Annotated in this window: 57 protein-coding genes (1 of these 57 cut by a window edge); 18 read left to right on the forward strand and 39 right to left on the reverse strand. The window is 68.7% G+C overall.

What is annotated here, in order from left to right:
- From B2869_RS07310 to B2869_RS07330, 5 genes are all read right to left on the reverse strand, one after another.
- Positions 1 to 3098: DNA-directed RNA polymerase subunit beta (locus B2869_RS07310; protein ID WP_292764449.1), on the reverse strand; the 3098-nt coding region annotated here is incomplete at its 3' end.
- Positions 3099 to 3343: 245 nt separating this feature from the next.
- A complete protein-coding gene (locus B2869_RS07315) occupies positions 3344 to 5080 on the reverse strand; it encodes an ABC transporter ATP-binding protein (protein ID WP_292764452.1) in 1737 nt (578 codons plus the stop codon).
- Positions 5077 to 6042, reverse strand: a complete 966-nt coding sequence (locus B2869_RS07320) for an ABC transporter permease (RefSeq protein ID WP_021199008.1) — start codon at positions 6040 to 6042, stop codon at positions 5077 to 5079. Before B2869_RS07320 ends, B2869_RS07315 begins: the two co-directional genes overlap by 4 nt.
- A 34-nt stretch (positions 6043 to 6076) precedes the next feature.
- Positions 6077 to 7081 (reverse strand): ABC transporter permease, encoded by a 1005-nt coding sequence (locus tag B2869_RS07325; RefSeq protein ID WP_017828176.1) that lies wholly within the window; start codon positions 7079 to 7081, stop codon positions 6077 to 6079.
- A gap of 88 nt (positions 7082 to 7169) precedes the next feature.
- Positions 7170 to 8843, reverse strand: a complete 1674-nt coding sequence (locus B2869_RS07330; protein WP_021199007.1) for an ABC transporter substrate-binding protein — start codon at positions 8841 to 8843, stop codon at positions 7170 to 7172.
- Positions 8844 to 9006: 163 nt separating this feature from the next.
- On the opposite strand from B2869_RS07330, the gene B2869_RS07335 reads away from it, so the two are divergent.
- Positions 9007 to 9927: a sugar kinase gene (locus B2869_RS07335; protein WP_292764465.1), complete on the forward strand. Its 921-nt coding sequence runs from the start codon at positions 9007 to 9009 to the stop codon at positions 9925 to 9927.
- 102 nt (positions 9928 to 10029) lie between these two features.
- Here B2869_RS07335 and B2869_RS07340 read toward each other — a convergent pair whose 3' ends face one another.
- Genes B2869_RS07340 through B2869_RS07360 form a run of 5 tightly spaced genes read right to left on the reverse strand, consistent with a single transcriptional unit; the run spans position 10030 to position 15529 of the window.
- Positions 10030 to 10896: a MurR/RpiR family transcriptional regulator gene (locus B2869_RS07340; RefSeq protein ID WP_029259801.1), complete on the reverse strand. Its 867-nt coding sequence runs from the start codon at positions 10894 to 10896 to the stop codon at positions 10030 to 10032.
- A gap of 15 nt (positions 10897 to 10911) precedes the next feature.
- Positions 10912 to 12423, reverse strand: a complete 1512-nt coding sequence (locus B2869_RS07345) for a glycoside hydrolase family 3 N-terminal domain-containing protein (RefSeq protein ID WP_029259800.1) — start codon at positions 12421 to 12423, stop codon at positions 10912 to 10914.
- Positions 12420 to 13253: a carbohydrate ABC transporter permease gene (locus tag B2869_RS07350; protein ID WP_017828171.1), complete on the reverse strand. Its 834-nt coding sequence runs from the start codon at positions 13251 to 13253 to the stop codon at positions 12420 to 12422. Before B2869_RS07350 ends, B2869_RS07345 begins: the two co-directional genes overlap by 4 nt.
- Positions 13250 to 14224, reverse strand: coding sequence for a carbohydrate ABC transporter permease (locus B2869_RS07355; protein ID WP_021199003.1), 975 nt, complete (start codon positions 14222 to 14224; stop codon positions 13250 to 13252). The genes B2869_RS07350 and B2869_RS07355 overlap by 4 nt, the downstream gene beginning before the upstream one ends.
- Before the next feature lie 15 nt (positions 14225 to 14239).
- The gene (locus tag B2869_RS07360) at positions 14240 to 15529 is read right to left on the reverse strand and encodes a sugar ABC transporter substrate-binding protein (RefSeq protein WP_029259799.1); all 1290 of its coding nucleotides are present in this window, start codon (positions 15527 to 15529) and stop codon (positions 14240 to 14242) included.
- Positions 15530 to 15679: 150 nt separating this feature from the next.
- Here B2869_RS07360 and B2869_RS07365 point away from each other — a divergent pair, with 150 nt between their 5' ends.
- The 4 genes from B2869_RS07365 to B2869_RS07380 all read left to right on the forward strand — a co-directional run bounded on the left by B2869_RS07365 (position 15680) and on the right by B2869_RS07380 (position 19060).
- Entirely contained in the window at positions 15680 to 16951 is a 1272-nt protein-coding gene (locus tag B2869_RS07365; protein ID WP_292764472.1) for an LCP family protein, read from the forward strand.
- Positions 16952 to 16981: 30 nt separating this feature from the next.
- Positions 16982 to 17842 (forward strand): spermidine synthase, encoded by an 861-nt coding sequence (locus B2869_RS07370; protein ID WP_292764475.1) that lies wholly within the window; start codon positions 16982 to 16984, stop codon positions 17840 to 17842.
- 155 nt (positions 17843 to 17997) lie between these two features.
- Positions 17998 to 18525 carry a hypothetical protein gene (locus B2869_RS07375; RefSeq protein ID WP_292764478.1) on the forward strand — a complete coding sequence of 176 codons (528 nt, stop codon included), beginning with the start codon at positions 17998 to 18000 and terminating at the stop codon, positions 18523 to 18525.
- Between the two features lie 46 nt (positions 18526 to 18571).
- Positions 18572 to 19060 carry a SprT-like domain-containing protein gene (locus B2869_RS07380; RefSeq protein ID WP_292764481.1) on the forward strand — a complete coding sequence of 163 codons (489 nt, stop codon included), beginning with the start codon at positions 18572 to 18574 and terminating at the stop codon, positions 19058 to 19060.
- A gap of 7 nt (positions 19061 to 19067) precedes the next feature.
- Here the strand turns inward: B2869_RS07380 and B2869_RS07385 are convergent, their stop codons facing one another.
- From B2869_RS07385 to B2869_RS07435, 11 genes are all read right to left on the reverse strand, one after another.
- Positions 19068 to 19553, reverse strand: a complete 486-nt coding sequence (locus B2869_RS07385; protein WP_292764484.1) for a DUF3054 domain-containing protein — start codon at positions 19551 to 19553, stop codon at positions 19068 to 19070.
- Between the two features lie 138 nt (positions 19554 to 19691).
- Positions 19692 to 20351: a 2-phosphosulfolactate phosphatase gene (locus B2869_RS07390; RefSeq protein ID WP_292764487.1), complete on the reverse strand. Its 660-nt coding sequence runs from the start codon at positions 20349 to 20351 to the stop codon at positions 19692 to 19694.
- Positions 20352 to 20369: 18 nt separating this feature from the next.
- On the reverse strand, positions 20370 to 21830 hold the full coding sequence (locus B2869_RS07395) for an ABC transporter permease (protein WP_292764490.1): 1461 nt from the start codon (positions 21828 to 21830) through the stop codon (positions 20370 to 20372).
- Entirely contained in the window at positions 21827 to 22588 is a 762-nt protein-coding gene (locus B2869_RS07400) for an ABC transporter ATP-binding protein (RefSeq protein WP_021198994.1), read from the reverse strand. Before B2869_RS07400 ends, B2869_RS07395 begins: the two co-directional genes overlap by 4 nt.
- A 103-nt stretch (positions 22589 to 22691) precedes the next feature.
- A complete protein-coding gene (locus B2869_RS07405) occupies positions 22692 to 23327 on the reverse strand; it encodes a response regulator (RefSeq protein WP_021198993.1) in 636 nt (211 codons plus the stop codon).
- Positions 23324 to 24502 carry a sensor histidine kinase gene (locus tag B2869_RS07410; protein ID WP_021198992.1) on the reverse strand — a complete coding sequence of 393 codons (1179 nt, stop codon included), beginning with the start codon at positions 24500 to 24502 and terminating at the stop codon, positions 23324 to 23326. Before B2869_RS07410 ends, B2869_RS07405 begins: the two co-directional genes overlap by 4 nt.
- A gap of 61 nt (positions 24503 to 24563) precedes the next feature.
- Positions 24564 to 25355, reverse strand: coding sequence for a class I SAM-dependent methyltransferase (locus B2869_RS07415; protein WP_292764497.1), 792 nt, complete (start codon positions 25353 to 25355; stop codon positions 24564 to 24566).
- Positions 25356 to 25381: 26 nt separating this feature from the next.
- Complete coding sequence (locus B2869_RS07420) at positions 25382 to 26536, reverse strand: AMP-binding protein (RefSeq protein ID WP_292764500.1); 1155 nt, start codon at positions 26534 to 26536, stop codon at positions 25382 to 25384.
- Positions 26537 to 26564: 28 nt separating this feature from the next.
- The gene (locus B2869_RS07425; protein ID WP_021198989.1) at positions 26565 to 27485 is read right to left on the reverse strand and encodes a 1,4-dihydroxy-2-naphthoyl-CoA synthase; all 921 of its coding nucleotides are present in this window, start codon (positions 27483 to 27485) and stop codon (positions 26565 to 26567) included.
- An 88-nt stretch (positions 27486 to 27573) separates the two neighbouring features.
- Positions 27574 to 28533, reverse strand: coding sequence for a permease prefix domain 1-containing protein (locus tag B2869_RS07430; protein ID WP_292764504.1), 960 nt, complete (start codon positions 28531 to 28533; stop codon positions 27574 to 27576).
- 1 nt (position 28534) lies between these two features.
- Positions 28535 to 28867 carry a PadR family transcriptional regulator gene (locus B2869_RS07435; protein WP_029259789.1) on the reverse strand — a complete coding sequence of 111 codons (333 nt, stop codon included), beginning with the start codon at positions 28865 to 28867 and terminating at the stop codon, positions 28535 to 28537.
- 119 nt (positions 28868 to 28986) lie between these two features.
- Here B2869_RS07435 and B2869_RS07440 point away from each other — a divergent pair, with 119 nt between their 5' ends.
- The gene (locus B2869_RS07440; RefSeq protein WP_292764511.1) at positions 28987 to 30006 is read left to right on the forward strand and encodes a GNAT family N-acetyltransferase; all 1020 of its coding nucleotides are present in this window, start codon (positions 28987 to 28989) and stop codon (positions 30004 to 30006) included.
- Positions 30007 to 30046: 40 nt separating this feature from the next.
- Positions 30047 to 31030 (forward strand): o-succinylbenzoate synthase, encoded by a 984-nt coding sequence (locus tag B2869_RS07445; RefSeq protein ID WP_292764514.1) that lies wholly within the window; start codon positions 30047 to 30049, stop codon positions 31028 to 31030.
- A gap of 42 nt (positions 31031 to 31072) precedes the next feature.
- Here the strand turns inward: B2869_RS07445 and B2869_RS07450 are convergent, their stop codons facing one another.
- Positions 31073 to 31696 (reverse strand): TetR/AcrR family transcriptional regulator, encoded by a 624-nt coding sequence (locus tag B2869_RS07450; RefSeq protein ID WP_029259786.1) that lies wholly within the window; start codon positions 31694 to 31696, stop codon positions 31073 to 31075.
- A 131-nt stretch (positions 31697 to 31827) separates the two neighbouring features.
- Here B2869_RS07450 and B2869_RS07455 point away from each other — a divergent pair, with 131 nt between their 5' ends.
- From B2869_RS07455 to B2869_RS07465, 3 genes are all read left to right on the forward strand, one after another.
- Positions 31828 to 34629, forward strand: coding sequence for an MMPL family transporter (locus B2869_RS07455; protein WP_292764519.1), 2802 nt, complete (start codon positions 31828 to 31830; stop codon positions 34627 to 34629).
- Positions 34626 to 36599 (forward strand): YhgE/Pip domain-containing protein, encoded by a 1974-nt coding sequence (locus B2869_RS07460; RefSeq protein WP_136025345.1) that lies wholly within the window; start codon positions 34626 to 34628, stop codon positions 36597 to 36599. The genes B2869_RS07455 and B2869_RS07460 overlap by 4 nt, the downstream gene beginning before the upstream one ends.
- A 131-nt stretch (positions 36600 to 36730) precedes the next feature.
- Positions 36731 to 37321, forward strand: a complete 591-nt coding sequence (locus B2869_RS07465) for a 2'-5' RNA ligase family protein (protein WP_292764523.1) — start codon at positions 36731 to 36733, stop codon at positions 37319 to 37321.
- A 120-nt stretch (positions 37322 to 37441) separates the two neighbouring features.
- On the opposite strand, the gene ccsB is transcribed toward B2869_RS07465, so the two are convergent.
- The 5 genes from ccsB to B2869_RS07490 all read right to left on the reverse strand — a co-directional run bounded on the left by ccsB (position 37442) and on the right by B2869_RS07490 (position 42178).
- Positions 37442 to 38416, reverse strand: coding sequence for a c-type cytochrome biogenesis protein CcsB (ccsB, locus tag B2869_RS07470; protein WP_021198980.1), 975 nt, complete (start codon positions 38414 to 38416; stop codon positions 37442 to 37444).
- Positions 38417 to 38420: 4 nt separating this feature from the next.
- Positions 38421 to 40205 carry a cytochrome c biogenesis protein ResB gene (gene resB / locus B2869_RS07475; protein WP_292764528.1) on the reverse strand — a complete coding sequence of 595 codons (1785 nt, stop codon included), beginning with the start codon at positions 40203 to 40205 and terminating at the stop codon, positions 38421 to 38423.
- A gap of 52 nt (positions 40206 to 40257) precedes the next feature.
- Entirely contained in the window at positions 40258 to 41043 is a 786-nt protein-coding gene (locus tag B2869_RS07480; protein ID WP_292764531.1) for a cytochrome c biogenesis CcdA family protein, read from the reverse strand.
- A 16-nt stretch (positions 41044 to 41059) separates the two neighbouring features.
- Positions 41060 to 41710, reverse strand: coding sequence for a TlpA family protein disulfide reductase (locus B2869_RS07485; RefSeq protein WP_292764534.1), 651 nt, complete (start codon positions 41708 to 41710; stop codon positions 41060 to 41062).
- A gap of 63 nt (positions 41711 to 41773) precedes the next feature.
- On the reverse strand, positions 41774 to 42178 hold the full coding sequence (locus B2869_RS07490) for a MerR family transcriptional regulator (RefSeq protein WP_292764537.1): 405 nt from the start codon (positions 42176 to 42178) through the stop codon (positions 41774 to 41776).
- A gap of 57 nt (positions 42179 to 42235) precedes the next feature.
- Here B2869_RS07490 and B2869_RS07495 point away from each other — a divergent pair, with 57 nt between their 5' ends.
- Entirely contained in the window at positions 42236 to 43141 is a 906-nt protein-coding gene (locus tag B2869_RS07495) for an NAD(P)/FAD-dependent oxidoreductase (RefSeq protein WP_292764540.1), read from the forward strand.
- Positions 43142 to 43159: 18 nt separating this feature from the next.
- Here the strand turns inward: B2869_RS07495 and B2869_RS07500 are convergent, their stop codons facing one another.
- The gene (locus B2869_RS07500; protein WP_292764543.1) at positions 43160 to 43789 is read right to left on the reverse strand and encodes a histidine phosphatase family protein; all 630 of its coding nucleotides are present in this window, start codon (positions 43787 to 43789) and stop codon (positions 43160 to 43162) included.
- Between the two features lies 1 nt (position 43790).
- A complete protein-coding gene (locus B2869_RS07505) occupies positions 43791 to 44165 on the reverse strand; it encodes a DUF5684 domain-containing protein (protein ID WP_029259777.1) in 375 nt (124 codons plus the stop codon).
- Between the two features lie 143 nt (positions 44166 to 44308).
- Here B2869_RS07505 and aspS point away from each other — a divergent pair, with 143 nt between their 5' ends.
- Positions 44309 to 46090 (forward strand): aspartate--tRNA ligase, encoded by a 1782-nt coding sequence (gene aspS / locus B2869_RS07510; RefSeq protein ID WP_292764548.1) that lies wholly within the window; start codon positions 44309 to 44311, stop codon positions 46088 to 46090.
- Positions 46091 to 46210: 120 nt separating this feature from the next.
- Here the strand turns inward: aspS and B2869_RS07515 are convergent, their stop codons facing one another.
- The gene (locus B2869_RS07515; protein WP_292764551.1) at positions 46211 to 47041 is read right to left on the reverse strand and encodes a sulfite exporter TauE/SafE family protein; all 831 of its coding nucleotides are present in this window, start codon (positions 47039 to 47041) and stop codon (positions 46211 to 46213) included.
- 78 nt (positions 47042 to 47119) lie between these two features.
- On the opposite strand from B2869_RS07515, the gene B2869_RS07520 reads away from it, so the two are divergent.
- From B2869_RS07520 to B2869_RS07545, 6 genes are all read left to right on the forward strand, one after another.
- Positions 47120 to 47635, forward strand: a complete 516-nt coding sequence (locus B2869_RS07520; RefSeq protein WP_292764554.1) for a GNAT family N-acetyltransferase — start codon at positions 47120 to 47122, stop codon at positions 47633 to 47635.
- Positions 47636 to 47770: 135 nt separating this feature from the next.
- Positions 47771 to 48910: an ABC transporter substrate-binding protein gene (locus B2869_RS07525; protein WP_021198046.1), complete on the forward strand. Its 1140-nt coding sequence runs from the start codon at positions 47771 to 47773 to the stop codon at positions 48908 to 48910.
- Positions 48907 to 49845 carry an ABC transporter permease gene (locus B2869_RS07530; RefSeq protein ID WP_292764560.1) on the forward strand — a complete coding sequence of 313 codons (939 nt, stop codon included), beginning with the start codon at positions 48907 to 48909 and terminating at the stop codon, positions 49843 to 49845. The genes B2869_RS07525 and B2869_RS07530 overlap by 4 nt, the downstream gene beginning before the upstream one ends.
- Complete coding sequence (locus B2869_RS07535) at positions 49842 to 50636, forward strand: ABC transporter permease (RefSeq protein WP_318391121.1); 795 nt, start codon at positions 49842 to 49844, stop codon at positions 50634 to 50636. The genes B2869_RS07530 and B2869_RS07535 overlap by 4 nt, the downstream gene beginning before the upstream one ends.
- Entirely contained in the window at positions 50633 to 51724 is a 1092-nt protein-coding gene (locus B2869_RS07540; protein ID WP_292764565.1) for an ABC transporter ATP-binding protein, read from the forward strand. The genes B2869_RS07535 and B2869_RS07540 overlap by 4 nt, the downstream gene beginning before the upstream one ends.
- Before the next feature lie 90 nt (positions 51725 to 51814).
- Entirely contained in the window at positions 51815 to 51994 is a 180-nt protein-coding gene (locus tag B2869_RS07545; RefSeq protein WP_017828129.1) for a YegP family protein, read from the forward strand.
- Between the two features lie 98 nt (positions 51995 to 52092).
- On the opposite strand, the gene B2869_RS07550 is transcribed toward B2869_RS07545, so the two are convergent.
- The 9 genes from B2869_RS07550 to B2869_RS07590 all read right to left on the reverse strand — a co-directional run.
- Positions 52093 to 52848 (reverse strand): amino acid ABC transporter ATP-binding protein, encoded by a 756-nt coding sequence (locus B2869_RS07550; protein WP_029259770.1) that lies wholly within the window; start codon positions 52846 to 52848, stop codon positions 52093 to 52095.
- Positions 52845 to 53642: an amino acid ABC transporter permease gene (locus tag B2869_RS07555; protein ID WP_136025337.1), complete on the reverse strand. Its 798-nt coding sequence runs from the start codon at positions 53640 to 53642 to the stop codon at positions 52845 to 52847. Before B2869_RS07555 ends, B2869_RS07550 begins: the two co-directional genes overlap by 4 nt.
- Before the next feature lie 34 nt (positions 53643 to 53676).
- Positions 53677 to 54495 (reverse strand): basic amino acid ABC transporter substrate-binding protein, encoded by an 819-nt coding sequence (locus B2869_RS07560; RefSeq protein WP_021198054.1) that lies wholly within the window; start codon positions 54493 to 54495, stop codon positions 53677 to 53679.
- A 172-nt stretch (positions 54496 to 54667) separates the two neighbouring features.
- The gene (locus B2869_RS07565; RefSeq protein ID WP_021198055.1) at positions 54668 to 54970 is read right to left on the reverse strand and encodes a Dabb family protein; all 303 of its coding nucleotides are present in this window, start codon (positions 54968 to 54970) and stop codon (positions 54668 to 54670) included.
- Entirely contained in the window at positions 54967 to 55263 is a 297-nt protein-coding gene (locus tag B2869_RS07570) for a glutaredoxin family protein (RefSeq protein ID WP_021198056.1), read from the reverse strand. The genes B2869_RS07565 and B2869_RS07570 overlap by 4 nt, the downstream gene beginning before the upstream one ends.
- Positions 55260 to 55562, reverse strand: coding sequence for a rhodanese-like domain-containing protein (locus tag B2869_RS07575; RefSeq protein WP_021198057.1), 303 nt, complete (start codon positions 55560 to 55562; stop codon positions 55260 to 55262). Before B2869_RS07575 ends, B2869_RS07570 begins: the two co-directional genes overlap by 4 nt.
- Before the next feature lie 78 nt (positions 55563 to 55640).
- Complete coding sequence (locus B2869_RS07580; protein WP_003792170.1) at positions 55641 to 55739, reverse strand: 30S ribosomal protein bS22; 99 nt, start codon at positions 55737 to 55739, stop codon at positions 55641 to 55643.
- A 156-nt stretch (positions 55740 to 55895) separates the two neighbouring features.
- Entirely contained in the window at positions 55896 to 56087 is a 192-nt protein-coding gene (locus B2869_RS07585; protein WP_017204627.1) for a helix-turn-helix domain-containing protein, read from the reverse strand.
- Positions 56088 to 56196: 109 nt separating this feature from the next.
- Positions 56197 to 56248: the final stretch of a TetR/AcrR family transcriptional regulator gene (locus B2869_RS07590; protein ID WP_292764578.1), read on the reverse strand. 881 nt of this gene lie beyond the right edge of the window; only the last 52 of its 933 coding nucleotides appear in the window; its start codon lies beyond the right edge, outside the window — the gene reads right to left on this strand; it ends in the stop codon at positions 56197 to 56199.

Here is a 56248-nt window from a genome sequence, read left to right on the forward strand (position 1 = left end):
GCGTGGATCTTGTCGTCGACCAGGTGGTGCAGCTTCAGGATGTACATGTAGCCGACCGAGATCGGGGCCGGGAACGGCTCGCCGGAGCGGCCGTCGAACATCTGGGCCTTTCCGCTGGAGTCGATCAGACGGACACCGTCGCGCGTCGGGATGGTCGCGTCGAGGAGACCGGCGATCTCCTCCTCGCTCGCACCGTCGAACACCGGGGTGGCGACCTTCGTACCGGGAGCGGCCTCGAATGCCTGCTCCGGCAGACGGGCTGCCCACTCCGGAGTGCCTTCGACCTTCCAGCCCTGCTTCGCGATCCACCCGAGGTGGGTCTCGAGGACCTGGCCGAAGTTCATTCGACCGGGGATGCCGAGCGGGTTCAGGACGATGTCGACCGGGGTGCCGTCCGCCATGAACGGCATGTCCTCGATCGGGAGGATCTTCGCGATGACACCCTTGTTGCCGTGACGGCCGGCGAGCTTGTCACCCTCGGTGATCTTGCGCTTCTGGGCGATGTAGACCACGACGCGGCGGTTGACGCCGGAGCCGAGCTCGTCGTCGCCGTCCTCGGCGTTGAACTCCTTGACCGCGATGATCGTGCCCTGCTCGCCGTGAGGCACCTTCAGGGACGTGTCGCGGACCTCGCGGCTCTTCTCGTTGAAGATCGCGCGGAGCAGACGCTCCTCGGCCGACAGCTCGGTCTCACCCTTCGGCGTGACCTTGCCGACGAGGATGTCGCCGGGGCGGACCTCGGCGCCGATGCGGATGATGCCGCGCTCGTCGAGGTCCTTCAGCAGCTCCGGGCTGACGTTGGGGAGGTCACGGGTGATCTCCTCCTTGCCGAGCTTGGTGTCGCGGGCGTCGACCTCGTACTCCTCGATGTGGATCGAGGAGAGGGTGTCGTCCTTCACCAGGTCCTGGCTCAGGATGATCGCGTCCTCGAAGTTGTAACCCTCCCACGTCATGAACGCGACGAGGAGGTTCTTTCCGAGGGCGAGCTCGCCGTTCTCGGTGGCGGGGCCATCGGCGATGACCTCTCCGACCTCGACGCGCTCACCGGCGTTGACGACGACCTTCTGGTTGTACGACGTGCCCTGGTTGGAGCGGTCGAACTTGCGGAGGTGGTACTCCTGCGTCCCGCCCTCGTCGAGCATGACGACGACGCGGTCTGCGGAGACCTCGGAGACGACACCGGCCTTGTCGGCGGTGAGCACGTCACCGGCGTCGATGGCCGTGTAGCCCTCCATACCGGTTCCGACGAGCGGCGAGTCGCTGCGCAGCAGCGGCACAGCCTGACGCTGCATGTTGGCACCCATGAGGGCGCGCTGTGCGTCGTCGTGCTCGAGGAACGGCACGAGCGAGGTCGCGACCGACACCATCTGGCGCGGGGAGACGTCGATGTAGCCGATGTCCTCCGGGAGGAACATGTCGACCTCGCCGCTGCCGCCCTTGGGGCGGGCCAGCACGTGGCTCTCGATGAAGCGACCCTTGGCATCGAGCGGGGCGTTGGCCTGCGCGATGTTGAAGTCGACCTCTTCGGAAGCCGTGAGGTAGTCGATGTGCTCGGTGACGACGCCACCCTCGACCTTGCGGTACGGGGTCTCGATGAAACCGAACGAGTTGATGCGCGCGAAGGTCGCGAGAGCACCGATCAGACCGATGTTCGGGCCTTCAGGCGTCTCGATCGGGCACATGCGGCCGTAGTGCGAGGGGTGGACGTCACGGACCTCGACGCCGGCGCGGTCACGGGAGAGACCACCCGGGCCCAGCGCGGAGAGACGACGCTTGTTCGTCAGACCGGCGAGCGGGTTGTTCTGGTCCATGAACTGCGACAGCTGCGACGTTCCGAAGAACTCCTTGATCGCGGCGACGACGGGACGCACGTTGATCAGGGTCTGCGGGGTGATCGCCTCGATGTCCTGCGTGGTCATGCGCTCGCGGACGACGCGCTCCATGCGGGACAGACCGGTGCGGACCTGGTTCTGGATCAGCTCGCCGACCGCGCGGATGCGACGGTTGCCGAAGTTGTCGATGTCGTCGGTCGCGAGACGGATCTCGGCCTTCTTGCCGCCGCGGATGCCCGTGAAGGTCTCCTCGGTGCCGGCGTGCAGGCGCACCAGGTACTTGATCGTGGCCACGATGTCCTCGACGGTCAGCACCGAGGAGGTCAGCGGCTGGTCCAGGCCCAGCTTGTGGTTGATCTTGTAACGACCGACCTTGGCCAGGTCGTAGCGCTTCGGGTTGAAGTAGAAGTTGTCCAGGAGCGCGCGGGCGGCCTCGGCGGCGACCTGCTCGCCCGGACGGAGCTTGCGGTAGATGTCGCGGAGCGCATCTTCCTTGGTGACGATCGTGTCCTTCGCGAGCGTCTCCTCGATCGAGGTGTAGCCGGCGAACTCGGCGAGGATCTCCTCGCTGGTCATGCCCAGTGCCTTGAGGAAGACGGTGACCGACTGCTTGCGCTTGCGGTCGACGCGCACGCCCACCTGGTCGCGCTTGTCGATCTCGAACTCGAGCCATGCACCACGGCTCGGGATGACGCGCGCCGACACGATGTCCTTGTCGGACGTCTTGTCGGGGGTCTTGTCGAAGTAGACACCCGGCGAACGCACGAGCTGCGACACGACGACGCGCTCGGAGCCGTTGATGATGAACGTGCCCTTGTCGGTCTGCAGCGGGAAGTCGCCCATGAAGACCGTCTGGGTCTTGATCTCACCCGTGAGGTGGTTCATGAACTCGGCCTCGACGTACAGCGGAGCGGCGTAGGTCTTGCCACGCTCCTTGCACTCCTCGATCGAGTACTTCTCCGGCTCGAGGTAGGGGTTCGTGAACGACAGCTGCATCGTCTCGCCGAGGTCCTCGATCGGAGAGATCTCCTCGAAGATCTCGCCCAGACCGCTGTTCTCGTTGACGTCGGTGCGACCCTGCTTCTTGGCCTCGGCCACGCGCGCCTTCCAGGCGTCGTTGCCGACCAGCCAACCGAAGGACTCGGTCTGCAGGGCGAGAAGGTCAGGGACCGTCAGCGTGTCGGAGATCTTGGCGAACGAAAGACGGGAAGCTCCGCGTCCGTTCTTGGTGGTGGTGGATGTGGATGCGTTGCGAGCAGCAGCCAAGGGAATAACCTCCGTGAGCCCCGCAGGGCTTCTCGATTCCTTTGTCGTCAGGTGGAGTGTGCGCCCGGGAACTCGACAGATGCCGACCACCATATGAGGGCAGGGAGAAACGAGCGCAACTACTAACTATACGCACGATTATGCGACATGGCAAGCGCAGTCCTTGACCAATCTCGGAAGCTGCGGTATGAGTCTCCGATCGCCGGACCGGAACACATGCGGCCCGGCGATCGGAGGAGGTGATCTCAGGACGCGATGCCCAGCTCGTTGCCGGGGATCGACGCCAGCAGACGCCGCGTGTACGGGTCACGGGGATTCGTGAAGATCTCCTCCGACGTCGCCGCCTCCACGAGCCTGCCGTCCTTCATGACGCACACGTAGTCGCTGATCAGCCGCACCACCGCGAGGTCGTGGGAGATGAACAGGTAGCTCAGTCCGTACTCCCGCTGCAGGTCGCCGAGCAGCTTCAGGATCTGGTCCTGCACCAGCACGTCCAGCGCCGACACCGGCTCGTCGCAGACGATCAGATCCGGCGAGAGGGCGAGAGCCCGTGCGATCGCGACACGCTGTCGCTGGCCGCCGGACAGCTCGGACGGATACCGCCGCAGCATCGACTGCGGCAGGGCCACGTCGTCGAGTAGCTGCCGCACGCGCTTGCGCCGATCGGCGCCGCTCCCCCGCTTGTAGAACTCCAGCGGCTCGGCGATCAGGCGCTCGATCGTGAACATCGGGTTCAGGCTCGAGTACGGATCCTGGAAGATCGGCTGCACCTGCTGCCGGAACTCCTTCGTCTCCGCCCGGCTCAGCGACGCGATGTCCTTGCCCTCGTAGCGGATCAGCCCGCTCGTCGGCTCGATCACCTTCAGCAGCATCCGCGCGGTCGTGGTCTTGCCGGAACCGGACTCGCCCACGATCGCGACCGTCTCCCCGCGCGGGATCACCAGCGACACGTCGTCGACGGCCACGAAATCCTCGCCGCGGCCCCGCACCGGGTACACCTTGGTGAGGTTCTCGATCTCGACGATGTTGTCCGCGGGGGCCGCCTCGACGACGGCATCGGCATCGGCATCAGCGACAGCATCGGCATCGGCATCGGCCGCCCGTTCCTGGGTCCGGAAGGCCTCGGGCCGCAGGCGTGCCGCCGCGACGGACGGGGCCGCCTTCACGAGCGACTGCGTGTACGGATGCTGCGGGTCCTCCAGGATCTGGCGCGCATCGCCCTGCTCCACCACCTTGCCGCGGTGCATCACGATCACCCGCTCCGCACGCTCGGCGGCGAGGCCCAGGTCGTGCGTGATGAGCAGCACCGCCGTGCCCAGCTCGCGCGTCATCTGCCCGATCTGATCGAGGATCGTCTGCTGCACCGTGACGTCGAGCGCGCTGGTGGGCTCGTCGGCGATCAGCAGTCGCGGCTTGCACGCCAGGCCGATCGCGATGAGCGCACGCTGGCGCATGCCGCCGGAGAACTCGTGCGGGTACTGCTTCGCCCGCCGCGCCGGATCGGGAAGGCCCGCGGCGGTCAGCGCCTCGACCACCTTCGCCTGCACGTTCTGTCGGGTGGCGAGGCCATGCGCGAGCAGCGTCTCCGCCACCTGCGTGCCGATCTTCGCCACCGGGTTCAGGTTCGACATCGGGTCCTGCGGCACGAGACCGATGTCACGACCTCGGATCGTGCGCAGTTCGTGCTCGGGTGACCGCGAGATCTCCTTGCCGTCGAGCCGGATGCTGCCGGACGCGATCCGGCCTCCCCCGGCGAGCAGTCCGATGATGGCCATCGCGGTGGTGGACTTGCCCGAGCCGGACTCCCCCACGATCGCGACGGTCTCGCCGGGGCGGATCTCGAGGTCGACGCCTTCCACGGCGTGCACGACGCCGTCCATGGTGGCGAAGTCCACGGCCAGTCCCTGGACCGACAGCAACGGTTCGGTCGACATCTGCTTCTCCTTCGCGGCGCTCACGGCACCGTCGTCCCGCGCGTTCATCGCGCCCTCGTCCGGGGGTCCATCGCCTCGCGCAGCGCTTCACCCAGCAGGGTGAAGCCGAGCGCCGTGACGGCGATGCAGATACCGGGGAGGAAGGCGAGCCAGGGCGCGATGGCGAGCTCGGCCTGCGCGTAGGTGAGCATGCGCCCCCACTCCGCCGTCTCGGGCCGTCCGCCGCCGAGCCCGAGGAACGACAGCGCCGCCGCATCGATGACCGCGGTGGCGAGCGTCAAAGTGCCCTGAACGATCACGGGTCCGATCGCGTTCGGCAGCACGTGCGACATGGTGATCTTGCCGCGCCCCAGACCGAGCGTCTGCGCCGAGAGCACGTAGTCGCTGGAGCGCTGCTGCAGCATGGAGGCGCGCAGCAGCCGAGCGAAGATCGGCACCTGGGAGGCCCCGATCGCGATCATGATGGCGAACGGGGTCTGCCCGAGGATCGCGGCGATCGACACCGCCAGCAGCAGGTTCGGCACCGAGAGGATGATGTCGACGATGCGCATGATGAGCGTGTCGACCCAGCCGCCGAACGTGCCGGCGAGCAGACCGAGGATCATGCCGCCGACCAGGCCCATGGCCGTGGAGATGACGCCGATCATGAGAGACGCCTGCGCGCCCCAGATGAGCTTGGACAGCACGTCGCCGCCGAAGCGGTCGAGGCCCAGCGGGAACTGCGGCAGTTCCCCCGGACCCGGGATGTAGGTCGGCGTGATGTACTTCGCGCCCGGCAGCGCCGTCTCCGGGTAGGGAGCGATCAGGGGCGCGAGCGCGGCGATGAGCAGGAACGCCACGACGATGGCCGCGCCGATCCATGCCGTCGGGTTTCGGCGGAGGCGGCGGAACACGTCCCGCCAGAAGCCGCCGGAGCCGTTCTTCAGATCGGCCTGGGCGATGGCGACGGTGTCGATGCTGCCGCCGCTCTCCGCTGAGGGGCCCTGGGCGGGCGGGAGCGCGATGGTCATGCGACCGCCTCCTTTCGGACGATGGGGAGGGACATCACTGCACCCTCACTCTCGGGTCGATGAAGCTGTAGGAGACATCGACCGCCAGGTTGATCAGCGCGTACGCGATCGCGATGAAGATGATGAAACCCTGGAGGACCGGGAAGTCCCTGGTGAAGATCGCTCTCGCCAGGAACGAGCCGATGCCGGGGAAGGCGAACACCGTCTCGGTGAGCACCGCCCCCGAGATCAGGAGCCCGGTCTGCAGGCCGATCGTGGTGATCACCGGGAGCATGGCGTTGCGCAGGATGAAGCGGTTCCGCAACGTCGGCGATCCGACACCCTTCGCGCGGCCGGTGCGCACGTAGTCGGCGTTCTGCACTTCCAGGACGCTGGCCCTGGTGATGCGGACGATGATCGCGAGCGGGATGGTACCGAGCGCGAGCGCCGGGAGGATCAGGTGCAGGATCGCATCCCATGCGGCATCGAACTCGCCGGTGATGATGCCGTCCCACACATAGAACCCGGTGGGATGGGTCGCGTCTATTCGTGGATTCTGGCGCCCGTCCGACGGCAGCCATCCCAGCTGGACCGCGAAGACGTACTTCAGGATGAACGCGAGGAAGAACACCGGGATGGTGATGCCGATCAGGCTCAGCACCACCGACGCGTGGTCGGTGAACTTGCCGTGGCGGCGGGCGGCCCAGTACCCCAGCGGGATGCCGATGCCCACCGCGAAGATGAGCGCCATGACGCTCAGCTCCAGCGTCGCGGGGAACCGGCGGAGGAACTCCTCCGTCACCGGTCGGTTGGTCTGGATGGAGGTGCCGAAGTCTCCCTGCAGGAGGCGTCCGATCCAGATGAAGTACTGCTCGATGAGGGGCTTGTCGAAGCCGTAGAGCTCGTTGACTCTCGCGACGGCCTCGGGTGTGGCCTTCTCGCCGAGCAGGGCGACCGCGGGGCCGCCGGGGAGGGCCCTGACCCAGGCGAACAGCAGGATGCTGAGCCCGAACAGGGTGGGGATGAGGAACAGCAGTCGCCTGCCGATGGTGCGCAGCACGAAGATCTCCGTCGATCAGAAGGTACGCCGTTCCCCCGGTCCCGCTGAATGCGCGGGACCGGGAGAGCGTCGTATCAGGTGGTCAGGCCTACTTGGTGAGGACGATGTCCGTGAAGACCTCGTCGTTCACCGGGCTGGCGGGATAGCTCTTCACGCGCGGGTCGAACGCCAGGGTCGGCGCCGGGTGCGCGAGCGGGACGCCCGGGATGAACTGGGCGACCATCTCGTTGATCTCCTCGTAGAGCGCCGTCTGGTCCTCGAGGTTGGAGACGCCGCGCGCCTCGTTCAACTTCTGGAACAGCTCGGGGTTGTCGAAGCCCCACTCGGAGCTCTGCTGGCCGAAGAAGACGCCGACGAAGTTGTCGGTGTCGTTGTAGTCGCCGGTCCAGCCGAGCAGATGGATGCCGTGGTCCGAGGTGCCGGTGGTGCGGTCGAGGTACTCGACCCACTCCTCCGAGACCGGGGTGGTCTCGACGCCGACCTCGGAGAGCTGCGACGACAGCACCGTGAAGATCTGCTCGGGGTCCGGCATGTAGGGACGCGAGACGTTGACCGGGTAGTTGAAGGTGAGCTTCAACGGATTCGCCTCGGTGTAGCCCGCCTCGGCCAGCAGCGACTTCGCCTTCTCGGGGTCATAGTCGTAGGTCGTGACATCGGGGTTGTAGCCGTTGACGACCTCGGGCACGAACTCGATCGCCTTCTGCGTGCCCTCCGGCAGCACCTGGCTGATCAGCGCATCCTTGTCGACCGCGTACGAGAGGGCCTCACGGACCTTCGGGTCCTGCAGCTCCGGGACCGCCTGGTTGAAGGCGAGGTAGAGGATCGTGAACGGCGGACGCGACACCATGGTGAAGCCGTCGTCCTCGAGCGCCTTGGTATCAGCGGGTCCGACCAGGTCGTAGCCGTCGATCGATCCGGACTCGAGCGCCTGGCGGCGAGCGGTCGGGTCGTCGATCGTGCGGAAGATGATCTCGTCGACCTGTCCCTTGTCTCCCCAGTACCCGTCATAGGACTTGAGCGTGACCTGCTCGCCCGGTGCCCATTCCTCGAAGGCGTAGGGCCCGGTGCCGACGGGGTGACCCATCGCGTACTCGGAGAGCTGCGGGGCCTCGGCGGAGCCGCTGACCTCATCCGCGCCGAACTCCTGCATCGCCGAGGGGCTCTGCATGGCGAAGGCCGGCAGCGAGAGCGAGGCGACGAAGCCGGCGAACGGCTTGTTCAGCTCGATCGTGACCGAGTTCTCGCCGTCGGGGGTGCAGGACTTGTACACGGCGTCCGCCGCGTTCGAGGCGTACCCCTTGAAGAGCTTGTTGTAGTAGTAGCCGAAGGCCTCGGACGCGGCGAGCCCTGTCCAGTTGAACCAGCGGTCGAAGTTCACGCAGACGGCCTCGGCGTTGAACGGCGTGCCGTCCTGGAACGTGACGTCCTTCTTCAGCTCGAAGGTATGGGACATGCCGTCCTCGGACGACTCCCACGACTCGGCGAGGAGCGGTGCCGGGTCGGCGGTACCGGGCTCGGTGCCGACGAGACCTTCGAAGATCTGACGCGAGACGCGGAAGCTCTCGCCGTCCTGCGCGAAGGCGGGGTCGAGACTCGCCGGGTCGGAGGAGGCGGCGAAGACGAACGTGCCGTCGACGTCGCCGGAACCTTCAGACCCTTCGTCACCACGCTCGCTGGCGACACAGCCCGCGAGGGCGAGCGCAGCGATCGTGGCTCCGGTTACGGCGATGAGTCCTCGCCGACGCTTGACTGATTGGTGCATTGTGTGACCTTCCCTGTCGGGCGCTTCGTTGCGCGTCCCGAGGCTTCTTCGCCTCGGGGACGGTGATGACTCGACGGTACCCAGCAGATCCTCAGATGCCAAACGCATCCATGTTGCAATCCGATATCGGCGCAGCCCGCGCCGATCCGGTAATGTCCAGATCGTGCCAGACACCACCCCGCTCGCCGTCTGCTTCGGCGAGGGCATGGTCGCCCTCGTCGCCGCCACTGCCGGTCCGCTCGAGGACTGCCGGACCTTCCACCGCTCCCTCGCGGGCGCCGAGTGGAACACCGCGATCGCCCTGGCCTCGGCGGGCATCCGCACCTCGGTCCTCTCCCGTGTGGGCGACGACGGATTCGGACGCTTCCTCCTCGCCGAGCTGCACGCCCATGACGTCGACGCCTCCGCGGTCGAAGTCGACGGCGACGCGCCCACCGGCCTCTACGTGAAGGAGCTCTCGGCCCGTGACGACGGAGCGGTCGACGGCACCATGCACTATTACCGTGCCGGCTCCGCCGCCGCAGCCCTCTCACCGCAGACGCTGACCACACCGGCGGCATCCGCCCTCCTCGCCGATGCCGCACTCGTGCACACCTCCGGCATCACGCCGGCGCTCTCTGCTTCGGCGCTCGCGGCCCAGGAGACCCTGTTCGCGGATCGACGATCCGACCGGCTGCTCAGCTTCGACCTGAACTGGCGCCCGGCGCTCTGGCGCGGCCGCGAGGCGGAGGGCAGGAGGATCGTCTCCGACTTCGCACGCCGGGCCGACGTCGTGTTCTGCACCAGGCCCGACGCGGAAGCCGTGTTCGGGACGAGCGATCCGCAGCAGCTGCGTGCGCTCTTCCCCGAGCCGCGGTATCTGCTCGTCACCGATTCGAGCGGGGCCGTGGCGTTCGACCGCACGGAGACCGCCGAGAGCGACGCGCTGGACGCACCCGTGGTGGAGACCATCGGGGCCGGAGACGCCTTCGCGGCCGGCTTCCTCGCCGGGATCCTCACCGGCCTGTCACTCGCGGGGAGCGTCGCCCGAGGGCACCGCATCGCGACGCGTGCCCTGGTGAGCACGCGCGATCACGTGGACTGAGGCGCGTCGCCGCGGGCGGAGAGATCCCCGTGAGGAGGAACAGCTACGCCCACAACTCCGCCTCACGCAGCGGCCTCCGCCCGACGAGGCGGATACCGATCATCAGGTCCGGCGTCGTGTGGGAACGGCGTCGTGGGTCCGCTGAAGCGAGACCGCAACCGGTTCGCCGCGGTGCTGCACGACACGCACGAACAGCACGTCGACGAGGGCGAGCTGAGCGATGCGGCTCGACATCGCGGCCATCCGGAACGGCGATTCGTGCGCGTGCGTGAGCAGCACGACATCCGCTGCGAGCGCCAGCGGCGAGTCCGGTGCGCTGGTGACCGCCACGGTGAGGGCGCCGGCATCGCGCGCGACTTCGAGGGCACGCAGCGTCTCCGCGGTCTCTCCGCCGTGGGAGAACGCGATCGCCACATCGTCGGCAGTCCGCAGCGAAGCCGTCGTGACCGCGAGATGCGGGTCCGCCGAGTGCGACACGGAGCATCCGATACGTGACAGCTTCAACTGCAGGTCCTGCGCCGTCAGCGACGACGCCGCCTGACCGAAGAGGTCGATGTGCCGCGCGTCGACCACGGCGCGGGCGACCCGATCGAGGGCGAGAGGGTCGAGCGCCAGGGCGGTCTTCTCTATGGCGTCGATCTCCTGCGCAGCGAGCTTGGCGGCGATCGCCGCTGGACCGTCGTCGGGATCGATCGCCGTGGTGTCCAGACCGAACCGGGCCTGCTGCGCCTGTTCCAGGGTGACCGCGCGGGCGACCGCGACCCTGAGCTCCCGGTACCCGCTGTATCCGAGCGCCTGGGCGTACCGGGCGACCGTCGACAGCGACGTGTGGCAGAGCTGGGCGAGATCGTTGATCGCCAGGTCGACGACGAGTGTCGGGTCTCCCAGGATCGTCTCCGCGACGCGCGCTTCGGCGGCGCTCACCTTGGGAAGTGAGCGCCGCACCCGAGCGAGAACGTCGTCGTCCATGGAGGGAATCCCGTCTCAGCCGGCGCTGGTCATCCTCTGCTGCACCGGGAACCGTCCCAGGAGTGCTTCACGCGCCGTCTGCGCACCGAGCCTACTGGCTGCGGCGACCTCGATCGTCGGCAGCGGCAGCGGATTCGCCGTGGGGAGGCCGACGTTGACGACCACCGCACGAGGATCACGCACAGCGGCGCGCTCGACGAGTGCACGCTGCGCGGCGTCCGTGTCGGGACGATCGATCAGCAGCACCGTCGTGCCTGCGGCTGCGGAGACCTCGTCGATCACGCGGTCCTGTTCGGAGACCGGGGCGGATGCCACGTCGAGGCGCACCCGCAGACCATCTCCGGCCAGCGCACTCGCGACGTACGACCCCGCGCTGTCGACGGCGAGCGTCGAGCGTCGACGTGCGTCGATGACGGCGAGCTCCGACGTCGCCTGCGGGGCGTCGCCGGAGACGGTCACCACGCGGCGCACGATCTCCGCCGCGTCGAAGGCCTCGATCTGCTCGTGCGTCTGCTCCGCAGCGACGCGGAGCCTGGCGGCGAGGGATGCGACCCTGGCTGCCGCCTCCTCGACACGCGCCCGCGAGAGCGAACCGTCTCGCAGCGCGGCGACGATCCCGTCTCTGGCGGCGCGGAAGTCCTGCTCGTCCTGGTCGGGAAGAGCGGCATCACCCGGATTCGTCGGGTTCCCGATGCAGAGGAGGTCGGCTCCGGCAGCGAGCGCCTTGGCTGCTCCCCCGCCGAGTCCGACCGTCTCACGGATGGCGGCCATGTCGAGCGCGTCCGTGATGATGACGCCGTCGTAGCCCCAGTCGCGCAGCATGCCGAGCACCCGCGGGTTGAGGGTGGCGGGCTGCTCTCCCCACGCCGGAACCACGATGTGCGCGGTCATGACGGCATCCACACCGGCATCGATCGCGGCACGGAAGGGTTCGAGGTGCACCCGTTCGAACTCGTCGAGATCCAGAGTGATCTCGGGGAGCGCGTGGTGCGAGTCCATGTGGGTGTCGCCGTGGCCCGGGAAATGCTTGACGCAGGCGGCCACCGCCCCGTCCTGGATACCGTCGATCGTCGCCACCACGTGCCGTGAGACGAGCGCCTCGTCAGCGCCGAAGGCCCGCACGCCGATCACCGGGTTGCGAGGATCGGTGTTGACGTCGGCGACCGGACCGAGCACCACGTTGGCCCCGACGGCGCGCACCCGACGCGCGAGTTCGGCGCCGGTCTTCTCCGACGCGACGAGGTCGTCGAGCAGACCGAGCTGGGCGGCACCCGGAACCGTCGAGCCGGTGGCGGACTCGAGCCGGGTGACGCTGCCGCCCTCCTCGTCGATGCCGATCAGGGCGTCGGGGTTCGCGTCGAGGATCGCGGCGCTGAGGGCGGGAAGACCCGCGCCGACGTTCTGCCCGAAGTACACGACCCCGGCCAGTCCGTCGCGCAGCTCGTCGCGGAGCCACTCCGGAGCTTCCGTGCCGAAGAAGCCCGGCCACAGCACGCCGTTCGCGAGGCGTTCGAGGTCGTCGGTCATCCCTTCACCGCTCCCGCCACCATGCCGGAGGCGAGCTTGCGCTGCACCAGCACGAAGAAGATCATGACGGGCACGGTGATGATCGTCGACGCGGCCATGATGCTGCCCCAGTCGTTGGAGTGCAGGCCGAAGAACGACTTCAGACCGATGGAGACCGTGTACTGGTCGGTCTGCGCGCCCAGGATGGTCATCGCGAAGATGAACTCGTTCCACGCGGTGATGAAGCTGAAGATGCTGGTCGCCACGAGGCCGGGCATCACCAGCGGCAGCAGCACCGAGCGGAACATGCGCCACCAGCTCGCGCCGTCGATGTACGCGGCCTCCTCGAGCTCGACCGGGACAGCGGCGACGAAGCCGCGGAGCATCCAGATGCCGAACGCGAGCGACAGTGCGACGTACACGACCATCAGGCCGAGGATGCTGTTGAGCAGACCGAGGCTCTTCACCTGGAGGAAGAGCGGGATGACGAGCGCCTCGAGCGGCACCATCTGCACGATCAGGATCATCATCAGGATCGTGGTGCGGAACTTGAACTTGAAGCGCGCGACCGCGACCGCGGCGAGCAGGCACACGAGCGCGCTCACGAGGACCGTGACGAGCGCCACGATCGCCGAGTTGCGCAGGTAGGTGCCGAATCCGCCGTCGGTGAGCACGAAGGCGAAGTTGTCCCACGTGAACTCCTGCGGGAGCAGTGACTGGCCGCCGCTGGAGGCCTTGCCGTCGAATGCGCTGGAGACCATCCAGTAGACGGGGAACAGCGTGAAGATCAGGACGGCGGCGACCGCGATCCCGATTCCGATACGGGAGCGGAGCCTCGGGCGCGGGTTCACAGCTCGTCCTCCTTCATGAGGGAGCGGATGTAGACGATCGTGATGCCGATCAGCACCAGCGTGAGCAGCACGGCGAGCGCCGCACCGAAGCCGTAGCGGTTCTGGCCGAAGGACTCCACATACGACCAGACGCCGAGGTTGAGCACCTGACGGTTGCCACCCCCACCGCCGGGCATCAGGTACACCTGCGCGAAGACCTTGAAGTCCCAGATGGTCGACAGGATGATCACGACCGAGAAGACGGGCTTGAGCGTGGGGAAGATGATCTTCCAGAACCGACGCCAGGCGCCGGCACCGTCGAGAGCGGCGGCCTCGAGCATCTCCTTCGAGACACCGAGCAGGCCGGCCAGCACCGTGATGGCGACGAACGGGAAGCCGTGGTGTACCACGTTGAGGAGCACGATGGCGTAGAACGACCACTGGTTGGTGAACCAGTTCACCGGGTCGTCCATGAGACCGAGGTCACGCAGCACCGTGTTGAAGATGCCGCGGTCGGCATCGAAGATGAAGGTCCAGACATAGGTTCCGGTCACGGCGGGCATCGCCCAGGCGACCATGATGCAGCTGGAGACGATGACGCGCCAGGTGGTGCCGAGGCGTGCGAGCAGGAGCGCGACGAGCGTACCGACGGCGACCGTGACGAACACGGCCACGGCGGCGAACCCGACGGTGTTGGGCAGCACCACCGTCCAGAGGGTCGGGTTGGTGAGCGCCTCGACGTAGTTGTCGAGACCGATCCAGTTGTTCTCACCGGTGTTGATCTCGCGCAGACCGTAGTCCTGCAGCGAGTAGATGAACACCTGGACGAGCGGCCAGAGCATGAGCACCGCGAGGATGGCCAGCCCGGGCGCGAGAAGGAGCCAGGGGCGGGCCGCGACGATCGAGAGACCGCGTCGCTTCCGGCCGCCGGCCACGGAGGCGGAGGTGGACTCCGCCTTCGTGGCCGGCAGTGGCGCTTGCACCATCGACATGGAAGGGATGCTTCCTTACTTCTGGTTGAGGAGTTCGGTCATCTCGGCGGCGGCGTCCTTCGTCGCGGTCGCGACGTCCTTCTGTCCGCTGAGGATGGCCTGGATCATGGAGTTGGTCGTCTTCTTCGCCTGCACGGCGCCGAAGTTCGGGGTGACCGGAACGGATGCTCCGCCGTCGACCATCTGCTCGGCGAACGGTGCGACCAGCGGGTCGGTCGAGGCCAGTGCCTCTTCCATCGCGGACTGGACGCCCGGGAAGTAGCCGGTCTCGTTCGACCACTGCTCGGCGAACTCGCCGGTGGTCATGAGCTTGACGAACTCCCACGCCAGGTCGGCGTTCTTGGTCGTGTTGAAGACCGAGAGGTGCGATCCGCCGAGCACGGACGGAGCGATGCCACCGTCTTCGCCCGGGATGACGGCCGCGCCGATCTTGCCCTCGAGGTCGGGGTTCGCCTCGACGAGCGACTTCGGCGTCCACGAGCCCGAGAGCATCATGGCGACGTTGCCCTGGGTGAACGCGTCACGAAGGTCGGTCTCCTTCCAGGTGGTCGCACCCGCGGAGGAGAAGCCGTGCTCGGTGGCCAGGCCGGTGTAGAACTCGATGCCGGCCTGCGACTCCGTGCTGTCCAGCTCGCTCGTCCAGGTCTTGCCGTCCTTCGTGGCGATCTCGCCGCCGGCGCCCCAGACCCAGGGGTAGACCTGGAACTCGGCGTCGCCCGGGACCGGGAAGGGGAGCATGTCGGGCTTGGCTGCCTTGATGGCGTCGCCCGCAGCCACGATGTCGTCCCACGTCTTCGGGGCCTCGAGTCCGAGCTCCTCGAACACGTCGGCGCGGTAGACGAGCGAGCGGACGCCCGCGTACCACGGCATGCCGTACAGCTCGCCGTCGTAGGTGCCGGCGACCTCGAGGCCCTCGACGAGGTCGTCGCGGAGGCCCTTCTCGGCATCGACGTACTCGTCGAGCGGCTCGAGCGCACCGGCGTCGGCGAACTCGGCGGTCCAGGTGGTGCCGGTCTCGGCGATGTCGGGGGTCGTGCCGCCGGCGATGGAGGTCACGAAGCGGTCGTGGGCGTCAGCCCACTGGATCTCCTCGATCTTGACCGTCGCGCCGGTCTCCTTCTCGAAGGCGTCGGACACCTTGTCGTAGAAGGCGGAGGCATCGGGGTTCGTGCCCTTCATGATCCAGACGGTGAGTTCCTGACCCTTGCCGTCGGTGGAGCCGGTGTCGCTGCCGCCGGCGCAACCGGCGAGGGCGAGCGTGGCCACGGCGCCGAGCGCCACGGCCGAGAGAATGCGCTTGTGCATTGCGGGGATCTCCTCTTTGAAAAGTCCTGGCAAGCATCGGGTACTCACCGGGGGTTAGGAAAAAGTATCCACGACTAACTAATTACCTGCAAGTTCCTCTCACAATCGTCACGCGGCCGTAACATCAGCTTCTCCCGATAGGCTCCCCGGATGGTTCGCCGCACTCCCGACAAGGACCGTTCGACGGTCGCCCGCCACGCGACGCTCCCCTCTCCCGGGCCGGGCAGAGGATTCCTGAAGATCGCCGGCATCACCCTGGGCGTCGTGCTCGTCTCGGCGATCGCGGTCGTCGCGTTCGTCGTGACCGACTACTTCAACCGCTTCAACGACGGCGCCGTCACGTTGGAAGGGGCGCCCGAGGTCGAGCCACCGTCGATCAGCGCGTACCCCGGCGAGTTCAGCATGCTCATCATCGGCACGGACGAATGCGGTGAGGTGTCGACCGGCCTGCTGGGCGAGCGCTGTTCCGAAGCCGACGGGGGGATCCTCAACGACGTGAACCTGCTGGTGCACGTATCGGCGGAGCCCCGCAACGTCACGGTCGTCTCGCTCCCCCGCGACCTCATGATCCCCACCCCCGAGTGCACCAGAGAAGACGGATCCGTCGCCTCGGAGACGTACAAGACGCAGATCAACTCGATCTATCAGAACGCCGGGATGTCGTGCGTCGCGAAGAGCGTCACCGAGCTCACCGGGATCGAGATCCCCTTCGCCGCGAAGATCGACTTCGACGGCGTGATGGAGGTGACCGATGCGATCGGCGGTGTGGAGGTGTGCATCGGTGGCGATGGCATCCGCGACCGGCACACGGCCCTCGACTGGGAGCCGGGTCTGCGCACCGTCTCGGGTTACGAAGCCCTGCAGTTCATCCGCACCCGGCACGGCGTCGGCGACGAGAGCGACATGGCGCGCGTATCGAACCAGCAGCAGTACATGTCGCGCCTGGTGAAGAAGATCATGAGCGACGAGGTGCTGTCCGACCCCGGCAAGGTGCTGGGGCTCGCCGACACCATCGTGGACAACATCGATCCCAGCGACGAACTGGGGAACCCCCTCCGACTTGCCCAGCTCGCGCTCTCCATCAAGGACGTGCCGTTCTCGGAGTTCGTGTTCCTGCAGTATCCGGTGTTCGCCGATCCAGACGACTCCGATCGTGTGGTCCCGAACCGGGACGCCGCGACCAGCATCTGGGACGCGCTGAAGGCGGGCCAGCCCGTGCAGCTCACCGGCGATGTCAGCAACAACGGAGGCGTCGAGCTCGTCGAGCCCGCGCCGGGAACCGACCCCGAGGTTCCCGCGACCGACCCGCCGGCCACCGACGCCCCGGCGACCGAGGCTCCGGCGCCGCGCGCGACGCTCGACTCGGCGATCTCCGGACAGACGGCGGAACAGGAGACGTGCGCGAACGGAAAGCAGCGCTGAGCCGCACCGCCAGCGCGTAGGCTCGTGCCCATGGGCCGGACGAGATCGCGCGACACCGAGCATCCCCAGGTCCGGTTGGATCACGGCGGCATCGCCAGCATCATCCCGTCGGAGTTCACGAGCGGCTTCGAGCTGATCGTCGACGGCACGCCGCAGTCGCACGTCGATCTGGACGACCCGACGCACCTGCACTTCGAGTACATCGTGCGCATGGGGGCGGTGATCGACCAGCTGCCGCCCGGCCCGCTGACCGCCGTGCACCTCGGAGCCGGCGCCCTGACGATCCCGCGCTACATCGAGAGCACGCGTCCCGGTTCGCGCCAGCAGGTGATCGAGCTCGAGGCCCCGCTCGCTCAGTTGGTGCGGGAGCATCTTCCCCTGCCGAAGGGCGCGCCGATCCGGATCAGGATCGGCGATGCCCGCGAAGGCGTGGCGAAGCTGCCGAGCGGACTGCAGGCCAGCTGCGACCTCGTCGTCTCCGACGTCTACTCGGGAGCCCAGACGCCCGCCCACCTCACCAGCGTCGAGTTCTACCGTGAGCTCGCGGAGCTGCTGGCGCCCGGCGGCGTGCTCCTCGTCAACGTCGCCGACGGCCCCGGTCTCGCCTTCGCCCGCCGACAGGCCGCGACCATCGCAGACGTGCTCCCCGAGATCGGCATCCTCGCCGACACACAGGTGCTCAAGGGCCGGCGGTTCGGCAACCTCGTCGTCGCAGCCTCGGCCGCTCCCCTGCCGACGGAATGGCTGCCGCGCATCCTGGCCGCCGGTCCCCACCCCGCGAAGATCGCGCAGGGTGCCGAGGCCGACGCCTTCTTCCACGGGGCGCGGATCGTGACCGACGCCGACGCCATCGCCTCCCCGCGGCCCGACGCCTCGCTCTTCCTCCGCTGAGCCACGGGCGTCCCCGGCCTTCGAGGGGGCACGAACGGTGACTGCAGCGCCGGCTCGCCGTGTGTCGAAGAGAGGATGAGGAGACCAGGGCGCGCCGCCCCGACGACCCCGTCGCCGGAGGGCAGACTGGTGGGGGACGCTGCGGAAGGAGAGCAATGAGTTTGATCCGGGGATACGACCAGGACACCCTCCGCGAGAAGGTCGATCTCGACGAGTGCGAGGCACGACTCGCGGAGATCGATTCGCAGCGCAGCCTGCCCGCTCTGCTGGAGCGCGTGTGGCTGCTGAAGGTGCTCGACCGCCTCGACGAGGCGCTCGTACTGGCGGATGAGACGGTGCGTCAGGCGCGCATGGCCGGCACCCGGAAGGACGTTCTGCGCGCCCGAGTGCTGCACGCCACGATCCTGCAGTATCGGGGTGCGCATGCCGCAGCCGAACAGGAGCTCTCGACCTGCGCGACAGAGGCGGAGGGGCAGCGCTGGTTGTCGATAGCCGCGTTCGCGTACCAGCACCACGGCAAGAACGCCTACGACGCAGGCGACTACGAGACCGCCAGGGAGAGCTTCAAGCAGTCGCTGTTCCTCCGGCGCGAGTCGGGTGCGGAAGACAGCGAGCTCGAGACGGCGCTCCTGGCCATCGAGGCTGTCGAGCGGCGCCGCCCGCCGCAGCTCATCGCGGGCTGAGTCTTCGTGCCACCGCGATGTCGGCGGCATGGCTTAGCCTGATCGCATGGCGGAACTTGACCGTGTGCGCGTCTGGGGCGAAGCACTGATCACGCTGCACCTCGACGACAGCTGGTCTTTCGGCTTCGACAACGCCAAGCGGCGGGCCGGGCAGTGCGACTACACGAAGAAGCGCATCACCGTGTCCCGCTATCTCGCCGCACGCTTCGAAGACGACGACATCCATCAGGTGCTGCTGCATGAGGTCGCGCACGCCCTCGCCGGTCACGCCGCTGCGCATGGGCCCACGTGGAAGCGCATCGCCCGTGATCTCGGCTACGTCGGGGGAACGACCCACCACGGTGAGACGGCCGTGGAGCTCGCCCCCTGGGTGGGCAGCTGCCCCGCAGGTCACGTCACCTACCGGCACCGCCGCCCGACGAGACCGACATCGTGCGCCCGGTGCTCGCGCACATTCGACTCCCGTCATCTCTTCGCCTGGACCCGACGGGAGATCTCGACCGACGTGCGCCTCGCCGCGCAGATGCCGCGCTGACCGCGGCTCAGCCCTTCGGCTCGTCGCGGCTCTCCGCATCGGTCGTCAGTGCTGCGCCGGGTTCGACGGCCGCGCCGGAATCGCCCACTGCGCCGGAATCGACCGCCGCGCCGGATTCCACGGTCACATCGGCAGCGCTGCGCCGACGACGCAGCAGGGCTGCGATCGCGCGCCAGCCGACCAGGAACGCCCCGAGCACGAGCGTCGCCACGATGATGAACGGCAGCTCCGCCGTGTCGCCGCTGAGCACACGGATGAGCATCCCACCCGCGACCGTGACGACCCACACCACTGCGCCCCATGGCAGCGACCAGGGACGACGGGGTCGGCCGGGCAGCAGCGCGGCGAGGAGATGGCCCACGAGCAGAGCGATCAGGAACGGCCATGCCGTGAGCAGGAACCCCGCAGGGTTCTCATCGTGGGACGCGCGACCGATCGCGGCGAAGATCAGCACGAGCACGACATCGACGACGACAGCGGGAAGGTACCTCATGCCACGACCCTACGTGCCCGCGGCCGTGCCGGTGCCTGCCCCGCGGTAACCGGCGGAGATCTCCGTGTCGGGAGGATGTCCTGCGGCCGCGCGTCCGCCCGTCGGGGAGAAATCCTCCGAACGGGGTGGGCATGCGCATCAGTCGAAGCGGACGAACGATCCCTCGTGGAGCACCGGGACGACGTCGACCGCATCGAGGACGGCGGCATCCGCCACGGAGGTCGGAATCAGACCCGATGCTTCGATGCGGGCGGTCGCGACGACGCCGGCGGCGAGCTCACGGCCGGATCCGCTCGCACCGATCATGTGCCGCACCGCGCCGCGCAGGGCGTGGAAGCCCTCGGCGGCGACCGCGGCGTCCGGAGCCGTGTGATCGATACCCCGATCCGAGAGCGCCGAGACGATCGCACCGGCCCCGAGCTGATCCTCGACGGCGAACCGCCGCCCCCCCGCCTCATCCAGCTCGCCGGCCGCGATCACCGCGACAGAGGTGCGTGCCTGCCGTCGCTCCTGGATGGTCTGCACGGCCCGTGCGACGGCCGCCGCGTTGCGGATGCCGCCGACGAGCACCGTCGCCTCGGAGGGAGCCGCAGCGACGACGGCCGCCCCGTTCCGCGACCACCCCTCCGCCTCCGCGAGCGCGACCGCAGAGCCGGACGCCGTGGCATCGATGACCGTGGAGGAGAACCGCAGCACATCGACGACCACGACGACGTCGGCATCGGCGAGGCGGGCGAGACCCGCGGTGCCCCAGTCGAGGCGGACCTGATAAGTGGACTGATCGAACGGCGACGGCATCCGACAAGCCTAGAGGCGTCAGTCCGCCGCGAGCGCCTCGACCGGGGCCACCCTGGTCGCCAGTCGGGTGGGCGTCGCCGCCGCCACCAGCGTCAGCACCGCCGTCGCGACGACGATGATGGCGACGGGGATCCACGGGATCTGCGGAGCGATGAGTCCCGCGGGAACGAAGTCCGGCAGGGTCGGCACCGATCCGAGCAGCGACTGCGCGGCGATCCAGCCGTACACCACGCCCAGCACGAGTCCCGTCAGCGTCGCTGCGACCGTGATGTGGGTCGCCTCGAGCAGCACCATCCGTCGCACCTGGCGATTGGACAGCCCGATCGAGCGCAGCAGCCCCAGTTCGCGACGACGCTGCACCACGCCGATAGTGAGCAGGTTCACGAGCCCGACCGCCGCGATCACGGCCGAGACGGCGACCAGCACCATCATCACCGCCGCAAAGGCGTCCATCGGGGCGAAGAACGCCGCAGGAACCTCTCCGGTGGTCTGGCTCATCATCAGCCGCTTGGCCGACTCGAGGGCTACGGCGAACATCGTCACCAAGGTTACGCCCATGACCACGCCGATCGCCATCCTCGACGAGCGTTCCGGGTAGCGCAGCGCATTCTCGGCCGCGAGACGAGCCGTCGCGCTCGATCCGAACATCCGCCCCACCAGTCGCAGGACCGGGGGCATGAACAGCACGGATCCGAGAGCCAGGCCCGTGAACGAGAGCACACCGCCGAAGAAGGCGACGACGACCCCGAGCGGTGTGACGAGACCGACGAGCACACCGCCCACGAGGAGCGCGGCACCGGCGATCAACAGCACCCAGGCGCCGATGTGCCGACCCGGCGTGCCGGAGACGTCGTCGTGCGTGCGCTCGACAGACCCGCCGAGCGCCTGCAGAGGCGTCACCGACAGCACACGGCGGGAACCAGCCCATGCCGCCGCCCAGGTCGTGAGGGCCACGCCGATCGCCGGCAGCGCCACGAACGGCTGCACGAGGGAGAAGTCGGTCGGGGCGTTGGCGATCAGCTGCCCGCCGACCTGCACCCCGACGACCGCGAGCACGAGACCCGCGAGCATGCCGATCGCCGCCCCGAGCAGCCCGACGACGAGCCCCTGCGTGCCGACCTGAGCCCGCTGCGAGCGCGCGGTCGCCCCGATCAGACGCATGAGCGCGATCTGACGGGTGCGTCCGGCGATGATCGTCGAGAAGGTGTTCGCGGTGACGATCGCGGCGACGTACATCGCGACGACCGTCAGCAGCACCGACAGCAGTGCGACCACGAACGCGAGCGTCCCGCTGTCGCCGATGAAGGGATCGGCCTGCAGCACGGCGCCGATGTAGGCCGTGATCTCGACCAGGAGCACTCCGAACGCGGCGGACAGCGCGGCGACCAGGACGCTCGCGCCCATCCCCCGGTCTCGCAGCCAGGCCAGTCGAGGACCGGTCGCGCGGGTCTCGGGGACGACCGTGGCGACGGCGGTCATGCTGCCACCTCGGCGGCGAGCATGTAGGCCGAGATCTCTTCTGCGGTCTGACGCGGGTGGTCGGCGACGATGCGTCCGTCACCGAGGTAGAGCACGCGGTCGGCATGGCTCGCCGCGATCGCGTCGTGCGTGACCATCGCGATGGACTGGCCGTGCTCACGGCTCGCGGTGGCGAGCAGACGCAGCACCTCGCGTCCGGTCTTCGAGTCGAGGTTGCCCGTGGGCTCGTCCGCGAACACCAGATCCGGTGCCGTGGCCAGGGCTCGGGCGATCGCCACACGCTGCTGCTGCCCGCCGGACAGCTGATGCGGGCGGTGAGAGAGACGCGAGCCGAGCCCGAGCGTCTCGATCAGTCCGTCGATGCGCGCCCTCTCGATCGCGCTCGGACGACGACCGTCGAGCTCGAACGGCAGCATGATGTTGCCGAGAGCGTCGAGCGTCGGCACGAGGTTGAAGGCCTGGAAGATGAAGCCGACCCTGCGACGACGCAGAATCGTGAGATCGATGTCTCCGAGCCCCGTGATCTCGGTGTCACCGATCCAGGCCCGTCCCTCGGTGGGGCTGTCGAGCCCCGCCATGATGTGCATCAGGGTGGACTTGCCGGAGCCCGATGGCCCCATGATGGCGGTGAACTGTCCCCGGCGGATGCCGACGCTGACGTCGTCCAGCGCATGGACGGTGCCCTCACCGGAGCCGTAGGTCTTCTTCAGGTGCTGGACGCGGGCGGCGAGCCCCAGGTCGGTGGTCGTGATCTCCATGCATCCGACGCTATTTCCGCGGTACCTCGCCGGTCATCGCTCCCGGGGACCCTTCCGCATACATCGCAAGGATGATCCGCGGACTCCGCCCGCGGAACGGCGTTCAGGCGAGGCCGTGCTCGAACGCGAAGACCACCAGCTGTACGCGGTCGCGCAGCGCGAGCTTGCTGAGGATGCGGCTGATGTGGGTCTTCACGGTCGCCTCGCTCAGGTACTCCCGGCCGGCGATCTCGGCGTTCGAGAGCCCCCGGGCGGCGAGCGCGAAGATCTCCCGCTCGCGGTCCGTGAGGTCGGCGTACTGCGGCGGCACGGGCTTGGGCGCTTCGGCGAAGTGCTCGAACAGGTCGCGTGTCGCGGCGGCGGCGATCACGCTCGAGCCCGAGTGCACCGTGCGGATCGCGGCGAGCAGGAACTCCGGATCGGCATCCTTGAGGAGGAAGCCGCTCGCGCCCTGCCGGATGGCCCGTGCCGCCGCTTCGTCGAGGTCGAACGTCGTGAGCATGACGACGCGCGGCGGTTCCGGGCGTGCCAGGATCTCGGCGGTCGCCGTGAGCCCGTCCATGACCGGCATCCGGATGTCCATCAGCACCACGTCGGGCCGGGTCGTGCGGACGACCTCGAGCGCCTCCTTGCCGTCGCCGGCTTCTCCGACGACTTCGAGGTCGGGCTGGGAGGCGACGAGCATGCGGATCCCGGCACGGAAGAGCGCCTGGTCGTCGACGAGCACGACTCTGATCATTCGGAGACTCCGATCGGGAGCGTGGCGTGGACGACGAACTGTGCCCCTCGGCGCTCGGCTTGCAGACTACCGCCGACGAGCTGCGCACGCTCGCGCATGCCGATGACGCCGTGCCCGCCGGGAGACACCGTCGCTTCCCCCGTGACGGTGTTGCGCACATCGACGTCGACGCGGTCCGCGAGCCAGGCGAGGTGCACGTCGACCGCGCCGTCCCCATGCCGGATCGCGTTCGTGAGCGCTTCCTGCAGGATGCGGTAGACCGCGAGCTGGATGGCCGCCGGCGGCTCCCCCGGCGGCATCGGGTCGACGGTGACCCGCGGTTCGATTCCGGCCTGCCGCACCTGCGAGAACAGCGCTTCGAGGTCGGCGAGCGTGGGCTGCGGGCCGTCGCCCTGCCGGTGCCGCAGCTGTGTGAGCAGCATCCGCACGTCGCTCAAGGCGCCACGCGCCGTCTGGGCGATGGTGCCGAGCGCCTCGGTCGCGAGTTCGGGCTTCACCGCGGCCGCGTACCTGGCCCCGTCGGCCTGCGCGATCACCACCGCGAGCGAGTGGGCGACCACATCGTGCATGTCGCGCGCGATCCGCACCCGCTCCTGCTCCTCCGCGGCGAGCGACTCCGCCTGCAGCTGGGCCGACCGGGTGCGGCGAGCGCGCAGGACGACGCGCCACAGCAGCCCGCACACCCAGGCGAACCCGAGCGCCATGACGGAGACGACGAGCAGCAGTGTGCCCGCGCTGACCTTCTCCCACCCGCTGCCCGTGCCGAAGGCGACGCCGTTGACGATGACCATGAACACGGCAGCGACCAGGCCGCCGAACAGCGCCGAACCGAATCCCCACCAGAGCACGCGGCGTGTGCCCCAGGCGGAGGTGGCGTACAGCACGAGCAGGATCGCGATGTCGATCGGCAACGGTCCGAACCCGGAGAGCATCTGCAGCACGGCGCCTGCCCATGCGGCAACGAGCGCCCACCCGGGGGCGAGCCGGCCGATGGCGACGCCGCCCGACATCAGGACGCTCGCGATGACGATGCCAGCGACCGCTGCTCCCCCGATCGCGGTATTCCCCGTTCCGGGCCCGTAGAACACCAGCGACATCGGCACGAGCACGAGGAAGAGCAGCGCCGCCCCGACGATGTCGAGGGTCAGCGCCGTACGAGAGAGCGGGCGGATCACTCCCCCACGCTACGCGAGGGGCCCTCGCGCCGGCATCCGTCGCGGGATGTATCCGCGTCCGTCAGGCGCGGGCGAGGATCTCGCCGTGCGGCACCAGATACCAGCCGTCGCCGTCGTCGGCCCAGCGCCTCCACGCATCGCTGATCTCCTGCAGATCGGCGCGCGTCGCCATGTCGCTGTCGACGAGCTGCCGCGCGAGGGCGGATTCGAGGATGCGGTCGGCCCACATCCCACCCCACCAGGCACGCTCGGCGGGTGACGCGTAGCACCAGGTGGAGGCCGTCGCGGTGATATCGGTGAAGCCTGCGGCCCGCGCCCAGGACAGCAGACGGCGACCGGCATCCGGCTCGCCGCCGTTGGCTCGTGCGGCCGCACGGTACAGCGCCAGCCAGCGGTCGAGCTCGGGCAGCACCGGGAACCAGAGGAAGCCCGCGTAGTCGGCATCGCGCGCGGCGACGATCCCGCCGGGAACAGTGACGCGGCGCATCTCCCGAAATGCCTGCACCGGGTCGCCGACGTGCTGCAGCACCTGATGTGCGTGCACGACGTCGAAGGAGTCGTCGGCGAAGCCCAGTGCGTGCACGTCCTCGACCGAGAAGTCGAGATTCGCCAGGCCCCGGTCGGCCGCGAGTCCCTGGGAGAGCGACAGCGCATCCTCGTCGATCTCGGTCGCGGTCACGTGCGCGACGATGCCGGCGAAGTCGACCGTGATGCTGCCGGGGCCCGCGCCGATATCGAGAAGGCGGGTCGTGGACGTGAGGTGGGGGCGGAGGTACGCGGCCGAGTTCGCGATGTCGCGCACGTTGTGCGAGCGGAGGACGGATTCGTGATGTCCATGCGTGTACGAGGCCATGCGGTTCAGTCTGGCAGAGCCCGCCCTCAGTGCAGCTGCGCGACCATGCGGCGGATGGCCTCGCGGTCGGGTTTGCCGGAGGACAGCACCTCGATCTCGTCCACCACGATCAGACGAGCCGGTCGGGCATGCTTGCCGAGTTCGTCCTCGACCGCGTCGCGCGCCTGCGCGAGCTGCTCCGACTCGCTGCGACGCAGCACCTCGCCCCGGGCCGCGACGATCACGGACGCCTCGCCCCAGCGCTCGTCCTCCACGCCGACCACCACCGCCTCGTGCAGCCCCGCGATCCGGCGGACGACCCGCTCGACACGATCGAGCGAGATGTTGATCCCTCCGGACACGATCACGTTGTCGGCACGGCCGTGCACCCGGACGACACCGTCTTCGACGAGACCGAGATCCCCGGTCCGGTACCAGCGGATGCCGTGCTCGTCGCGCACGAACGTGCGCGCGGTCAGTGATCCGTCACCGAGGTATCCCTCGGCGAGCATGGGGCCCGCGATACGCAGCTCGCCGTCGACCGTGCGCACGCCGACCGTGTCGAGAGGAACGCCGTCGTAGACGCAGCCGCCGCTGGTCTCGGTCGAACCGTAGGTGCGCACCAGACGCACCCCCAGATCGGCGGCACGCTCGCGCAACGGTTCGGGGAGCGATTGCCCGCCCACCAGGATCGCCCGGTAGGCCGTCAATGCGGCACGGACGGCGGTGTCGTCCGCGGCGTCGAGCAGAGTCGCGACCTGCGCCGGGACGAGCGACGTGAACAGCTCCGGGACCCCGGCCCCTGGCGATGGCCGCAGCATCTCGAGGGTCGCCTCGGCGAACGATGTCGGCGAGAAGCGGCCCTCGATCCGCGCGGGCTGCGTGTCCGCGAGGATCGAGCGGACCAGCACCTGCAGTCCCGCCACGTAGCCGGCGGGAAGGGCGAGCAGCCAGCGACCGCTCCCGATCCGCGCGGCCGTGGCCTCGGCGCTCGCCCGCAGGGCCTCCCCGCTGAGCGCGACCCGCTTCGGCACCCCACTCGACCCCGAGGTCGCGATCACGGCGGCGAGGCCGTCCGCCACGTCCTCCGGGGCGCCGGTCACCATTCCGAGCCCCAGCGCCGGACCGCCGTCGAGCGCGCGCTGCAGGGCCTCTCGCAGGCGAACCGGATCTTCGGCATCCGTGGGGATCAGGGCGGTCATGCGCGTCTCCGACTCTGGGCTGCCCTGGTCAGTAGTGCCAGGGGAAGGACGACCAGTCCGGGTCGCGCTTCTCGAGGAACGAGTCGCGGCCCTCGACGGCTTCGTCGGTGCCGTAGGCGAGGCGGGTGGCCTCCCCCGCGAAGACCTGCTGGCCGACCAATCCGTCGTCGACCGCGTTGAAGGCGAACTTCAACATGCGGATCGCCGTGGGAGATTTCGTGAGCACGGTGCGCGCCATCTTCAGCGCCTCGCGCTCGAGCTCGGCATGCGGCACCACCCGGTTCACGGCGCCCATCTCGTAGGCACGCTGCGCCGAGTACTCCTCGGCGAGGAAGAACACCTCACGGGCGAACTTCTGACCGGTCTGACGGGCCATGTACGCCGAGCCGTAGCCGGCGTCGAAGCTGCCGACATCCGCATCGGTCTGCTTGAAGCGCGCCTCTTCGGCCGAGGCGATGGTGAGGTCGCACACCACGTGCAGGGAATGTCCGCCACCGGCAGCCCATCCAGGCACCACCGCGATGACGACCTTGGGCATGAAGCGGATGAGGCGCTGCACTTCGAGGATGTGCAGGCGGCCGACCGCTGCGCGGCTCGCCCCGTCGACGATCGCCGTCTCCGCGTCGGAGTACTTGTACCCGTCACGACCGCGGATGCGCTGGTCGCCGCCGGAGCAGAACGCCCACCCGCCGTCCTTCGGGCTCGGTCCGTTTCCCGTGAGCAGCACCGCGCCGATGCGCGCATCCTGCCGGGCGATGTCGAGTGCGCGATAGAGCTCGTCGACGGTGTGCGGACGGAAGGCGTTGCGCACCTCCGGCCGGTTGAACGCGATGCGTGCGACACCGCCGTCTCGCGAGACGTGAGCGGTGATGTCGGTGTAGTCCTCCGCCCCGGGCGCGAGCACCCATTCGGCCGGGTCGAACAGATCGGAGACGAAGGCGGTGGTCACGGCATCCAGCCTATTCCTCGCGCCCTCCCCGACATATCGCACGCGCCGCTCCGGAAGGGAGCGGCGCGTGCGACGTCCGGCTCTGCCTTCAGACGCGACGCGCCCGCCAGGTCTTCATCCAGCCGTCGATGATGGCCCACACCTGAACGGCGACGATACCGACGCCGGTGACCACCGCGAGGACCCGCAGAGTGTCACCCTCCACGCCGTTGTCGACGAACACGAACTGCACGAACTCCGGGTTCAACAGCTCGCCCTGCACGAGCAGCGCGACCGCCCAGACACCGAAGGCGATCGAGAGCGCGGTGTTGACGACGGCGAGTCCGACGGTCCACCGGCGGCGGACGTAGACGGCGACGGCCAGGAGGGCGTCGGCGATCATGATTCCGAAGAGCAGGGTCATCCCCCACGGCCAGAGCTCGGGGTTCAGGACGGGGATCGGGTCAGCACCGGTCGGGAAGAAACCGCGCGTCGCGTCCCACAGCACCGCGCCGATGAGGATGCCCACGAAGACGAGCGAGGCGATCATGTCGCTGCGCGCCGCGCCGTTCTCGGTCGGCGTCGGCAGCTGGTCGACGTCCCACTTCTCCCCCGTGTCGGCGCCGGTGCGCTCCAGCACGACGAAGACCAGGGTCACCCAGAAGCACACGTGCACGACGACCGAGAGGGTGACGGCGACGATCGCGCCGATCACCTCTCCGATGGTCGCGCCCTCGATGAGCTTCGCAATCGCGACGCCGAACGCGGCGCAGACAGGCACGATGATCAGCAGCAGCTTGAGCAGCCGCCACCAGGTCAAGTAGAAGCGCGGCCCGATCAGGTAGAGCGGGCGATCCGCGTAGCCTGCGGCCAGGATTCCCGGGTCGCCGAGTTCGGTGAGCACTGCGCGCTCTGCCGACTCCGGCACCTCCCCCTGCTCGACCCTGGCCTCGATCGCGTCGGCGATGGAGGCCTCGAGCTCAGCGCGGACGTCGGCTTGGGCGTCGGGGCGCAGACTGCGGATCGTCGCGCTGATGTAGCGCTCGGTGAGTGTGAACGTCGTGGTCATGTCAGTTCTCCTCTGCGGTGAGGGACGCGATCGCGGTGGTGAGTGATCGCCATTCGTCGGTGAGGGTGTCGGCGAGGCGGATGCCGGCGTCGGAGGTGCGGTAGAACTTGCGGGGCCGCGCCTCGTCGGTGTTCCACTCGCTCGTGAGGTACTCCTGCTTCTCCAGGCGGCGGAGCAGCGGATAGAGGGTGTTCGCGTCGGTAGCGAAGCCGCGCTGCTCGAGCTGCTCGAGCAGCGAATAGCCGTACCCCGGCGTGCGCAGCAGCTGCAGGCAGGCGAGCACCACGGTGCCGCGCCGCAGTTCCTGCAGGTGCGTGTCGAGCGTCTCGTTCATGACGATCACATTACTGTGCGTCACACACTATTGTCAATCACACATTTATGCGCGATCCAAGGCGAGACGAGAGAGCATCGAGACGGGAAAGTGTCGAGGCGGGAAAGTACCGTGGAGACATGACGCTCGAGATCACGCGCATCGACCCGTTCGACGCCGCTGCGGTGGATGCCTGGTGGGACGCCTATGCGTCCGCCGAGCGCGCAGACCGCGGGGACGACATCCCCGTCTGGTCCCGGGAGGAGACCCGCAGCGAGCTGCAGCAGGAGTCACGGGTCAACGAGCGGCGCGCCTTCCTGCTGCACGACGACGGCCTCGTCGTGGGTGCCGCGAGCCTCACCCTCCCGCTGAAGGACAACACGCACGTCGCCTACCTCGACATCGATGTGCCCCTCGCGCACCGACGGCGCGGAGTCGGGTCCGCCGCCCTCGCCTTCCTCGAAGGCGAAGCTGCGGCCGCCGGACGCACCACCGCGCAGGGCGACACCTCGTGGCGGTACGAGCTCGGCTCCGACGGCTCCGGCGACCCTGGCCGGGAGTTCGCTCGTCGACACGGCTACGCGCTCGCGCTCGGCGATGTGCAGAACAGGCTCGCACTCCCCGTCGCGCCGACCGTGCTCGACGGCATCGACGCCGACATCGCCGCCGCGATCCGGGGCTACACGATCCGCAGCTGGGTCGGACCGGTACCGGATGATGTCGTCGAAGGCTGGGCGATCCTCGATGCCTCGATCGACACCGAGGCACCCAGTGGCGATCTCGACATCGAACCCGCGAAGCCCGATGTGGAGAGCATCCGCGAGCACGAGGACCTCCTCGTCCGGCAGAACCGCCTGTCGATCGGCACGATCGCCCTCGACCCGCAGGGCGAGGCGGTCGCCTACACGCAGCTGGTCGTGTCGGGGGACGACGGCAACGCCTACCAGTGGGGAACACTCGTACGTCGCTCGGATCGCGGCCACCGCCTCGGCACCGCGGTGAAGATCGCCAATCTCCGCCTGCTGCAGCACGCGGCGCCGCAGGCACGGGCGGTCTACACCTACAACGCCGAGTCGAACGCCCACATGCTCGCCGTCAACACCCTGCTCGGGTTCGCCCCCACCGAGCGGATGGGCGAGTTGCAGAAACACCTGGCCTGACGTGCGGCGCTCAGAGACTCCGCGGGGACAGAATGGGCACATGATCCCGCCACTCGCAGACCTGCTCGACTCGGCCAGGGTCGTCGCCCTCCCGATGCACAGCCGCTTCCGTGGCGTGGACGTGCGGGAGGCCCTGCTCTTCGAGGGGCCGGAAGGGTGGGCGGAGTTCTCCCCGTTCGTGGAGTACGAGGATGCGGAGGCGGCGACGTGGCTCGCCGCCGCGATCGACTATGCGTGGCGTGCGCAGCCGGAGCCGCTGCGCGACCGGGTCGGCGTGAACGCCACGGTGCCGGCGATCGATGCGGTGCGCGTGCCCGAGCTGCTGGCACGGTTCCCCGGATGCCGCACGGCCAAGGTCAAAGTCGCCGAACCGGGCCAGACCCTGGCCGACGACGTGGCGCGAGTGCGCGCCGTGCGGGAGGTCATGGGGCCGGAGGGACGCGTCCGCGTCGACGCGAACGGCGCGTGGAACGTCGACGAGGCCGAGCACGCGGTGCACGCGCTCGGCGAATACGACCTGGAGTACGTGGAACAGCCGTGCGCGACGGTGCCGGAGCTGGCGGAACTGCGCCGGCGCGTGAAGTACATGGGCATCCCGGTGGCGGCCGACGAGAGCGTGCGCAAGTCGACCGACCCGCTCGCGGTCGCACGTGCCTCTGCTGCGGATCTGCTCGTGATCAAGGCCCAGCCGCTGGGCGGCATCACCCACGCCCTGCAGATCGTCACCGCCGCGGGGTTGCCCGTCGTGGTCTCCAGTGCGCTGGACACGGCGGTCGGCCTGTCACAGGGGGCCGCACTCGCTGCCGCGCTCCCGTCGCTCGACTACGACTGCGGGCTCGGCACGGCGTCGCTCTTCCTCGACGACGTGGCGGACCTGCGTCCCGTCGACGGCGCGATCCCGGTCGGCCGCGTGACGCCCGATGCCGAGTCCCTCAACCGTCTCGCCGCCTCGGACGAGCGTCGCGAGTGGTGGTTCGCCCGACTCGCCCGCTGCCACTACGAGCTCTCGAACAGCGCGCACTGAGCGGGGTGGACCCCTCCACCTCCACCCCGGCGAACCTGCGGACTACTGCTCGATGAGCAGCTGCACCAGACGACCGAGCTCTTCGCCACCGGAGTGCCGCAGCTGGGCGTCATCCTGGCCCGCCATGGCGCCGCGCACGGTCATGCCCTCCCAGATGATCATGAGCATGCGGGCAGCCGTCTCGGCCGGAAGGCGAAGGCGCAGCAGGCCGGCGGTGACGATGTCGTCGACGATCTGCGCGATGCTCGAGACCATCTCGCGCTCCTGCGCGAGGTAGGCCTCGCCGAACTTCGCGTCGCGTAGTGCACGGATACGGATCTCGCTGAGCAGCATGACACCGAGACGATCGTCTCCGCCGAGCTCCATGATCTGCTGCACGAGGTCGATCGGATCGCACCCCTCGACCAGGGCGCCGGCGGCCGTCAGCTCCTCGACGCGGGTGCGCACCGCGTTCACGCGCACCTCGGAGACGCTGGCGGCGAGCATGAGGAACAGCTCGTCCTTGGACTCGAAGTTCGAGTAGAACGCACCGCGGGTGAAACCGGCACGCTCGCAGACGGCCTCCACCGACGCTCCATCGAGCCCGACTTCGGCGAAGACCTGCGCCGCCGCCTCGAGCAGGCGGGCTCGCGTGTTCTCGCGGCTGCGGGTTGCGGGTGTCGACATCGAAACCTCCTGACCCTTCACTCTCGCATGATTCACACCCCGCACACAGGCTTGGCCGGGCGGGTCAACTTACGATACATCTATGTATTGGATACACCTGTGTATCCACCCCGCACCCCTCGGAGGAACGCGTGTCCACACTCCTGTCCTCGCTCGGACGCTGGTCCTTCCGGCACCCGTGGCGGGTCCTCGTGTCCTGGCTGCTCGCGCTCGGCATCGCCGGCGCCGGAGCGCTCGTGCTGGGCGCGGGAACCGACAACACGTTCTCCATCCCCGGGACGGAGTCGCAGGCGGGGCTCGAGCAGCTCTCCCGCTCATTCCCGCAGGTGAGTGGCACGAACGCGCAGTTCATCGTGGTCGCGGCCGACGGCGACAAGATCACGGATGACGAGTACCGGGACGACATCGAGGGCGCGGTCGACGAGCTGAGCGACCTCGATGGTGTTCTCGCGGCCACCTCGCCGTACGACGAGATGGTCAAGGGCATGATCAACGACGACGACACCGCCGCCATCGTGCGCGTGCAGTTCGACGGCGAGTCCACCGATGTCTCGGACGAGACGAAGGATGCGCTGCGTTCGGTCGTGAGCGACCTCGACGCCGAGCTCCCCGCGGGCTCGCAGACCTCGCTCGGCGGCGACCTCTTCGCGATCTCCATCCCCGGCGTCACGCTCACCGAGGCAGTCGGACTGCTCATCGCCCTGCTCGTGCTGATCGTCACGTTCCGCTCGTTCGTGGTGGCGGGCCTCCCCCTGCTCACCGCGATCCTCGGCGTCGGCATCTCGATGGCCGGCATCTTCACCGCGACCGCCTTCGCGACCGTCTCCTCGACCACCCCGCTGCTGGCGCTCATGCTCGGGCTCGCGGTCGGCATCGACTACGCGCTGTTCATCATGGCTCGACATCAGGATCAGGTGCGCGCGGGCGTGGACCCGGAGGAGTCCGCCTCGCGCGCCGTCGGAACCGCAGGCTCCGCTGTCGTGTTCGCGGGCGTCACTGTGCTCATCGCGCTGATCGGCCTCGGCTTCGCGGGTATCCCGTTCCTGACCACGATGGGCATCGCCGCCTCCGCCGCGGTCGCCGTCGCCGTGGCGATCGCCGTGACCCTCACCCCGGCTCTGCTCGGCTTCATGAAGGGCAGGGTCGTCGGCCGCCCGAAGAAGGTCAAGGCGTCGAAGGCGAAGAAGAGCACCGCCTCCGACGCGTCGGAGGAGCCGAAGGACGTCGTCGCCCCGGTGAAGGGCAGCGCCCGCTGGGTCGGCGGCGTCATGAAGCACCCCGTGCTGGTTTCTCTCGCCGTCGTCCTGGGACTCGGGATCGTGGCCGTTCCCGCGCTGAGCCTCGACCTCGCGCTGCCGAATGCCGGTGTGCTCCCGAAGGACTCCGAGGCCCGCCAGAACTACGACCTCGTCGGGGAGCAGTTCGGCCCCGGCTTCAACGGTCCACTGATCCTCACCGGCACGATCGTCACCTCCACCGATCCGCTCACCCTGATGGAAGATCTCGGCGACGCCGTGGCGAAGGTCCCCGGCGTCAAGGAGGTCGCCCTCGCGACGCCGAACGAGACGGCCGACACCGGTATCGTGCAGATCATCCCGGAGACCGCCCCCGACGACCCGGCGACCGCCGATCTCGTGCGCGAGCTGCGCAGCCATCACGACGAATGGCTCGACGAGTTCGGCATCGACCTCAAGGTCACCGGGTTCACGGCCGTCGGCATCGACATCTCCGACCAGCTCGGGAACGCGCTCTTGCCCTTCGGCATCTTCGTGATCGGCCTCTCGCTGATCCTGCTGACCATCGTGTTCCGCTCGCTCTGGGTGCCGATCACTGCCGCCGTCGGCTACCTGCTGTCGATCGTCGCCGCCTTCGGCGTGGTGGGCGCGGTGTTCGAGTGGGGCTGGTTCGCCGATCTGCTGCACGTCGCCAAGGTCGGGCCGATCATCAGCTTCATGCCGATCATCCTGATGGGCGTGCTGTTCGGTCTCGCGATGGACTACCAGGTGTTCCTGGTCTCCCGCATGCGCGAGGACTTCGTGCATGACAAGGACGCGACGAGCCCGAGCCGTGCCACCCGGCGGGCCGCCGCGCTCCGCGCCGTGCGCAGCGGCTTCACCGGCTCGGCGAAGGTCGTCACCGCGGCCGGGCTCATCATGTTCGCGGTCTTCGTCGCGTTCGTCCCCGAGGGCGACTCGTCGCTCAAACCGATCGCACTCGGCCTCGCCGCCGGTATCGCATTCGACGCCTTCCTGGTGCGCATGACGCTGATCCCCGCCCTCATGGCGATCCTGGGCGAGCGTGCCTGGGAGCTCCCGCGCTGGCTGGAGAAGATCCTCCCCCGCGTCGACGTCGAAGGCGAGGCGGTCGAACGCGAACGCCACCTGGCCGCCTGGCCCGGCGACGGATCGGTCGTCGCGGCCGACGACCTCGAGATCAGCGCAGATGCGCCGCTCGTCGAGGGCCTGTCGATGCGCATCGCCGAGGGCGGTGCGGTCATCGCGACGGGCGGGGATCTGCGGACTCGTCGGGCCCTGGCCCTCACGGTCGCCGGACGCCTCGTGCCGACGGACGGGAAGCTCCGCGTCGCGGGACACCTGCTCCCCGGTCGTGCGGCCTGGGTGCGCGCGCACGTCGGCTGCGTGCTGGTCGACGACGCGGATGCCGCACTCGGCGACCTCTCCGAAGCGCTCCGTGGGAAGTCGCAGATCGTCGTGATCGACGGACTCGACCGCCTGACAGGTGGCCAGCGCGACCAGGCGACGGCCATGCTGCGCGATGCCGCGGCCTCCCGCACGCTCGCGGTGTTCGCCACCGCCTCCGATGCCGACTCGGCACGGGCCGTCCTCGCCGAGGCCGGATGGCCCGACCCCCAGACTCTCGACACGCGTGCTCCTCGCCGGAGTACCGCAGATTCCACCGAGGTGACCGCATGACCCTCCCCATCGAGCGCGCGCGCTCCCGCAAGCCCATCACCTGGCTGACCATCCTCGGCGTGCTGCTGCTGCCGGCTGCGGTGGGCGGCATCCTCGTCGCGGCGCTGCAGAACCCGACCGAACGCCTGGACTCGATGACCGCGGCCATCGTCAACCTCGACGAGCCGGTGACCATCGACGGTCAGATGACTCCCCTCGGACGCCAGCTGGCTTCGGGTCTCGTGGAGGGGTCGGACGACCTCGATTCGAACCTCACGTGGGTGATCTCGAACAAGGACGACGCCGCCGACGGTCTCGCCGACGGCTCCTACCAGGCCGTCATCACCATCCCCGAGGACTTCTCGTCCGCCGCCACCTCCGCCGGCACCGCGATCTCCGACGGCGGAGGAAAGGCCGAGCAGGCCACCATCACCGTCACGACCCCGGAGGACGGACTCGTCGCCGACGACCTCATCACCGGGCAGATCGCGGACGTCGCCGCCTCGACCATGGGCACGATGCTCTCCGAGGCGACGACCGAGAACATCCTCGTCGGCTTCACCACGATCGGCGACCAGATCGGCGAGGCGGCAGACGGCGCCGTGAAGCTCGCGAACGGCGCGCGCGATGCCGCCACCGGAGCGGCAGCGATCCCCGAAGGCGCCACGAAGCTGGCCTCCGGTGCGGGTGAGCTCGGGACGGGGGCATCGTCGCTCGCCTCCGGGCTCGACACGATCGCGGGCAAGACGCGCGAGGCTGCGGCCGGCGCGGGTGCGATCGGGGCCGGACTGACGGATGGCGGCGCGCAGCTGCAAGGAAGCGTCGCCGGGGTTCAGCAGCTCGTCGGCGGGATCCAGAGCGCCTCGGCATCCGCACGCTCCGCCGCAGACGACTCGGTCGCTCTTGCCCAGCAGCTGGGCGGAATGGCGCAGGCCGCCTGCACACCGCCCGTCGCGGACCAGGCCGAGTGCGCGCTCTACACCTCACTCGCAACGCAGGCCGGTTCCGTCGCGACGGATGCCGGCACGGCATCCGGCATCCTCAACGCGCCCGAGGTCGCGAATGGCGTCGCCGCCCTTCCCGGTACGTTCACGACGCTGGCCTCCAGCATGTCGCAGGCCGGAGCAGGCGCCACCCAGCTCGCAGGCGGCCTCACCCAGCTCGCCGACCAGGGCATCGGAGCGTCGGCCACCGGCGCCCGCGGCCTCGCCTCCGGCGCGACCCAGCTCTCCGGCGGAGCGACCGCCCTCGCCGACGGAGCCACCGAACTGACCACCGGGCTCGACACCCTGGCGACCGGCACAGGTGACCTCGCAGGCGGGCTGCGCACGGCATCCGATTCCCTGCCCTCGTTCAGCGACACCGAGTCGAAGTCGCTCGCCTCGGTGATCGCCGACCCGGTGTCGTCGAACTCGTCGATGAACACCATCTTCGGCCCGACGGCGATCCCGCTGCTCGCGGCGGTCGTGCTCTGGTTCGGCGGTCTCGCGTCGTTCGTGGTGATGCGCGCACACACCGCTCGCACCCTCACCTCGCGTCGGTCATCCGCTACTCTCGCGCTGCGGGCCTTCGCCCCGGCCGCGCTGGTCGGTGCGGCTCAGGGCCTCCTGGTGTCGCTGATCGTGCAGATCGTGGCGAGCTATGACGCCGGCACCTGGTGGGCGTTCGCGGGCACGGCCGTGCTCGCCGGTGTGGTGTTCGCCGCCGTGAACCAGGCCCTCGTCGCCCTGTTCGGCGGCGTCGGGCGCTGGATCTCCGCCCTCGTCGGAGTGCTCGCGGTCGCGACCGGCCTGATCTCGACCGTGCCGGACTGGCTGGCTGGCATCGGAGCCGCCCTCCCGACGGCTCCGGCCTTCGCGGGTCTGATCACGCCGAGCGGTTCCGCGGTCGCGGCACTCGTTGTCTGGGGCGTGCTGTCGCTCGTGGCCACGACGCTCGCCGTGACGCTGCGACGCACGACCTCGGCCAAGGCGGTCCTCGCCACGGCCTGACGTCGTCCGAACCTCCCTGCCAAAACGGAGACCACCCGTGCCCGGCCCGGCGCGTCGACATATGACGCGCCGGGCCGCACCTGTGACCGTCTCCGTTTCGGCACGCGTCGCCCGCGACCTAGGATCCTGACATGCGTCGACCGTTCATGGACACCCCCGACCAACTCGCGAGCCTCGAGGGGCAGCAGTACCTCGTGCTCCGGCCCACCGGTGCGGTCGCCGAGGTCTATCGGGAGATCCAGGAGACCGCGCTCGATCGCCTCGGCATCCCGGCGCGGCGTCCGCACACCGGACACGTCACGCTCCGGGGGTTCTTTGAGCCCGAGCGACGCGAGGAACTCGCGGCGCTGATCCGCACCTGGGCGGCACAGCAAGAACCGATCGAGGTGAGCGCCGAGGCCGTCGACGAGTTCCCCCTGCCCTGGCAGATCCTGATCGTGCGCCTCGCCCGGAGCGCCTCGCTCGTCTCGGCATACTCGACCCTGACTGCCGCGCTGGACGCCACGGACTACCGCCGCCTCGGCGAACTCCCGCTGGCCGACTGGACGTTCCACCTGTCGGTGCTCTACGGCAAGACTCTCGACGCGGCCGACTGGTCGCGATTCGCGAAAGCCGAGGTCCGCCCGCTCTCATCCGCGCCCGCCGAGGTCATCGCCGAAGCAGAGCTGGTCTGGTACGAAGACGGCATCGAGCACGCCGAGGTCCTCCCTCTCGGCGGCTGATCCTCGGCCCAGCTCGCCCCTCGGCCAAATCAGAGACCTCCCGCACCCCGCCCCGCGTGTCTTGTTCAGACGCGCCGGGACGAAGCCGGGAGGTCTCCGTTTTCGCAGCCGGAGGCAGACTCAGCTCAGGCCGGAGTAGGCGTGCAGGCCCTTGAAGAAGACGTTCACGATCGTGAAGTTGAAGATCACAGCGGAGAACCCGACGATCGCCAGCCAGGCCGAGGGGTTGCCGCGCCAGCCGCGCGTCGCACGGGCGTGGATGTATCCGGCGTAGATGACCCAGATCACGAAGGTCCAGGTCTCCTTGACGTCGAAGCCCCAGAAGCGGCTCCAGGCGTAGTAGGCCCAGATCGACCCCGCGATGAGCGTGAAGGTCCAGAGGATGAAGCCGATGATGGTGAACATGTACGCCAGGCTCTCCAGGCGCACGGCGTTCGGGAAGGTACGGAGGAAGCCGGGCCCGGTCTTCTTCGCGCCTTCGCCGAGAAGTCGCTCACGTCGCGACTGCATCAGCTGGATCACCGACAGGGCGAATGCGAGGGCGAAGAACGCCGTCGCGACCGAGGCCACGAACACGTGGATGACGAGCCACACGCTCTTCAGCGGGTCCATGAGCGGCGAGACATCGACGTAGAAGTTCGTCGCACCGAGGCCGAGCAGCACCACGACGAGGCCGGTGATGAAGGTGCCGAGGAAGCGCAGGTCGATGCGGGTGAGCACGACGAGGTACACCGCGATGATGAGCAGCGTGCCCATCATCGCGAACTCGTACAGGTTGGCCCACGGCACCCGGCCTGCCGCGATGCCACGGGTGACCGCGGCGGCGAGGTGGAAGAGGAAACCGAGCACGGTCAGGGAGGTGCCGATCCGGGCCATCACGTATCGCTGCGGAGCGGCGTCTGCCACGGGAGCGCCGGTGGATGCGGTGATGCTGCCGCCACCGGCCCCGACGAGCACAGACTCGCGCACGTTCTGCGCATCGGCCGTCGCCTGCGAGCGCCGCGCGAGATCGAAGGCGTACGCCACGAAGGCCGCCGCGTAGATCGCGATCGCCGTCCAGAGCAGGACCGGCGAGATCACGTTGAGCTCGAGCATGGTGTCAGTCTACTTTCCGGGTGTCGGTTGCCGGGGCTTCCGGCTCGGCGGACTCGTCCGCGGGGTCATCGATCGGTGGGCGCGCCGTGGTGCCCCCGGCCGCATCGAGCAGTCGGGCGTGACCGGCGACGAGGTCTTCCACGGCTGCCGCGAGCGTCGGGTCTTCCCCTCGCGCGAGGGCCGCGTACTCGAGGGCGATCTCGCCGTCGTGCGCCGTGGCCTTGACCCACACGCGTCGGCGCGGAACGAACAGCGCGATCATGAGGCCGCCGAGGGCGAGCAGCGCGAAGCCGAGCACCCACACTCCGGACTCGTCGCGGTGGATCTGCAGCGAGGCGAAGCGCTTCACCGACTGCGAGGCATCCGTCGCACCGGCCGGCGACTCGTCCTCGAAGGTCACCGAGCCGAGGCCGTTGGGCAGCTGCGCGGTCTGTCCGGGGGCGAGCTCGATCGACTTCACGTCGGTAGTGCGGCCGGTGAGCTTTGTCATCCCGGTGGTGTCGAGCACGTAGACCGAGCGCGGCACGCCCTCGTTGATACCGAGGTCGCCCGTGTACACGTCGAGCGTGAGCGTCGGGTTCGTGAGGTCGCCGTACGCGGAGAAGAACGCGCCGCTCTCGAGCACACCCGTCGTCGGGTAGAAGAATCCGACCAGGCCGACCTGCTCGGCCAGCCCGTCCGGCACCTTGAGCACGCCCAGCGAGGTCATGTTGTTGTCCTGCGGGAGGAACGGGGTGCTGTTCGTGAACACCACGTTGCCTTCGGGGTCGCGCACGGTCACGGTCGGCGCGTAGCCGTTGCCGAGCAGGAAGACATCGTCGTCGGCCACCCCGAGCGGCTCGTTGACCTTGACGGACCCCGTGCGCTCCTCCCCGTTCTCCTGCACCGTGACGTTGGCGGAGAAGTCGCCGGCCTGTCCGGAGCCGGGCTCGCCGAACGGCTGATACGTCACATCGAACGAGTCGAGGCGCATCGAGTACGGGGCGAACGCATCGTCACCCACGAAGCGACCGCGGTTCATCGAGTCGTAGTCGAGGAGCGTGTTGGCGAACGTCTCCCCCTCCACCAGCACGCGCTGACCGGTGTACGAGAAGCCGCCGCCGATGCCGACCGTGACCAGCACGCCCACGAGCGCGAGGTGGAAGATCAGGTTGCCGGTCTCGCGCCAGTAGCCGCGCTCGGCGGAGACCGAGAACGTGCGTCCGCGGTCGTAGCGCTCCACCCGGTAACCGAGGGCCTTCAGCTGTTTCGTCGCGACGTCGATGGACGCGGCCGCCTCCGCTTCGGCGTCACCGGTCCTGGTGCCCGAGTCCGCGGACGGATCGCGCGTGATCGCACGGTAGTCCTCGAGCCGCTGCAGTCGAGCGGGAGTGCGCGGCGGACGCGCGCGCAGTGCCTTGGCGTGGTGCTTGATGCGCGGGATCACACACCCGACGAGCGAAGCGAACAGCAGCAGGTAGATCGCCGAGAACCACGGCGACAGGTACACATCGAACAGCTTCAGCCCGTCGAGCACCGGGAAGAGGTCGGGGTTGTCGCGCTCCCACTGCGTGACGCCGTTCGGGTCGGCCATCCGCTGCGGGAAGATCGAGCCGGGGATCGCGGCGATCGCGAGCACGAGCAGCAGGACGAGCGCCGTGCGCATCGAGGTCAGCTGACGCCAACCCCAGCGCAGCCAGCCGACGAACCCCAGCCGCGGCTGGGTGATCGAGTCGTCGCCGTCGACGTGGTCGGACGGGCGGAGCGGATCGCTGGAGTCGCTGTTCGCGGCACCCTTGTTCTTGGTCATGGCCTTCTCAGTGCGGGGGTTCTTGTCGGAGCTGGTGGAGTTCACGGGGCGGTCAGAGCGGGAGGATGACACTTCCGATCACCGCCGTCAGGCGCGACATGATGTCGGTCCAGAGGCCGGTCACCATCAGGATGCCCAGCAGGATCAGCATCACGCCGCCGACGATGTTGACGACCCGGATGTGGCGGCGGAGGAAGCCGACCGCTTTCGTCGCCCAGCCGAAGCCGAGGGCGACGAGCAGGAACGGGATCCCGAGGCCCAGCGAATAGGCCAGGCCGAGGAAACCTGCGCGCACCGGATCGCCGGCGTTGAAGGAGAGGGCGAGGATGGCCGCGAGCGTCGGCCCCATGCACGGCGCCCAGCCGATCCCGAGTGCCACCCCGAGGAGCGGCGCACCGACGATCCCCGCCTTGGAGTCGACGTGGAAGCGGAACTCCTTCTGCGCGAAGCCGAAGAGGCCGAGGAACACGAGGCCCATCCCGATGATGACCACGCCCAGGATGCGGGTGATGAGGTCGCCCCACTGCAGCAGGAAGACCCCGGCCGTTCCGCCGAGCACGGTGTAGAGGATGAAGACGATCGTGAACCCGAGGATGAACAGCAGCACGCCCCCGACGAGTCGCCCCCGCGTCGCGGTTTCGGTGGTCTGCGTCTTCGTCCCGCCTTCCGCACCGGCAGCAGCGGTCGACCGAGGCGCGACGGCACCGCCGAGGAAGCCGAGGTAGCCGGGGACGAGCGGGAGCACGCACGGGGAGAGGAACGAGACGAGTCCCGCGAGCATCGCCACCGGGATCGCGATCCAGAGGGCCCCGGATCCGATGATCGCTTCGGGATTCACGACGTTCCCCGGGTGGTCACGACGTCTCCGCGAGGGCGTCCTTGACGAGCGTGGAGAGGATCGACTTGCCGTCGATCGGGCCGATGATGCGCGCGGCGACCCGGCCCTGCTTGTCGAGCACGAGGGTTGTCGGCGTCGCGGCGATCGGCGTCTCCTTCGCGAAGGCGAGCTTGGCCTGGGCGGTGTCGACGTCGATAAGGCTCGGGTACGTGACGCCGTACTCGTCGGCGAACGCGACCGCCGTGTCCGCCTGGTCACGGGTGTTGATGCCGATGAACGCGACGTCCTGATCGCGGAAGTCCTGCCAGACACCTTCCAGATCGGCCGCTTCGAGGCGGCACGGCGCGCAGCCGGCGTACCAGAAGTTGACGACCGCGACCTGTCCGGCGATGTCGGCGCTGTCGAACTCCTCGCCCTTCTCGGTCACTCCGCTGAAGACGACGGGTTCACCGCGCTCGGAGACCGGGATCTCGACGATCGCCCCGTCGGCGGCGACATAACCGGTGTTCTCGCCGTTCAGGAACGATTCGCTGACCGGATCGGGAGCGCAGGCGCTCAGACCGATGGCGAGCACCGCAGCGAGCGCGGCACCGACCGCACGGCGCGAGCGCCGGGTGCGGGAGGAGCGGCCGCTGCGGATCGGACGGACCGTCGAATCGCTTGGCACGACTCCGAGTTTACGCAGAGCTTCCTATGCGCGAGCCGGAAACGAGCACCCTTCGGAGGCCCATCAGAAGCGCGCCAGGACGTCGTCCACGCCCGCCCGGAACCGCGGACAGGTGGCGATGTCGTGCGCGCGGCAGCCCATCGCGTGCTCGGTCATCTCGCGCGATCGACGCATCTCCTCCATACGGCGATCGATGTCGTCCAGGTGCTTCTGCAACACCTGGTGCCGCCCGGCGCTCCCATCGTCGAGCAGCACCGCGATCTGTTCGAGGCTCATCCCCGCTGCCTTGCTGCGCTGGATCACGGCGATGCGCACGACCTCATCCTCGCCGTAGCGCCGCCGCCCTGAGGAGTCGCGCGGAGGAGTGAGCAGCCCCACCGACTCCCAGTGCCGCAGCACGTTCGTCGGCAGCTCGAAGCGCTCGGCCACATCGCCGACGGACCAGGGGTGCGCATCGCTTGACTTCATGTTGACATGAAGTCACAGACTGACGGGGAAAACAACCCCGCCACCGGAAGGACCCCCATGTACGACGCCATCGTGATCGGCGCAGGACCGGCAGGACTCCAGGCCGCCCTGACCCTCGGACGGATGCACCGCTCGACTCTGCTCCTGGATTCGGGCGAGTACCGCAACGGCACCGTCCTGCACATGCACAACATGATCGGCGCGGACGGGATGCCACCCTCGGAGCTGCGCGCGACCGCCCGCGCCGAGCTCAAGGAGTACGACGACGTGGAGATCCGCGACGTGGCGGCGACGAGCGTCTCGGGCGTCGAGGGCGCGTTCGTCGTGGGCGTGGCCGACGGCACCGTCGTCGAGGGACGTCGGGTCATCCTCGCCACGGGCGTCGCCGACGATCTTCCCGATGTCCCGGGGCTGCACCACCTGTGGGGCACATTCGCCTTCAGCTGCCCGTTCTGCGACGGACACGAGCATGCCGGCAGGGACATCGCCATCATCGGCGCCGCACCTCGGGCCGAGCACCTCATCGGCCTGTTGGGTCGGATCGCCGGGAACATCACCGTCGTGCCCGTCGGGGAGGAGTTCGCGGACGACGAGATCCGAACTCTCGAGGCGAAAGGCGCGCAGGTGCGCCGCACGCCGGTCACCTCCGTCGAGAAGGTCGACGGAGGTGTCCGCGTTCACACGGACACCGACGAGAGCGTCGTCGACGGCGTCTTCATCTCTGCCGGGGAGATGCGCCAGCGGTCGCCGTTCGCCGCCCAGCTCGGACTGGGAATGCTCGACTCCGGGTGCATCGAGATCGACGAGTTCGGACGCACCTCGCGCCCCGGCGTCTTCGCTGCAGGCGACCTCGCGCACCGCGCGACCCTTCCCGGGCCCATGGCCTCAGTGCTGCTGGCCGCGGCTGCCGGTCAGCTCGCAGCGGTCGGCATCATCCAGTCGCTGCTGGCCGCTGAGCATTGATCACGCCCGAATCGCGGATCAGACCGCGCCGACGTCGACCGCACCGCCGGTCGCTGCAGGCTCGGCGTACGCGACCTCGCGCCAGACGTCGCCGACGCGCTCGAACGAGGTGACGCTCGAGAGGGCGCACCGACGGGTGCGCGGGTCGTGCCGCAACGGCAGGCCGGCGACGCGGAGGTGGGTGATCCAGATCGGCGCCTGGTGCGACACCATCACGACGTCGCCGTCGGGCGCCGCGTCCCAGGCCTCGTCCATGACACCGAGCATCCGCTCCGCGATGGACGAGTAGGGCTCGCCCCAGCTGGGCAGTGACGGCTGCCGAAGGTGCCACCAGTTCAGGGGGTTCATCAAGGAGCGACGCATCTGCGTCCCCTCGAACACGTTCGTCGGCTCGATCAGGCGGATGTCGATCTCCGGCACGAGGTCGAAGCGCTCGGCGAACGGCTCTGCCGACTCCTGCGCGCGTTCGAGCGGCGATGCGTAGAGCGCGGAGACGGGACGGTCGAGCGCCGCCACATGGTCGGCGGCCGCTACGGCCATCCCCCGGCCCGCGTCGCTCAGGTGGTAGTCGGGAAGACGACCGTAGAGCACGCGGGCCGGATTGTGCACCTCGCCGTGTCGGACGAGGTGCAACCGGGACGCCGTCATCTCACGCCTTGCTGTAGCGCGAATCCCCGAAACCGAGGATCAGGTACCCGATGTACGGGAAGAGGAACAGCAGGAAGAACGAGAAGACCCCGCCCTTGTTGAAGCGCTCGCCGAGCTTGAACGCGACGATGATCGCGAGGATCAGGTTCGCGATCGGGATGAGGTACAGCAGTGCGAACCAGCCGGACAGGCCGGCGATCTTCACGAGGAAGACGAGGTTCACGATCGGGATGATCGCGAGGATGCCGGGGTATCCGGCCTTCGTGAACACCTTCCACAGCCCGATGGCGACGAGGATGTAGAAGACGAGCGCGATCAGGCCCGTGGTGCCGGAGAAGATCGATGCGTAGAGATCGGAGATGCCGTTGTTGTCCACGGTGCACCCTTTCTGTGTATGAGCTGTGTCGTGGCGATCCTACTGACATGCCGGCTCGGGCACCGCTGACGGGGCCGATGACCTCCCGACCGCCCCCGTAGAATGGGCGGGTTCCCCATTTCCCAGATCAGAAGGAATACTCCGTGCTTCGCACCCACTCGGCAGGCTCTCTGCGAGCCGAGCACATCGGTCAGACCGTCACCCTCTCGGGTTGGGTCGATCGCCGTCGTGACCACGGAGGAGTCGCTTTCATCGATCTGCGGGACGCCTCCGGCATCGCCCAGGTCGTCATCCGCGACGAGGAGATCGCCCACCCGCTGCGCAACGAGTTCGTGCTGAAGGTGACCGGCGAGGTCTCGCTGCGCCCCGAGGGCAACGCGAACCCGAACCTGCCCACGGGCGAGATCGAGCTCATCGCGACCGACGTCGAGGTGCTGAACGAGTCCGCGCCTCTGCCCTTCCAGGTCTCCACAGCTCTCGCCGACACCGAGACCGTGGGCGAGGAAGCCCGCCTCAAGTACCGCTACCTCGACCTGCGCCGCCCGGCCCCGGCCGCTGCCCTGCGCCTGCGCTCGAACGTCTACAAGGCGATCCGCGACGTGCTGCACGCCGACGACTTCACCGAGGTCGAGACCCCGACCCTCACCCGCTCGACGCCTGAGGGCGCCCGTGACTTCCTGGTGCCCGCTCGTCTGAGCCCCGGCAGCTGGTACGCCCTGCCGCAGTCCCCCCAGCTGTTCAAGCAGCTGCTGATGGTCGGCGGTGTCGAGAAGTACTTCCAGATCGCGCGCTGCTACCGCGACGAGGACTTCCGCGCCGACCGGCAGCCGGAGTTCACGCAGCTCGACATCGAGATGAGCTTCGTCGACCAGGAAGACGTGATCACCCTCATGGAGTCGCTCATCGTGGCGATGTGGGCGACGATCGGCGTCGAGGTGGCCACGCCCCTGCCGCGCATGACCTACGCCGACGCCATGGCCAAGTACGGCTCCGACAAGCCCGACCTGCGCTTCGGCCTCGAGCTCGTCGACGCGACCGAGTACTTCCAGGACACCCCGTTCCGCGTCTTCCAGGCCGAGTACGTCGGTGCGGTGCGCATGCCCGGCGGCGCCTCGCAGCCGCGCAAGCAGCTGGACGCGTGGCAGGACTGGGCGAAGCAGCGCGGTGCACGCGGCCTCGCCTACGTCCTGTTCAACGAGGACGGCACGCTCGGCGGCCCCGCCGCGAAGAACCTGTCCGAGGCCGAGCAGGCCGGGCTCGCCGAGCTCGTCGGCGCCGAAGCCGGAGACTGCGTCTTCTTCGCCGCCGGTTCCGCCAAGGAGAGCCGTGCGCTGCTCGGCGCCGCGCGCGTCGAGATCGGCCGCCGCCTCGGCTACCTGAACCCCGACGAGTTCGCGTTCACCTGGGTCGTCGACGCTCCGATGTTCGAGCCGGCAGCCGACGCCGTGGCCTCCGGCGACGTCGCCGTCGGCGCGGGGGCCTGGACAGCCGTGCACCACGCGTTCACCGGCCCGAAGCCGGAATTCCAGGACACGTTCGACACCGACCCCGGCTCTGCTCTCGCCTACGCGTACGACATCGTGTGCAACGGCTCCGAGCTCGGCGGCGGCTCGATCCGCATCCACCGCGAAGACGTGCAGAAGCGCGTGTTCGAGGTCATGGGCATCAGCGACGAGCAGGCCGACGAGCAGTTCGGGTTCCTGCTCGACGCGTTCAAGTTCGGCGCACCGCCCCACGGCGGGATCGCGCTCGGCATGGACCGTGTGCTGCAGCACCTGACCAAGACCGAGTCGATCCGCGAGGTCATCGCGTTCCCGAAGTCGGGCAACGGCTTCGACCCGCTGACCTCCGCTCCGGCACCGATCACCGACGCGCAGCGCGCCGAGGCCGGCGTCGACTTCGAGCCCGAGGACGACGAGGCCTGAGGCCAGCCGCCTCGCGCGAGCACAGGCACACACGCCGGATCAGGCGGTTCCGCGAAGAACCTGCCTGATCCGGCGTTTCTGCCTGATCCCCCAGGACGCGCGCCGCAGAGCACCTCGAGCCTAGGACGAGAGCGCCACGAACGCGGGCACGATGTTCTCGTTCCACACGTCGACGCCGAGCTTCGCGATCAGTGCGACCACGACGACGAGGAAGACCACGCGGATGAAGGTGGTCCCGCGCGAGATCGCCATCCGGGAGCCGAGGTAGCTGCCGGCGACGTTCGCGACCGCGAGGATGCCACCGAGCAGCCACAGCACGGCGCCGTGAGGGATGAACAGCATGAGCGCCCCCGCGTTCGTCGCGAGGTTGACGATCTTGGCCTTGGCGCTCGCCTGCAGGAAGTCGTAGCCGAGCAGCGCGACCAGGGTGATCACGAGGAAGGTGCCGGTCCCGGGTCCGATCATGCCGTCGTAGAAGCCGATGCCGAGCCCCGCGGCACCCGCCATGATGTGGTGCTTGTGCCCGTCGAACCGCAGCTGGGTCGCCGCGCCCATCTGCGGCTTGAACGCGGTGAACAGCGCCACCGCGAGCAGCGCGATCACGATGATCGGCTTGAACGCGGCCGGCGGCAGCACCGTCGCGACGGCCGCACCGCCGAAGGACCCGATCAACGCGATGACCGCCATCGGCACGGCGGTGCGCAGGTCGGGTCTGGCTCGGCGGTAGTAGGTCACACTGCTGGTCGCGGTGCCGAACACCGAGGCGAGCTTGTTCGTGGCGAGCGCCTGCACCGGGGAGATGCCGGGGATCAGCAGCAGCGCCGGGAGCTGGAGCAGCCCTCCCCCGCCGACGACCGCGTCGATCCAGCCGGCGCAGAACGCGGCGATCACCACGAGCAGCAGCACCCCCCACGTGAGCTGCTCGAGTCCGAGCACGGCGCCGATATCCACCTCGCCATGATTCCAGAGAGTCGGCTCGACCCTCGCATCCGCGCTCGCACCGACCGCGGGCGCTGGCAGACTGGGGCCATGCTCGATGCCCTCCCGCTGCCCCAGCCGCTCGAATCGCGTATCGGAACCGCACTCCTGCGCCGTGCGACCGTCGATGACACGGATGCCGTGATCACGCTGCTCGCCGACGACCCGATCAGCGCGGCACGCGGTGATGTGGCGTCCGACGAGGATCGTCCCGCGTACGCACGCGGGCTCGTCGAGATCCTGGCCGAGCCGTCGAACGATCTGCTCGTGGTCGAGCTCCACGGCGCGATCGTCGCGACGCTGCAGCTCACCTCGATCCCCGGGATGGCGCGCCGCGGCGCGCGGCGGCTGCTCGTCGAGGCGGTGCGGGTGCAGAGCACACTGCGCTCGTCGGGCATCGGCTCTGCCGTGATGCGCTGGGTCGGCGAAGCCGCAGCCCCCGCAGTCGGCGCGACCATGGTGCAGCTCACCTCCGATGCCGCCCGCACCGACGCGCACCGCTTCTACGAGCGTCTCGGCTACATCGGCTCGCACCGCGGCTTCAAGTACAGCGTGCCGCAGAGCTGAGGCTCCGCGGCCCTGTTCGGCCACCGCCTCGCCACCGTCCGTTCACCAGACCCGCGACGGGCGGCAACCTGCACCTCATAGTGTCCTCTCGCAACCCGAAACCGGCTCACAGCGCCGGACACCGAGAGGACACTCATGGCTCGCTTCACCCGCCGCGCGCGCATCGGCGCCGGCATCGCCCTGGCCACCACGGCCGCACTCGCACTCACGGCCTGCTCCGGCGCAGCTGACGCGACCGGCGGAGGCAGCTCCGACGTCGACGCCTCCGCCGCGACCTCTGTCACCGACTTCGGCACCTTCGCCGACCTCGAGGCTGCAGCCAAGGCCGAAGGCTCGCTCAACGTCATCGCGCTCCCCCGCGACTGGGCGAACTACGGCGAGATCCTCGACCTGTTCGCCGAGAAGTACCCCGAGATCACCATCAACGAGGCCTCCCCCGACGTCTCGAGCGCCGAGGAGATCCAGGCCGCGAAGACGAACGAGGGACTCGACACCGCGCCCGACGTGTTCGACATCGGCCTCACGGTCGCCCTGCAGAACACCGACGTCTTCGCGCCGTACAAGGTGCAGACGTGGGATGACATCCCCGAGGAGCTGAAGGAGCCCACCGGCCTCTTCGTCGGCGACTACGGCGGGTACATGTCGATCGGCTACGACTCGTCGAAGTTCGACGCTCCGGCCGAACTCTCCGACCTGCTCTCGGCCGACTACAAGGGCGCCGTCGCGATCAACGGCGACCCGACCCAGGCCGGTGCGGCCTTCGCCGCCGTCGGCCTCGCCACCGTGCAGTCCGACGGCACGCTCGACGACTTCCAGCCGGGCATCGACTTCTTCTCCGAGCTGCAGAAGGCCGGAAACCTGCTCAAGGTCGACGTGACCACCGCGACGATCGCGAGCGGCGAGACCCCCGTCGTGTTCGACTGGGACTACCTGAACGCCTCGCACACGGCCGACAACAAGGACTGGAAGGTCGTCGTGTTCGACGGCACCGGTTACGCCGGGTACTACAACCAGGCCATCAACGCCGACGCCCCGCACCCGGCTGCTGCCCGCCTGTGGCAGGAGTTCCTCTACAGCGACGAGGTGCAGAACCTCTGGCTGAAGGGCGGCGCCCGTCCGGTGCGCATGGAGGCCATGACCGACGCCGGCACGATCGACGCCGACCTCGCTGCGGCACTCCCCGAGGCACCGGAGGAGACGGTCGTCCCGACCGAGGAGCAGTCGACGAACGCCGGCACGCTGCTCGGCGAGAAGTGGGCCTCGGCGGTCCAGTGACCACCCTCACCGCAACGGGGGCGGATGCCGCGGCATCCGCCCCCACCACCTCCGCCGGGTCCTCGCCGCACGCGAGGGCCCGGCGGTCCGCTCCGTCCTTCGCCTGGCTCGGGCTCGTCCCGTTCGCCGCATACGTCGTGCTCTTCCTGGCGGTGCCGACGATCCTGTCGATCGGCTCCGGCTTCTTCACCAAGGACGGCTCCTTCACCTGGTCGAACATGTCGGCCCTCGCCGATCCCGTCGTGCTGAGCACCTTCGCGGACTCCGCCGGGCTCTCGCTGCTCACCGCCGTGGTGGGTGCGCTCGTCGGCGCCCTCGTCTGCTACGCGCTGCTCGGCATGGACCCCGAGGGGCGAACGCGCTCGGCTGTGGACGCGGCGGCCGGCGTGCTGGCCCAGTTCGGTGGCGTCATGCTGGCGTTCGCCTTCATCGCGACCATCGGCATCCAGGGTGTCGTCACGGTCTTCCTGAAGGACTCGTTCGGCGTCAACATCTTCGAGAACGGCACCTGGCTGTACGAGCTGCCCGGACTCGTCCTCCCCTACTTCTATTTCCAGATCCCGCTCATGGTCATCACCTTCATGCCCGCCCTCGCCGCGCTCAAGCCGCAGTGGGCCGAGGCCAACCTCACACTCGGCGGCACCCGCGCGAGCTTCTGGCTGCGCATCGGCATCCCGGTGCTCGCGCCGTCGTTCCTCGCCAGCCTGCTGCTGCTGTTCGCGAACTCGTTCTCGTCGTACGCCACCGCCGCCGCCCTCGCCAGTCAGGGAGCGCAGATCGTGCCGCTGCAGATTCGCACTGCCCTCACGAGCGAGACGGTCCTCGGCCGCGAGAACCTCGCCGGCGCCCTCGCGCTCGGCATGATCGTGATCGTCGGGATCGTGATGGCCCTGTACTCCCTCGTGCAACGACGCGCGGCCAGGTGGCAGTCGTGAACCGGCTCGGTCCCTCCCTCGCGACCCGCTGGGTCATCGGCATCCTCGTCGGTGCGTTCTTCGCCGTTCCCCTGGTGTCGACGTTCCTCTTCACGCTGCGCGACCCCGAGGGCGGGCTGTCGTTCGCCCGCTGGATCGCGCTGTTCGACCCCGCGGCGGCCGCTACCCTGAGGCCGATCTGGGCGGGTCTGGGTAACTCCCTGATCCTGGCCGTCGTCACGGTGGCCATCGTGCTGCTCCTGCTCGCCCCCACCATGATCCTGGTGAACCTGCGCTTCCCGAAGCTCAAGCCCGCCTTCGAGTTCGCGGTGCTGCTGCCCATCTCCATCCCCGCCATCGTGCTCGTGGTCGGCCTCGCTCCCATCTACCTGCAGATCGGTCGCGCCTTCGGCACCGGCACCTGGACGCTCGCCTTCGCCTACGGGGTCACCGTGCTGCCGTTCGCGTTCCGCTCGATCCAGGCGTCGATCGATGCCGCCGACCTGCGCACCCTCTCCGAGGCCGCACGGTCGCTCGGCGCCAGCTGGCCGACGGTCGTCCTCCGGGTGCTCGCTCCGAACCTCCGCCAGGGGCTGCTCGCCGCATCGCTCATCTCCATCGCGGTGGTGCTCGGCGAGTTCACGATCGCCTCGCTCCTGAACCGCCAGGTGTTCCAGACCGCCATGGTCGTCGTGAACAAACAGGATCCCTATGCGCCGGCGATCTTCACGCTACTCGCGCTGGTGCTCGTCTTCCTCCTGCTCCTCGTCATCGGCCGCGTCGCCCGCGGTACCGGAAAGGCCCGCTCATGACCCTCGACCACGCGCTGCCGCGCACCAAGGACAACCTGCTGCTCTCCCAGGCGGGCGAGGGAACGCGCGTCGAGCTGCAGGGCATCGTCAAGAGCTACGGCGGCAACCGGGTGCTGCACGGTGTCGACCTGGACATCGCCCCCGGGGAGTTCGTCTCGCTCCTCGGCCCCTCCGGCTGCGGCAAGACCACCCTGCTGCGTGTGCTCGCCGGTCTCGAGGGCGCGGATGAGGGGGCCGTGCTGCTCGGCGGCGGAGACGTCTCCCGAGTGCCCACGAACAAGCGCGACATCGGGATGGTCTTCCAGTCGTACTCGCTCTTCCCGCACCTGCGGGTCGCCGAGAACACCGCCTTCGGCCTGCGCCGGCGCGGGATCGCGAAGGCGGAGGCTTCGCGCCGCGCCGTGGATGCCCTCGCGCTGGTCGGACTCGCCGACTTCGCCGACCGCTTTCCGCACCAGCTCTCCGGCGGACAGCAGCAGCGGGTGGCGCTCGCCCGTGCGCTGGTGACCGAGCCCAAGGTGCTGCTTCTCGACGAGCCGCTCTCCGCGCTCGACGCGAAGGTGCGCGTGCAGCTGCGCGACGAGATCCGCCGCATCCAGCTGCGACTCGGCATCACGACCGTGTTCGTCACCCACGACCAGGAGGAGGCGCTGGCCGTCTCCGACCGCATCGCGGTGATGAACGCCGGTCGCATCGAGCAGATCGGTTCCCCCGAGCAGCTCTACACGATGCCCTCGACCGCCGGAGTCGCGGCTTTCGTCGGCCTGTCCAGCGTCGTATCCGGGGTCGCCGAGGGCGATCACGTGATGGTCTGGGGGCAGCGGCTTCCCCTGCAGTCACGGGCGGACGGGCCGGTCGACGTGTATCTGCGACCGGAGAACGTCTACTTCGCATCCGAGGCCGATGCCGCAGCCGATGCCCTGGTCGAGGAGAGCACCTTCCTCGGCAGCATGCGTCGTACGCTCGTCCGCACCGAATCCGGTGAGCTCGTCCGGGTGCAGCATGCGCCGGGCACCCACCCCGCGTTCGGCGATCGGGTGCGCATCGCGATCGCTCCCGAGCCCGTCGCCGTGCACCCGCGCGGCTGAACCCATCGCTCTTCCCCCGGGCCCGCCCCGAACGCTAGCGTGAGGCCCGAGGGGCGGGGTTCCCTCCATCCGAGAGAGAAAGGACGCCTCATGGCAGGCACGTTCGAGCTGTACACCGACAAGTCCGGCGAGTACCGGTTCCGCCTGAAGGCCGGCAACGGCGAGGTCATCGCGATCAGCGAAGGCTACTCGTCGAAGTCCGCCGCCCTGAACGGCATCGACTCCGTGCGTCGCAACGCCGCAGACGCCGAGGTCGTCGAGGCCGACTGAGCTCGATACCCACGTTCCACGCCGAGACCCCCTGTTGCAGACGTCTGCAACAGGGGGTCTCGGCGATTGCGATAGGTGTCGGCGAACCGGATCTCGGGTCAGAGCACGCGCGAGAGGAAGTCCTTCGTGCGCTGATGCTGAGGGTTGCCGAGAACCTCGCGCGGGTCGCCTTCCTCGACGATGTGCCCACCGTCCATGAAGATGAGGCGGGATCCGACTTCGCGTGCGAATCCCATCTCGTGCGTGACGACGAGCATCGTCATCCCTTCGTCGGCCAACGATCGCATGACCTGCAGCACCTCGCCGACCAGCTCGGGGTCGAGTGCCGAGGTGGGCTCGTCGAACAGCATCATGTCGGGGTTCATGCACAGTGCACGGGCGATCGCCACACGCTGCTGCTGCCCTCCCGACAGATGCCCCGGGTAGGCGTCGGCCTTCTCGGCCAGACCCACGCGGGCGAGCATGGCATGCGCGATCAGCTCGGCTTCCTTCTTCGACCGCTTCTTCACCCGCTGCTGAGCGATCGTGAGATTGCCCAGCACATCGAGGTGCGGGAAGAGGTTGAAGCTCTGGAACACCATGCCGATGCGGGTGCGCACGCGGTCGATGTCGACGTCGGGGTCGGTGATGTCGATCCCCTCGATCAGCACCTTGCCGCCGGTCGGCTCCTCGAGCAGGTTCACTGAACGCAGCAGCGTCGACTTGCCCGAGCCCGAAGGTCCGATCACGCACACGACCTCGCCCTTGGTGACGGTGAGGTCGATGCCCTTGAGCACCTCGTTGTCGCCGAACGACTTCACGAGCCCCTGCACGTCGATCGCGGGGGCGTGGACATCAATCAGGTCGGTGATCATCGCTGCCTCGACATCCGTCGCTCCAGCCACGCGCTGAAGCGCGTGAGCGGGATCGTCACGATCAGGTACAGGATCGCCGCCATGATCAGCGGCGTTCCGTTCGCGTTCTGCGTGCTCGCATCGCGGGCGAAGGTCGTGAGCTCCTTCGACCAGATGAACGAACCCGCCACGAAGAGCAGCGACGTGTCCTTCAGCAGCAGCACGAACTCGTTGGTCAGGGGCGGGATGATGATCCGGAACCCCTGCGGCACGATGATCCAGAACGTCGTCTTCATGGGCGACATGCCGAGGGAGCGCGCCGCCTCGGTCTGGCCCTTCGGAACGGCCTGGATGCCCGCACGGATCGTCTCGGCCATGTATGCCGAGGCGACGAGGACGAGACCGATGAGACCGAGCACGACCGGTCCGCCCAGCTTCGTGCCGGGCACGCCCAGCGCGATCGGCAGGATGAACGCGATGCCGAAGATCGTGAGGATCGCCGGGAGCCCCCGGAACAACTCGATCCAGCAGGTCGCGATCCACCGGAACGGCGCGATGGTCGACAGCTTCATCAGTGCCAGCACGACTCCGAGCAGCAGCCCCCCGGCGAAGGCAACGGCCGTGAACCACAGCGTGTTGACCAACGCGGTCGTGATGATCCCGGGGAACATCTTCGCCGCGACTTCAGGATTGAAGAACAGCGGGCCGATCTTCGCCCAGTCGGTGCTCACGATCGCCCAGACGGCGATCGCGATCAGCACCACGTAGACCGTGTAGCGATACAGCTTGCTCTTGGTGGTACGCCTCAACGCCATCGTCGAGGACCTCCCGCTCTACCGACCCCGCCGGTCACTTGGCCGCGAGGTACTCGTCGTAGATCTTCTGGTATCCGCCGTCGTCCTGGAGCTCCTTGAGCGCCTTGTTGACCGCGTCGCGCAGCTCGTCCTTCTCGCCCTTGGCGAAGGCGAAGCCGTACGACTCGTCGGTCGGGTACGTCTCGACGATCTTGTAGTCGGGGTCGTCCTGCTCGTGCACGTAGTTGACGGGCTGGTCCTGCAGGATGGCGTCGATCTGACCCGCCTGCATGGCCGGCCACAGCTCACCGTCCGAGGGGTACTGCACCAGCTGCGCACCCGGAGCGTTCTCGCCCGCGTAGGTCTCGCCGGTGGTGCCCTGCTGCACGCCGACGTTCTTGCCGTCGAGGTCGTCGATCGACTTGATGTCCGAGTCGGCGCGCACGAGGAGCGACTGCAGCGAGTCGACGTACGGGTCGGAGAAGTCGATGTTCGCCTTGCGCTCGTCGGTGATGGTCATCGCAGAGGCACCGATGTCGCACGTGCCGGCGGCGAGCGTGGTGCCGGACTGGAGCGCGTCGAAGCCCACGTCCTGCACGGCGAGCTTCAGGTCGATCTTCTCGGCGATCGCACTGAGCAGGTCGATGTCGAAGCCCGAGTAGCCGGTCTCGCTGGAGGGGTCCTCGACCTCGAACGGCGGGTAGGGGACGTCGGAGCACACGGTGAGCGTTCCGGCCTCGACGAGACCGTACTTGTCGTCGGCGGCGGGAGCGTCACTGCTTCCCGCGTCGGATGATCCGGTGGCGCAGCCGGCGAGCGCGAGGGTGGCCGTCGCCACGAGGGCGAGACCGGCGATGAGGTTGCGACGAGGCATGTCGGCTCCTGTGAGTCGAGGGCACGGAGGCCCGCTGACGGGTAGGAGTTCATCTAAACATGCGGCTCGTCGGGTGACCAATGACATAGGCATCCGCGCGCATTACGTTTGTGTTGCAAGTACGCCCCGATCACACGTGGAAACCGAGTTCCTGGGACGGTGCGACGCGGTGTCAGACCTCGAAGTCGACGGCGACGCGCGAGGCGACGACCGATCGGATGTACGCGGCGACCTCGGCGTGCGCGGGGTGCACCTGGTACTCGTCGATCGCCGCGACCGAGGGGAAGTCCGCGACGAGCGTGACGTCCCAGTTCGCCTCCGGATAGGCGACGTTCGCGCCGGCGGAGATGGAGAGGAGCTGCGGGACGACACCGTCGAGAGCGTTCAGCCGGCGAGCGACCTCGGCAGCCTGGGCACCGCGCTCGGCGGCGTCTTCGGCGGCGAGCTTCCAGGTCACGACATGGCGGATCGTCACAGGGCTTCCTTCAGTTCGGTCGGGGATTCACCACGGAGTGCGCCTTCGAGCGCCTCTCGCAGCCGGTCGGGCGAGACGCGCCAATGCGCGTGCAGCTCGCCGTCGATCAGCACGACCGGGATCTTCTCCCACCACAGCTCGTACAGGGCGGGATCGTCCTGGATCGACGCCTCCACGATCTCGATCTGCTCGGCGGCGGCGTCGGGCAGCTCGGCGACGACGGCATCGATGACGTCGGAGGCGACGTCGCACAGATGGCAGTCGGGCTTGCCGATCAGAGTCAGCGTGGTCACGCCGACGGCACCTCGACCGCGCGGCCCTGGGCGATCCACTCGCCGGTGCCGCCCTCGACGTTCGTGGCGTCGTAACCGCGCGACTCCAGAGCCTCGACCACACGAGCCGAGCGCCCGCCTGCCTGGCAGATGACGTCGAACGCCTCGGCAGGCAGCTCTTCCAGCCGGTTGCCGATCTCGGACATCGGGATGTTGACGGCCCCCGGCACATGACCGGCAGCGAACTCGTCCACCTCCCGCACATCGATGAGCGGGGTACCGGTGCGCTCGGCGAGCTCGGTGACGGTGATCGACTTCATGACATCCTCTCGGCGGGACGGAGATGCGGCCGGAGACACAAAGCGCCCGTCCGAAGACAGGCGCTCGTGTCTGGTCGCTTACTTCTTGTTGCGACGCTGGTGGCGAGTCTTACGAAGCAGCTTGCGGTGCTTCTTCTTCGCCATGCGCTTGCGGCGCTTCTTGATGACAGAACCCACGGAAACCTCACTAAGTCAGTGGCTGGGTGTCGCCGAAATCGGACACCCGGGTACGGGCACGGAAAATGCCTCGGGTCAGTCTAGCAAACCCGAAGGCGTCGCCTGTCACACGCATCTACCGCCCGCCGGCGGCGGAGCACGAGAAGGCGATCGACGTCAGCCGACGTCGGCGATCGGGCGCTGCAGCGCATCAGCCACAGCGGACTCGGGTACGCGATAGCTGCGCCCGAAACGGACGGCCGGCAACTCCCCCGCATGGACCAGCCGATACACGGTCATCTTGGACACGCGCATGAGCTCTGCGACCTCAGCAACCGTGAGGAATCGGACGTCAGGAACCTCGGGCATCCCACGTACCCCTTTCTCGATGTGCACACTCTATGTGGTAGCTGGGACGCGTGTAAACCTCTGTGACTCGTGTGATCAGTGAGGTGCGACAGACCGCGAGAACTCAGGTTCAGCCGGACTTCTTCACCTTCGCCGACCGCTCCCTGGCCTCCCGCCATGCC

It is taken from the genome of Microbacterium sp. UBA3486, from assembly GCF_002377845.1.
Classification (GTDB): Bacteria; Actinomycetota; Actinomycetes; order Actinomycetales; family Microbacteriaceae; genus Microbacterium; species Microbacterium maritypicum_A.

Excerpts from the sequence above, each read along its gene's own strand:
- B2869_RS07315 (WP_292764452.1), bottom strand. The coding sequence starts at position 5,080 with ATGAACGCGCGGGACGACGGTGCCGTGAGCGCCGCGAAGGAGAAGCAG.
- B2869_RS07320 (WP_021199008.1), bottom strand. The coding sequence starts at position 6,042 with ATGACCATCGCGCTCCCGCCCGCCCAGGGCCCCTCAGCGGAGAGCGGC.
- B2869_RS07330 (WP_021199007.1), bottom strand. The coding sequence starts at position 8,843 with ATGCACCAATCAGTCAAGCGTCGGCGAGGACTCATCGCCGTAACCGGA.
- B2869_RS07340 (WP_029259801.1), bottom strand. The coding sequence starts at position 10,896 with ATGGACGACGACGTTCTCGCTCGGGTGCGGCGCTCACTTCCCAAGGTG.
- B2869_RS07345 (WP_029259800.1), bottom strand. The coding sequence starts at position 12,423 with ATGACCGACGACCTCGAACGCCTCGCGAACGGCGTGCTGTGGCCGGGC.
- B2869_RS07355 (WP_021199003.1), bottom strand. The coding sequence starts at position 14,224 with ATGTCGATGGTGCAAGCGCCACTGCCGGCCACGAAGGCGGAGTCCACC.
- B2869_RS07360 (WP_029259799.1), bottom strand. The coding sequence starts at position 15,529 with ATGCACAAGCGCATTCTCTCGGCCGTGGCGCTCGGCGCCGTGGCCACG.
- B2869_RS07365 (WP_292764472.1), top strand. The coding sequence starts at position 15,680 with ATGGTTCGCCGCACTCCCGACAAGGACCGTTCGACGGTCGCCCGCCAC.
- B2869_RS07370 (WP_292764475.1), top strand. The coding sequence starts at position 16,982 with ATGGGCCGGACGAGATCGCGCGACACCGAGCATCCCCAGGTCCGGTTG.
- B2869_RS07375 (WP_292764478.1), top strand. The coding sequence starts at position 17,998 with ATGAGTTTGATCCGGGGATACGACCAGGACACCCTCCGCGAGAAGGTC.
- B2869_RS07380 (WP_292764481.1), top strand. The coding sequence starts at position 18,572 with ATGGCGGAACTTGACCGTGTGCGCGTCTGGGGCGAAGCACTGATCACG.
- B2869_RS07385 (WP_292764484.1), bottom strand. The coding sequence starts at position 19,553 with ATGAGGTACCTTCCCGCTGTCGTCGTCGATGTCGTGCTCGTGCTGATC.
- B2869_RS07390 (WP_292764487.1), bottom strand. The coding sequence starts at position 20,351 with ATGCCGTCGCCGTTCGATCAGTCCACTTATCAGGTCCGCCTCGACTGG.
- B2869_RS07395 (WP_292764490.1), bottom strand. The coding sequence starts at position 21,830 with ATGACCGCCGTCGCCACGGTCGTCCCCGAGACCCGCGCGACCGGTCCT.
- B2869_RS07400 (WP_021198994.1), bottom strand. The coding sequence starts at position 22,588 with ATGGAGATCACGACCACCGACCTGGGGCTCGCCGCCCGCGTCCAGCAC.
- B2869_RS07405 (WP_021198993.1), bottom strand. The coding sequence starts at position 23,327 with ATGATCAGAGTCGTGCTCGTCGACGACCAGGCGCTCTTCCGTGCCGGG.
- B2869_RS07415 (WP_292764497.1), bottom strand. The coding sequence starts at position 25,355 with ATGGCCTCGTACACGCATGGACATCACGAATCCGTCCTCCGCTCGCAC.
- B2869_RS07420 (WP_292764500.1), bottom strand. The coding sequence starts at position 26,536 with ATGACCGCCCTGATCCCCACGGATGCCGAAGATCCGGTTCGCCTGCGA.
- B2869_RS07430 (WP_292764504.1), bottom strand. The coding sequence starts at position 28,533 with ATGACCACGACGTTCACACTCACCGAGCGCTACATCAGCGCGACGATC.
- B2869_RS07435 (WP_029259789.1), bottom strand. The coding sequence starts at position 28,867 with ATGAACGAGACGCTCGACACGCACCTGCAGGAACTGCGGCGCGGCACC.
- B2869_RS07440 (WP_292764511.1), top strand. The coding sequence starts at position 28,987 with ATGACGCTCGAGATCACGCGCATCGACCCGTTCGACGCCGCTGCGGTG.
- B2869_RS07445 (WP_292764514.1), top strand. The coding sequence starts at position 30,047 with ATGATCCCGCCACTCGCAGACCTGCTCGACTCGGCCAGGGTCGTCGCC.
- B2869_RS07450 (WP_029259786.1), bottom strand. The coding sequence starts at position 31,696 with ATGTCGACACCCGCAACCCGCAGCCGCGAGAACACGCGAGCCCGCCTG.
- B2869_RS07460 (WP_136025345.1), top strand. The coding sequence starts at position 34,626 with ATGACCCTCCCCATCGAGCGCGCGCGCTCCCGCAAGCCCATCACCTGG.
- B2869_RS07465 (WP_292764523.1), top strand. The coding sequence starts at position 36,731 with ATGCGTCGACCGTTCATGGACACCCCCGACCAACTCGCGAGCCTCGAG.
- ccsB (WP_021198980.1), bottom strand. The coding sequence starts at position 38,416 with ATGCTCGAGCTCAACGTGATCTCGCCGGTCCTGCTCTGGACGGCGATC.
- resB (WP_292764528.1), bottom strand. The coding sequence starts at position 40,205 with ATGACCAAGAACAAGGGTGCCGCGAACAGCGACTCCAGCGATCCGCTC.
- B2869_RS07490 (WP_292764537.1), bottom strand. The coding sequence starts at position 42,178 with ATGAAGTCAAGCGATGCGCACCCCTGGTCCGTCGGCGATGTGGCCGAG.
- B2869_RS07495 (WP_292764540.1), top strand. The coding sequence starts at position 42,236 with ATGTACGACGCCATCGTGATCGGCGCAGGACCGGCAGGACTCCAGGCC.
- B2869_RS07500 (WP_292764543.1), bottom strand. The coding sequence starts at position 43,789 with ATGACGGCGTCCCGGTTGCACCTCGTCCGACACGGCGAGGTGCACAAT.
- B2869_RS07520 (WP_292764554.1), top strand. The coding sequence starts at position 47,120 with ATGCTCGATGCCCTCCCGCTGCCCCAGCCGCTCGAATCGCGTATCGGA.
- B2869_RS07525 (WP_021198046.1), top strand. The coding sequence starts at position 47,771 with ATGGCTCGCTTCACCCGCCGCGCGCGCATCGGCGCCGGCATCGCCCTG.
- B2869_RS07540 (WP_292764565.1), top strand. The coding sequence starts at position 50,633 with ATGACCCTCGACCACGCGCTGCCGCGCACCAAGGACAACCTGCTGCTC.
- B2869_RS07545 (WP_017828129.1), top strand. The coding sequence starts at position 51,815 with ATGGCAGGCACGTTCGAGCTGTACACCGACAAGTCCGGCGAGTACCGG.
- B2869_RS07550 (WP_029259770.1), bottom strand. The coding sequence starts at position 52,848 with ATGATCACCGACCTGATTGATGTCCACGCCCCCGCGATCGACGTGCAG.
- B2869_RS07555 (WP_136025337.1), bottom strand. The coding sequence starts at position 53,642 with ATGGCGTTGAGGCGTACCACCAAGAGCAAGCTGTATCGCTACACGGTC.
- B2869_RS07560 (WP_021198054.1), bottom strand. The coding sequence starts at position 54,495 with ATGCCTCGTCGCAACCTCATCGCCGGTCTCGCCCTCGTGGCGACGGCC.
- B2869_RS07575 (WP_021198057.1), bottom strand. The coding sequence starts at position 55,562 with ATGAAGTCGATCACCGTCACCGAGCTCGCCGAGCGCACCGGTACCCCG.
- B2869_RS07585 (WP_017204627.1), bottom strand. The coding sequence starts at position 56,087 with ATGCCCGAGGTTCCTGACGTCCGATTCCTCACGGTTGCTGAGGTCGCA.